The organism is Mucilaginibacter sp. McL0603, from assembly GCF_049992945.1.
GTDB lineage: Bacteria > Bacteroidota > Bacteroidia > Sphingobacteriales > Sphingobacteriaceae > Mucilaginibacter.
Window position 1 is genome coordinate 3,167,741 of record NZ_CP188251.1, and the last position, 57,671, is coordinate 3,225,411.

Consider the following 57,671-nt stretch of genomic DNA (forward strand, 5'->3'; position numbering starts at 1 on the left):
GAAAATATTTCTCATGTGCACTGTAATAGTGCCTTTTGCCGCCTATTGTATTTATTACTATGCACATGTGTTTAAAAATGCCCCTTATCGGTTCAGCGAGTTTGAATATATGGATATTCAATACGGTCCGGGTGATAGCCTGATCAATAAGTACAATTCAAGAACCGGTGAGTATCAATTTGTTGATTCGCGCGACTCGTTAATAAAAATGAATTTACATCTGCCTAAAGAGGAACTCTTATATCTTCATCGCAAAGCTGCTGAGCTGGGATTCTGGGATTTCCCTGCTGTTATAGCAGGGGACACCACCCAAAAAAGGAATGGTATGCGACCGCCGCGTTATATCATCGAGTTTAAGTATAAAAACAAAACCAAAAAGGTGTTGTACGATGCATCTTATAACCGAGACCAGCGGCTAAAAGATGCCAACGAACAATTTATAACTGAAATAAAGAAGGTTTTAGAGGGCGAAGAGGAAAAACAAAAGAAATAATAGGTATTGCTATTTGTATTTTGAATACCTATATTTGCACCTCAAATTTTAAAACAATAATTAATAACAATGTACGCAATAGTAAGTATAGCCGGACAGCAATTTAAAGTTGCTAAAGACCAGCAACTCTTTGTACACCGTTTACAGGGAGATGAAGGCGCTAGTATTGAATTTGACAATGTGTTATTAGCAGAAAACGAAGGTAAATTCAAATTAGGAACTGATTTGAAAGGCGCTAAAGTATCAGCTAAGATCGTGTCTCATTTAAAAGGTGATAAGGTAATTATCTTCAAAAAGAAAAGAAGAAAAGGTTACAAAAAGAAAAATGGCCACCGCCAGCAATTCACCAAGATCGAGATCACTGGGATCACATTATAATTAAGTTTTAAACGAGCCGATTTAAATCGGCTATAAAAAATACAAGAAATGGCACACAAAAAAGGGGCCGGTAGCTCAAGAAACGGCCGCGAGTCACATAGCAAACGTTTAGGTATCAAGATCTTCGGTGGTCAGCCAGCAATCGCAGGTAACATCATCGTACGTCAGCGTGGTACCCCGCACAATCCAGGTCTGAATGTAGGTATCGGTAGAGATCATACCTTATTTGCATTAACTGATGGCACAGTAGTTTTCAAAAAGAAAGCTGATAACCGTTCATACGTTTCAGTATTACCTTTCGAGACTGCACCCGTTGCTGAAGCAGCACCTGCACCAAAACCAGCTGCAAAAGCTGCAAAGAAAGTAGTTGAAGAAAAAGCACCTGTTGCAAAAGAAGAAGCATCACCTATTACTGCTGCGGCAGTAAGGGCACCTGTTTCAGATTTAAAATCACATGTTATTGTAGCTAACGTAGAAACACCAGCTGCTGAAGCTAAAGAAGAAGCACCAAAAGCTAAGAAAGCTGCTGCGCCTAAAGCAAAGAAAGCTGATAAAGAAGAAGGCGCTGAGTAATCAGTAAGCTCTATAAATATTGAAAGCCCTGGTCTGATTAGATCGGGGTTTTTTTGTGAAAATCTTTAGCGCGAACCTTAATGTCGAAGTACTTTTGTTATTTGAGTTGATATTAATCCAAATTTAAAGGAATAGTGTACTTTATTCGTACCGGCTTTCTATTTTGAATTGCCGGTTTCCACACAGGAGACTCATTAAATACAAGCAAAATCTTATTTTTCATACCTTCGGTAACAATTCCTTTAATTATTGTCGGCTCTATTAAATGGCCATCAACTCCTATTGCAAAACGCACCAAAACAACACCTCTAACAAATTCAACAGGAGGGATTTTTAAGTTTTTTATAATATAATTTAGAAACTCTACAGGGCCACCAGGGTATTCGGCCGGGGATTCGATGGCCGTATATACCAGCGTTGAAGAATCAACTATTTGAGTAATATCTATTGTATCAATTTTTTGTCGACTATGATTTTGTGCGTTCACGACAAGGAAAGACAATGAGAGAAATGTGATTAGTAAGGTTTTTTTCATACATCAAATATATTCAAATCATGCCTTGTCTGCACACTACCGGACGGACAAACAATCAGCAAGTTTTTTACAAATAATAAAAGCCCTGGTCTGATTTTTATATTATTCTATAATTACTTTTTTAATATAAAATACTTCGGGATCAATAACCGGCATGGTCTTGCTAACAATCTGTATGCCTTTACTATCAACCATCACCCGTTTGGTACCAGCCTCAGTAGCGATATCCACCGGTAGGGGAATATTAATATTCTGTAATTGTACCAGGTATTTATTATTAGGCATTTGTTTGATGTGTACTTCCAACTTATCTGTGGTACGCAGGTAAAGGTCGAACAACGGTTTCAGGTCGCGACCTGCTTCTTTTGAGAAAAATTGCTCCACGTCATCAGTGCTTACTAAATTATCATAGGTATACTGTGGACTAGTCGCAAACTTTTTTAACGCCGGGAAAAATAGGCTATCGCCCATTACATAACGCAGCGTATGCATAAAGAAAGCCCCTTTTGAATAAATATCATCGATATAAGCAGCATCTTCATCCATATCAGGATGTTGTACAACCGGGATCTTATTTTGTATGCTGAAAATGCTATGCTGGAATATTTTATTGTAAGCGGCTTCACCCTCAAATTCGCGGGTATATAAGGCATCACCAAATGAGCAAATACCTTCATGGATCCAGTAATCGGCCCAATCTTTCGCAGTAACTTTATTACCCCACCATTCGTGACCAAATTCGTGGTGCATCAGCCAGTCGTAATCCTCGCCGCCAATTTTGGTATAACGGAATTTATTGCCATAAGCTACCATTGTCTGATGCTCCATACCTAAATGAGGAGTTTCTACCATGCCTATCTTTTCCTTAGCAAAAGGATATTCTCCAAAATATTTTTCCTGTTCGTGAATGGTCTTTATAAAGACATCCAGAAAATGTTCAGCTTTATCGGCGTGTTCATTCAATACATAGAATTGTACGGTGGTTTTGCGACCATCGACCGTCGTATAACGTCTGCTGAATACTTTGTAATCACCCACATTAAAAAGGATGCTGTAATTATTGATGGTATAATTAGTTTTCCAATGATAGGTAGCAGTACTTCCATTTTTAGTTACCTTTTGCAGCAAACCAGGACCTGCAACTACCAGATCCTTTGGCACCGTGATAATCATATCCACACCTTCATTAGGCTCATCAGATGGATGATCTTTACAAGGAAAATATAATTTTCCACCAGCGCCTTCAGCTGTGATAGCCATCCATTGATGCCCGATTGAATCCTTCGTCCATGTAAAGCCATCATCCCATGGCGGGCGACGTGCAACATGAGGTTTGCCACCATATAAAACCTTTACACTTGCTTTCCCGGCAGATAATTCTTTATCCAAATGAATGGTTATCAGGTTATTTTTGTGATCAAAATTTTGCTTTTTGCCATTAACAAATACGCTGTGCACATCCAATGAATCCAGCAAATCGAAAAGCAATATGTTAGTCGGTTTTGCCATGATGACATAGATAGTAGTATAGCCTTCGATTGATCGTTGATTGAAATCGACATTTAAGGCGATGGTATAATGCCTTATGTCCATTATGGCTTGTTCAGGCTTTAGTTTGCCGCCTGAAGTGAGAGTTTGGGCATGGGCAGCTACTACTAAAGAAAGTAGGATACTTAAAAGTAAAAGTTTTTTCATGTATTAAAATATATTCAATTCTCCCTGACCATCAATCCATCGAGAAAGTCGTGCAGGTATTGTTTACGTAGTTATCTTGAAAATTATATTTGTTCGCTTATTATCGGACGGACAAACAACTAGTACTCCTAATATACTCAATTCTCTCTCACCATTAATCCATCAGCAAAGTCGCGCAGGTATTGTTTATGCTCATCAGGTAAGTTGATGGCATCTAATGCGGTGAATGCTTTATCTGCATAGGTCTGCATAGCTTCTTCAGCATAATGCCTTATTTGTAATTGATTGTACAGTTCAGTTACTGCCGCTACTTTTTCTTTCGGATCAGCATTTGAATTCGTCAACCATTTATTTAATTCTTTTGCCTGGGATTGGTCGGCCAGTTCTAAAGCTTTTAATAGCAGGAAAGTTTTTTTATTGGATATAATATCACCACCAACCAGTTTGCCAAATTTTTCAGGGTTTCCATATATATCCAGTATATCATCCTGTAATTGGAAAGCAATACCCAGCTGTTCACCAAAAGTATGGATCAAGTCAGCATCATTGGAAGTAGCACCGCCAATAATAGCACCAATCTTTAAAGCGCCACCCAATACAACAGCAGTTTTTAGACGGATCATGTTGATATATTCATCAATGCCTACATCATTTCGAGTTTCAAACTCCATATCCAACTGCTGACCTTCACATACACCCACGGCTGTATCGTTAAATATATTCAATATGGGTCTCAGTAAATGTTCATCTACGTGCATCATCAACTTGTAACCTTCAATGAGCATTACATCGCCTGAAAGAATGCCCACATTTTTATTCCAGCGTTCATGTACAGTTACATTCCCGCGGCGAAGTGGGGCATTGTCCATGATATCGTCATGCATTAAAGTAAAATTGTGGAATATTTCAATTGCCAGGGCAGGAGAGATAGCTTTCTGCACATCGCCACCAAACAGATCGCAAGCCATTAACAATAGGGCAGGGCGCATACGCTTACCGCCAAGAGACAGAATATATTTTATAGGTTCGTATAACTCTGCAGGATAAGCGGGAAAAGTGAGCTGGTTAACTTCAGTACTGATTATTGCCTGCAAATCGGATAATTTCCTCATTCGGTTGGGTTATTAGTTGATCGTGTTCATTTAATGAACGATTTTAAAACAGGGTGCAATTTTAACAAACTCAATCAACTTAATCTAACATATTAACAATTCATTCATCATTGCACTAATGAAAAATCGATCTGCTTTTTGGTCAGGTCGACATTTTTAACCTTGATCTGCACTTCGTCACCAAGGCGGTAAACTTTCTTTTTACGCTGACCTATGATGGCATAGTTTTTCTCGTCAAGCGTATAAAAATCATCGGATATATCACGGAGACGTATCATGCCCTCACATTTGTTCTCAATTATTTCTACATACATACCCCATTCGGTAACACCTGATATAATACCGGTATAAACTGAGCCGATCTGATCCTTAAGGAATTCAGCCTGTTTATATTTAACAGATGAACGCTCCGCATCAGCCGCTTTCTTCTCCATTTGAGAACAATGCTGGCAAAGCTTTTCATAAAACTCTGCGTTAGCCGATTGACCGCCATTTAGATAATGAAACAGCAAACGGTGAACCATCACATCGGGGAAGCGACGAATAGGTGAGGTAAAGTGGGTATAATAATCAAACGCCAGCCCGTAATGATCGCTGGTTTTGGTAGTATAAATCGCCTTCGCCATAGAACGGATGGCCAAATGTGTTAAAACATTTTGTTCCTTTTTACCTTCCACATCCTGCATCAGAAAGTTAAGAGATTTTGCTGTTTCCTTATCAGATTTTGTGTTGATACGATAACCAAATCTCGCTGCAAATTGGGCAAAGCTGGCCAGGCTGTCAGGCTTTGGTGAGTCGTGTGTGCGGTAAACAAATGTGTATTTTTGTTTGCCTTTGCCTTTTTTGCTTACGAATTCAGCTACTTTACGATTGGCAAGCAGCATAAAATCTTCAATGAGTTTATGAGCATCCTTGCGTTCTTTTACATAAACACCTGTAGGTTTTCCCTGCTCGTCCAATTTGAATTTTACTTCAGTAGTCTCAAAGCTGATAGCTCCGTTCTTAAACTTGCGGTCACGAAGTATATAAGCCAACTCGTTTAGCTTTGATATTTCCTTTTCGTACTCGTTTGATTTCTGTTCAATCACCTCCTGCACTTCCTCATAGGTAAAGCGCCTGTTGGAGTGAATAACAGTTTTACCAAACCATTCATCAATAATACGGGCGTCACTGTCCAGTTCGAATACTGCAGCAAAGCAAAGCTTATCTTCATTGGGTCTTAACGAGCATAAGCCATTTGACAATCTCTCCGGCAGCATCGGGATTACTCTATCAACCAAATAAACTGAAGTTCCGCGTTCAAGCGCTTCTTTATCCAGTGCTGAATCAGGTTTAATATAGTGCGAAACATCGGCGATGTGAACGCCTACTTCATAATTGCCATTAGGCAGATATTTGAATGATAATGCATCATCAAAGTCCTTTGCGTCAAAAGGGTCGATGGTAAAAGTCAAAACATCCCTGAAGTCGCGCCTTCGTGCAATTTCCTCCATAGTAATGATATCAGAAATTTCTTCAGATTCGTACTCAACTTCTTTGGGGAAAGATAAGGGAAAACCATACTCAGCAAGGATGGCATTCATTTCCGTATCGTTCTCACCCTGAACGCCTAAAATATGTTTAATGCGACCTACCGGGTTTTTTGCATCCGGCGGCCAGTCAGTAATTTCGGCTACCGCTTTTATCCCGTTTTTTGCACCATTAAGTTCGTTGATGGGGATAAAAATATCATGCATCATCTTACGGTCATCGGGTATGAAGAATGCAAAACGATCGGAGAGTTTAACGATACCCGTAAACTCCATTTTGTTGCGGTGCAGGATCTCAATTACCTCACCTTCTTTACGGGTGCCTTTGCTTTTAGCATAGACGTAGACCTTAACACGGTCGCCATTTAAAGCATTGCGGAGCTTACGCGGAGCCACATAGATATCGGTTTCGTCCTCATCGTCGGTAACGATAAATGCTGAACCATCATTGGTGAGATCGACAACGCCCTCAACAAAGGTTTTTAATACTAATAATTGGAATTTTCCGGGAGAAAGTTCTTTTAAAACGCTCTTCTTTGCTTCTTCTTTTAATATTTCAAGTATTGTATCTCTCGACTCCGGATCGTGAATATTTAGTTTTGCTGAAACTTGCTTGTAATTTAATGGCGTATTGCCATTTTGCTCAAATACATCAAGTACCATTTGTGTGAGTACCTGTTTTATCGATGAGCTTTTTTTGTTTTTAGACATAGATGGAATTTATATTGCAAAAATAGGGTATTATGTTTAAAGTCAGACTATTTGACTTCGACTTACAACTTTGAACCGGGTATAGAATTGATCAGCTTTTTGGTATATTCCATTTTAGGGCGATAGTAAATCTCGTCGGGATCACCGGTTTCAATAATCTCTCCCTTATTCATTACCATGATACGGTCTGAGATGTGTTTGATCACTGATAAATCATGGGATATAAAAATATAGGTCAGGTTAAATTCTTGCTGCAATTCGCGTATCAGGTTCAAAACCTGTGCTTGTACTGAGACATCCAATGCGGATACTGATTCGTCACAGATAATAAATTTAGGCTTTAAAGCCAGTGCTCTCGCTATAACGATGCGCTGCCTTTGACCGCCAGAAAACTCATGGGGATAGCGATTGAAATATTCAGGGGGAAGGTTTACCCTTTCTAATAACTCTAATACCCTCTTTTTCCGTTTGGAATTGTTCTCATATAAATGATGAACCTGCAAAGGCTCCATTAGCGAATCTCCAATAGTAAGACGCGGATTGAGGGAGGAATAGGGGTCCTGGAAAATAATCTGTATATCGCGTCGCATATTGCGCATATCGCGTTTTCCTAGTCGTCGCAAGTCTGTATTTTCAAAATTGACATTGCCTGAAGTTGGTTCTATCAATCTTAATATACTTCTGCCTAAAGTAGATTTCCCGCAACCAGATTCACCCACCAACCCTAATGTCTCACCCGGATAAACATCAAAACTGACCTGATTAACTGCTTTAACAACTTCCTTTTTCCTTGAAAATAAACCTGCATTAACCGGGAACCAGGTGCTTAGTTCATCGATCTTCAATATAGGTTGCTGCGCATAGAGTTTTCTTCTTCTTTCTTTTATCTCGTCGGCCTTGTAGATATAGCGTTCTCTTATTTTTTCTATAGATACAGCATTGTTTTCGGCATCCACAAAATCGGCTACTACGGGTAACTTTTTAAGGTGATGATCGGGAGAGGGCCTGCATGCCAGCAAGCCTTTGGTATATGGGTGTTTGGGATCAGAGAATATAGTTTTTGCTGAAGCTTCTTCTACTATTTCTCCTTTATACATCACGATAACTTTATCGGCAATCTCACTTACTACACCCAAATCATGTGAGATGAAGATCAAACTCATATGGCGATCAGCTTTAAGCCTCATCAGCAGTTCTATGATCGTTTTTTGCACAGTAACGTCAAGTGCAGTAGTGGGTTCGTCAGCAATTAATATCTCAGGATCACAGGAAAGCGCCATTGCGATCATTACCCGTTGTTTCTGACCACCGGATAACTGATGCGGATAGCTATCGAAAATGGCTCTCGGGCGCGGCAATTGCACCTCTTTAAAAAGCCCGATCGTTTTTTCTTTGGCTTCTTGCTTGCTCAACCCTAAATGAAGTTGAATAGCCTCAGTAACCTGGAAACCACAAGTCAAAACCGGATTGAGGGAGGTCATAGGCTCCTGGAAGATCATTGCAATGCGGTTTCCTCTTACTTCACGCATTTCATTTTCAGGCAACTTCAAAATATCAGTACTATTCAATAATACTTCTCCATTGATAGAGGTATTATTTGAGTTATGCAGACGCATTATTGCCAAAGAGGTAACAGATTTTCCTGAACCTGATTCGCCGACAATACCAATAGTTTCACCCTTTTTTAACGTGAATGAACTATCTTTCACAGCTTCAATTAAGCCATTCTGAATTTTAAACTGAACATTTAAATGATTTACCTTAAGCATCAGCCTATCAACGTTATATATTCATCAGTTATTAATTCTTCGCCCCGGTAACGTCTGAGCAGTTGAGCAGTTGCAACTACATCTTTCTGGCAATAAGTCACAATGCGTTCAAGATTGTTTTCAGTCCAATAAACATGACCTACCATGCTGCCGTCAATATCATCTTTGGGTGTTGGGATATCAAAAATGGCAGTCAGCAGACTTAAGGAAGTGTAACTTTTATAATCACCAAATTTCCACAATTCCATGGTATCCAGGTGATTTACTTCCCATGGTTTTTTACCGGATATTTCCAACTGGGGAGGCATCTGAACACCGTTGATCAGCATCCTGCGACAGATGTAAGGGAAATCAAACTCTTTACCATTGTGTGCGCACAATATCAGGTTTGAAGGCTGCGAGCGAAGCAGGTCTGCAAATTTAATGAGTAACTCCTTTTCATCATGCGATGCAAATGACTTTACCCTTAAGCCGGTTGCGCCGCTTTTGGTAAATATGCCAACGGATATGCAAATGATCTTTCCAAACTCAGCCCAGATGCCGGCACGTTCGTAAAATTCTTCGGCTGTTTCCTCTTTTCGTTGATACTGTGTTTTATGATCCCACAGTTTCTTCATATGCTCAGGTAATTGATCATGACTGCTGTATTGTGGCACAGTCTCGATATCCAATACCATCAGGTTGTTCAGGTCATATTGTTCGAGCATTCTTATCGTACTTTATATAATTGCAAGATAGTAATTCAGTTGGCAGTTTATAGTTAGCAGTTTGCAATCTTCAGTCAGTTTATTATGCCCACTGCAAACTGCCTACTGTAAACTTTACTTAGCCAGTACCTCAAAACTGATCTGAAGGTTATTACCATTTCCATCAACCAGGGTCAATTTATGCTTACCCGCCGGCGGATTCAATGCAATTTGATGAAAATCAGTGGTTTCACCGATATACTTATCATCCAGGTGCCAGAATATTTTTACACCAACCTGCCGGTGTGCAGCATTACAGATCATTCGTCCGCGACTGCCGTCAGCCTCTAATGGTACATAAATCTTAGCGCCATCTTTAGGGTAGATCAGTTCCATTGGATTGCTTCTCCCGGCTAATGCACAATCTGACCTGAATGGCGGCAGCACATGATACTGGTAGTTTTTGGTTTTGTAATAATATTCCATAGATGGTGGCAGCACAAACCATTTTTTGTTCACCATATTTTCCGGCGATGTGCAATCGCCCGTTACCTGCCATTTACTGCTTGCATCCAGGTGAACTAATTGATGCCAGGGACAAACGGATACTTTTAAGCCGCTTTTAGGTACCCACATCTCGTCGGTATCCTCACAATAATCACCGGCACGGTAACCGCTTTGATGGCACACTTTTATCTTCACCATTTGTCCAATCGGCATATCAAACCAATCGCGGGCAACAGGCAACAACCTGAATATTTCGAAAAGAATAGGGGCAGCTGTGTTGATCCCTGTCAGATTGGGCCGGCCTTCACCATCGGTATTGCCCACCCAGACGCCGACTACGTACTTGGGGGTAATCCCAATAGCCCATCCATCGCGAAAGCCAAAACTTGTGCCAGTTTTCCATGCTACTCGTTGACTCGAACTAAATTGCTGCCAAAGCATTTCTTCACCAGGGCGCATTACTTCCTCCATCGCCTGGAAGGTATAGTAAATAGATCCGGCATCCAATAACCCAGTTTTTTGTAATTGCGGCTTTTTAGCAGGTTGAATGGCATATACCGGACTATGGTAATCCGCAGTATCGTATTTACCATTATATTTATTATAATGATTTAAAACCCTTGCCATATCCGCATAGGCTCCGGCAAGTTCCCATAGTGTGTTCTCGCCGCCGCCTAGTATTAGTGATAAACCATAATGATCCGCTGGTTTCTTCAATGTGGTAATGCCTGCTTTTTGCAGAAAGTCATAAAACCGCTCGTATTTAAATTGCTGCAACATTTTTACTGCAGGCACATTTAATGACCGTGAAAGTGCTCTTGATGCTGGTACCGCGCCATCATAACCTAAATCGAAGTTTTCAGGGTGATAACCCGCAATCTGAGTGGGTATATCAGGAATCAGGCTATTCGGCAATATCAAGCCATCATGCAACATGGATGCATATAATAGCGGCTTCAAAGTACTTCCGGGACTACGGGGCGCATTTACCACATCCACATCGCTTTCCATTTCAGGATCTTCGGGATGTGAGATATTACCCGCATAAGCAACAGCAGAGCCCGTTTCGACATCCAATACCACTGCGGCAATATTATTGATATCGTTTGCTTTTAAAATGGTGTGATGCCTTTCTAATATATCATTTAACTGTTGTTGCAGGGTTGATTTAATGGTGGTCTGGATGCGCGTATTTCCTTTTTTATCATTTTGATGATCGGCTTTAAAACGTTCCAGCAGGTGAGGGGCGGATTGCGGCAGGGGCATTGGTCTGTCGGGGACAGGTTCCAGTTTGGCTAAAGCTGCTGTTGTACTATCAATAACTCCTTGTCTATTCAGTTTATCAAGTAACTGGTTTCTTTTTCTTAACAGGATCTGCCTGTTTTTGCCGGGATGCACTAAAGATGGTGCATTAGGCAATACCGCCATTGCAGCCATTTCTCCCCACGAAAGTTTATCAGGACTACGCCCAAAATAACGCCATGATGCGGCATCTAAACCAATCACATTCGTCCCAAAAGGAGCATTGCTAGTATAGAGAGCAAGTATTTCATTTTTGCTATAAGTGCATTCCAACCGCAGCGCCATAAATATTTCGCCCAGTTTGTTCCAGAAGGTACGTTTATGCTTTGTAGCCAGGCGTATCACCTGCATGGTAAGTGTACTGCCACCGCTCACCACATGCTTCGAACGGATATTTTGTTTGATTGCCCTGCTGAAAGCCAGCATGTCAAAGCCCGGATGATGTTCAAACCGCTTATCTTCAAAAGCGATGATGCACTGCTTAAATTTCTCAGGAACGTTTGGATTATACGGGAAATGCCATTGCCCATCAGGCGCTATTGCTGCACCCAGTAATTGCCCCTGGTCGTCATCAATAACATAGGAAGTAGGGCTGTTAAATAGTTGTCGTGGCAGGCAAAACCAAAACCACAGTGCTAAAGCCAATAAAAAAGTAAGTATTATGATTACTTTTGGTTTTTGAATGTAACTTTTAACACGCTTAAGCACTTATTTAACAATTAGAGTATCTGTTGACAGACAATGAAAATAAACAAATTATCCATCATTATTCCGGCCTACGACGAAGGTAACACCATTCACCTGATACTCAATAAAATTAAATCCGTTCAATTGATCGATGATATCGAAAAAGAGATCATCATCGTTAATGATTATTCAAAAGATCATACCGAAGAGGCTATCCATAACTACAAGGCTGCCAACCCGGATATGAATATTCAATACTTTAAACACGAAGTAAATAAAGGCAAAGGCTCAGCCCTGCACACCGGTATTGCAAAGGCTACAGGCGAATACCTGATCATCCAGGATGCAGACCTGGAATATGATCCCAATGAGTACAACGATCTGCTAAAACCTGTCTGTAATGGTTTTGCAGATGTGGTTTACGGCTCAAGGTTTATGGGCAGTAACCCGCACAGGATATTGTTTTTCTGGCATACTATCGGAAATTATTTCCTGACATTTCTGTCCAACATGTTCTCTAATCTGAATCTTACGGATATGGAAACCTGTTATAAGCTGTTTGATACCAAACTGATCCAATCCATCAAACTAACTGAACAACGTTTTGGATTTGAACCGGAAATTACCCAAAAAATAGCACGCGTACCTAAGATCAGGATATACGAAGTGGGCATATCCTATTACGGCCGCACCTACGAGGACGGCAAGAAAATAGGATGGAAGGACGGTGTGAGGGCGATTTATTGTATATTGAAATACGGTTTGTTTGGAGTGAAATAGTTGAGTGGTAGATTGAAATGGTTAAGTTGGAAAGTTCATACAAAGGATGTTAATTAGACGGATTGTTTTTTTAGTATTAGATTCAGAAATTCTTCTATACTAACAACATTCACTTTGGGAAAGTCAATTGATTTTAGGATTTGAAAGTGTTGATCATTACTAACAATGAAATCAGCAGCTCCGACAATTGCCGCGTCTATATATTTATTATCATCAGGATCCTGGTTAATTAATTTCCATTCAAAATAGACCTCCACCTTATTAAGATTGCCGAGGTTCAATAACATTTCTGCAATATTATTTGCCACAACAGCGTTGGCCTTTCGTTCAATAATTTCAACATATTCTGATAAGATCTCATTACTTAGAATAATATCAAATTCACCATCGATCAGTGCATCCAGAATTGGTCGGTAAATTGATTTTTTGGAAATAGAAACTAAAAGCGCATTGGCATCTAATACAACTATCATGAACTATTTTTTTCTTAAATGCTCATTAGCCCAGACTTTCATAACATCATTGTTCCAGTCATTCTCTTCCCATAATTTATCCATTTCGGCAGTTGCTGTTTTAGCAAAGTATTTTGCCAGCATATTTTTAATTTCAGTCAATTGCTTTTCGGATAAATTGTATTGAAATAGCTTTAACAATTCTATTTGTACATTAGTAAGTTTTCCGGCAGCTTCCATAATTGATCATTTTAATATTTGATCTTTTGTTATTCTAAAATCCTCTATAACAAATATACCATAAATTCTACAATTGTAGACCTCAAGCTAATCAGATAACTCACAACACACGCAGGATACTTGGACAAGAGACCATGTGAAGGAATTGACGTGTACACTATTCGAAGTGGCATATCTTATTACGGACGTACCTACGAGGATGGTAAGAAAATAGGATGGAAGGACGGTGTGAGGGCCATCTACTGCATATTGAAATACGGGCTGTTTGGTCAACAGTGATTAGCAACCCGAGATCAGTGATTAGTTAAAAATTCCTGATAACTAATCACCGATCTCTGATAACTACTTAACCACCTCTACCCATTGCCCTTTCTCTAAAGCACTAATTGATATATCATACATCGCTTCGCAACTGGTTGCAGGCAGATAATACTTACCCGTATAAGCCGCATTCAGCATTACATAATAGGTTACTTCCTTACCTTCAGGTAAACTGAAATAGGTGTTCACCCTGTCATCCCGGATGTCACGGTAATCTGATGGCGAGGATTTAAATGCTTCGTCGCTATTCATCATCCGGGTGTTGAGTATTTCCCAGCCGGAAGGGAATATTTGTGTTAATGCCAGGTTATCATAACGGCCGCGGTGTCCTGGATTTTTAATATTCACCTGGGCTACAAAATCTGTCCCCTGTTTCAGTTTTGAAGGATCAACAGGCTTACCACCTAATGTAAAGTAACCAATACGCATCTGCAATACATCCGGCTTGCTAATAGACTGAACATCCTGTGCAGATGATGGTTGTCCTTTTTGTATTAACCTGATATATAATTTATTAGAGCCATTGTCTTTAATGGTTACTTTACCTCCGTTTGACGCTGTTGCAGCTTGCCACAAGTATGATCCAGAAGTAATACTACCACCATTATAAGTAAACTGCAGCTTACTTCCAGACTTATTTACACCACAATACTCAGCTATCGCAAATAGGGAATAAGCTGTGGTTTGCGTGCTGTACCACTCATCCTGGGATAGTCGTGCAGCAACCGTTCTTAGTAAACCAGCTGCTTTTTGTTGTTGGCCCAGCAAGGTTAATGTTTCTAATATCATGGCCTCATCACGAAGATCAGACCCGTAAGTACCGTATAAGGAGTTATATGGTTTTATAGTTGTTGGCAAACCAGAAATCATTTGCAAACCGATCTCTGGTTGTCCTGCCAATTTATAAGCGGCAGCTAATCTCCATTTGGCTTCGATACTCAGGTACTTAAATTCTCTCAGCCTGTTCATTGCACCCAATTCGGGAGAATTTGCTATGGCTAAAAGATATAAACGATAAGCCTGTGTCAGGTCGGCCCCATAAAAACTGCGCGAATCAGGTGCCCAGCCCAATGCCTTTAGTTTCTGGTATTTCTTCCAGCGTTCAATAAATCCAATTGGCAAGCTATAGCCTTTAGCCTGTGCAGCCAACATAAAGTGACCTGCATAGTTAGTGCCCCATTCGTCAGATTGTCCACCATCTGGCCAATAACTTAAGCCGCCATCCGAAACCTGGAATCCATTCAGCCGATTTATCGTTGCCTTGATATTACGTTCTGTCTCCGCCTTTTGAACCGGGTTAAGATCAAGCAACTGGCTTAAATACAACTGTGGGAAAGCAGAAGATGTAGTTTGCTCCACACATCCATAAGGGTATTCAATCAAATAGTCCAAACGTTTGGTCAGGTTCATCGGTGGGATAGAAGCGACATCAATTGTTGCTTTATTCGTTCCGGCCATACCTATTGCAGAATAGGTGGTTGTCCAGGTTTCACCGGGCTTTAGCTCTTTCTCTGTAATTTTCGTTATCGGTGGATTAGGGTTACGAATATTTAGTTCGACATCATATGATGCTGTCTCACTACCGCTTTTAGCTATGATCTTCACTTTTCCTACGCCAACAAAATCTTTCACATCCAGATCAAAGGTCACCAATTGGTCGCCAGTCTTACTAAAAGTTACAGATTTTTGGTTATTGCCATTTAAATTACTGAACGCATTAGATTGTACGGTTACATTTACAGTTTTAATATTGTTCTCTATTGCAAATACAGTTACTGGAAGTTGAACTTTCTCTGTCGGCCCTAAAACCCGCGGTAACGTAGCTAATATCATTAAAGGCTTTTTAACAGGGACTGCTTTCTCGGCAAATCCATAACTGCCATCATGCCCGGCAATCACCATTGCTTTTACCGATCCAATATATTGAGGCAAAGTAAAGCTGTGCGTTTGGCTTTCGCCTTTGTCCAGGTGGAACGGCCCAAGGAATTTCACCACAGGCTTAAAGCGGTTGACAGATACATTTTTATTCGTACCGGCAGTACCATCACCGCCAATACTTAATATTCGCTCTAAGCCGCCTCCGTATGCACCTAACACGTAATCGAATAAGTCCCATGTCTTTACTCCAAGTGCCTCGCGGGCATAGAATGTTTCGTGCGGATCAGGTGTTTTGTAATTAGTGATATCCAGCAAACCCTCATCCACAATGGCTATGGTATAGGTCATTTCTTTGCCTGATGCTTCTGAAACAGTAATGGATGATGGGGTTTCGGGCCGTAATTTGGCTGGCAAACCGATCACTGGTTTCAATATGGTTTCAGGATTATCAACTGTTAAGGCAATAGCACCGTACATTCGTATTGGCAGGTCATTTACTGTTTGTGCGTGACGCTGCAGCAAAGTAACATTCACAAAAATATTCGGCGCCATGCTCTCATCTATCTTGAAACTATACTGCGTTTGACCTTTTTTGGTATCGATCCAAATCGTTTTTAAAACCTTGCTACCATTTTCAAAACTGATGAGTGCTCGACCGTCAGACATGGTTGGAATAGTCAAAGTAGCCTGTTCACCAACCTTATAACTGGTTTTGTCTGATGTAAAAGATAACATGGACGCTTCTGTGGGATTGGTTTGTTGTAACCTTTCCGACCAGTTTGGCCAATCGACATAAATGATCTTCCCGCTTGAATGCCCGGTTTGCTGATCAGATACTTTGATCAGGTAACGGCCCCAGTCTTCCTGGTCAATGTGCAAATTCCATTTTCCGTGACCATTATTCAGCCTGATCGTTTCGGTTTTTATCAGCTTATTGTATTTATCCTGGGTGAAATTGCTCAGCTCATTACCCGTCTGATCCCACCACCAGCGCCATTGTACCTTGTAAAGCTCCAGTTGTACATTGCGTTCTCCGCTAATTGCCTTGCCTTTTGTGTCCACATCAGCAATTTCTATCTGGTTGTCTTTTCCGGTATATAACATTCCTGAAAGATCGCTGCCCTGTGGCGTTTTAATGCCGACATAACCCGGGTAAACATTGTAAGGCAAGGAGAGTGTCTGCAAACTAAAATTACCACCCGGTTCAAATACTTTAACTACAAAGTTGGCTCGTAACTGTCCGGGAGCTTGCTTTTCGACATTGATATCAGCATTGACAGAAGCTGAACCATTCTCATCCAGTTTGCCATCAAATACAGTTTGTGTTTGGGTATTAAATGCGAGGGTAGGGTCGTCAAAAACATAATCGGGATAGTTTTTGAAGGATGTTTTTTGTGCCGATAGAAAAGCGTCAACTTTAGCTTTAAGGTTCTGTGCTATTCCGCCAAACAGCCAATGAGCTTCAAGCTTACCATCAGTATTGCTTCCTTTTGATAATTCTGTGGCCCCATCAAAGCTCAAATTCAGCTTCAAACGGTTTGGCATAATAGTCTCTATCTTGATGTTTTTTTCAAACGTAGCACCACCTACTTTTACTTTAGCCGACCAGTTGCCCGTACGCGATGAAGTTTCAGTAGCTGTATGGAAACTATAAAGACCATCTACAGATTTGGTTTGGGTGATACGTTTGTATAATTGCCCGTCAGGATTAAACAGTTCAAATTCAACCGGGTGGTCAGCGGGTAAAGTTTTTAACTTATCCTCCAAAATAAACGAAAGGAAGATAGAATCACCCGGCCGCCATACGCCGCGCTCGCCGTAAATAAAGCCTTTTAAGCCACTTTGTATCTCATCGCCACCAACATTAAAGCGGGATAGTGGAAGAGAGCTGCCATCGTCTAATTTAAGGTATCCTTTTTCGGCTCCATGTGTAGCTACTAACAAGTATGGTTTACGCTTCAGGTCGAATTTGGCCATACCATCCCCATCGGATGTGCCTTTATATATAACCTGTTTCTGGTAATCCATTAACTGCAATGATACCCCTGACATTGGTTGTGCAGTTAAAATATTGGTCACTGCCACCGTCATACTGTTATCATTGCCACGTTTGGCAATCAAACCGATGTTGGATGCTATGATATTCCGTTTTGCCCAGCGATCTTTGGTATAGTAAGAATTTTTGCATGGGTCAAACCTCTCGTTCCAGCTATAGTTTTCAGGGTAATAACTGTCATATCGTTGCCAAAAGTCATCATCCTCATCTTTTATATTATTACTGCTTCCCCCGTTATCATAATCGCCACCATATTCCTCATCACCAGAACCATCGTTTTTCTTTAAAGCAGGCGAACCCAAAGCACAGTTGTACAAGGAATATTCTTGCCTGAAACCAATTACAACACGATAAATGGCGCCCGGTTCTGCGCGCAATAGCTGGTCTATATCCAGCATAAAACGGTTCTTTTTATTCAGGTTGATGCTTTTGTCCTGGTCTAGGCGGATTGTTTTCTGTACCACAGGGCGACCTACGGCACGTAATTCCTGTCCACCATCAAAACTATTGTTTTGGAAAAACTGGGGCACATTGTTTTCATATACCTTAATGATGCTTACATCCACAGCGTTCAAATTCACGGCTTCAAAAGGCATGGTTAACTTACCCGAATCAGGTAATATCACCCCTTTACCGGGTATCGACACTGATGGCATCCTGTTTTCAAAAAACACACTTCCAGAATATGCCGCGGTTATTTTTTTATGGGATATATTTTCAACACCTTCATTTACAAAGGCACTGTAATTGCCCTGCAGGCGGTCGGAAGCATATATTTTAACTGTGCTGCCATCAATGGTATAGGCCGGATCTTCTACATTTTTTATACCGATCAATCCCTTCAATTCCTGGCCAACCAAAATAGCGTCTGAAAACTGCACTAAAACATACTGATCCTGGTCTTGTACTGCTGTTATTGCCAAAACTTTAAAGTCACCTATAGCGGGTATTTCAAATTCTTGATCGCCTTTTTTATCTACATTCAAGCTGTTGCCATCCCAGCTGACTGAAAGCTTATTCACCTGGTCAGCGACTCTTGTTAGTTCGTTTATAGTGAATTTGTGTGTATGAGTGGCATTGCTATGCTGCCAACTGATATGAACAGGGGATGGATAATTAGTGTTGATCAGCTTTTCAATAGCAGCATTGTCTTCGTCATCGGCAGTTTGGACAATACCATCCAGCTTCATTTTGTCGATAGACGTATTAGTAGCTGTTTGCAAGCCAACGAACGATACGGTAAAGTCGGGTTTAACAGTCTGAAAAGTAAACTTAAAATCTTTAAACTTATCCGGAACGTCGAGGATCTTGCTCAACTCAAATTCAGCAGTATAGCTTTGATTGGCAACAAGTTTGGCCTCTGGCCTAAACTCGATGGTACGTTCGTCAATCCAGTAGGCTTTCCCCTTAATTGAGGGCGAAAAATCAAATGTATTGTCAGGTAATTTGTCATTTTGCACATGCGTGGTAGGCACATCGCCTGCAAGACGGATACGAATTGTTCCATCCTTAGATATTATTCCTGAAGTATAAGATTCTATATACTTGCTAAAGGCCGGATCAACAGAAGTATTATGCTTCCGGTGGAAAATAAGGTAAAGGCTTAATATTATGAGTAAAAACAGGCCAACCGCGATGGCAATAAAAGGGTATTTACGGTCAGGAGAAAGGCTTGAATCGTCTTCCATGATAAGGTTGATTTATTTCCTGAAATTATAAAATTTCCGTCAATAAAAAATTTATCTGAAATAAGATTTTAAAAATTAACGGATCATTACACCCGGCTTATTAATAATAGGGAGCTTAATAAAATTTGATTCGACAATACTTTCCGGCAGGAAAATAAACTTCTTATCAAATATCTCTTTCCCGATATAATAACTCAACCAGTATTCATTATTAAGCCCGAAAGTGGCCTCATCAATTGGTTCAATAAGAGCAAAGGCGCTGTTTTCAACTACCGGAAACATATGACGCAGGGTTGAGGTCTTGATCTGTTCCCCGTCTTTTTCGCCATAGCCTTTCGAGGTGATCAATACATTCTCGATAGGCTCTTTCTTTAGGTTGATCAAGTACACATACCACGTTTTACTCTCGATATTCTCACCTTCCAGCGCAACTGCAATCGCTATATCCTGCACTATATTTTCGGGGATGTCTTTTATCATGTTAGTTGATTAAGTTAGTCTAAGTTGAATGAGTTGATTAAGTTGGTCTAATTTTAAAAACTTAATTAACCACTTAACTCAATCAACTTATTCAACTTACAAATTACTTTTTCTTAGCAAATCGCTTTGCACCTGGCTTTTTAGGAGCTTTGGCTTCTGCATCGGCCAGTGCCTTGCATTCTTCAAAAGTCAGGTCCAGCGGCTCTTTGCCTTTCGGTATCTTAACGTTTTGTTTGCCAAATTCGATATAAGGCCCCCAGCGTCCGTTTAAAATTTTTACATCCGGGTTTTCATCAAATGTTTTTATCAACCTTTCAGCGTCTTTTTTACGCTTTTCAACAATGATCTCAGCAGCCTGTTCTTCAGTTACATCAAGCGGATCAATATCTTTAGGTAATGAATAGAATGCGCTGTTATGCCGTATATAGGGGCCGAATTTGCCTATAGCCACAGTCATTTCCTTATCTTCAAACACACCGACTTTTTTAGGTAGCTTAAACAGTTCAAGTGCGTCATCAATACTGATGGTTTCAATGCTTTGACCGGCTCTTAAACTGGCGTATAACGGCTTTTCTTCGTTATCGCTATCACCAACCTGTACAAACGGCCCGTAGCGGCCTATTCTAACAGAAACTTTTTTACCACTTACAGGATGTATGCCCAAATCGCGTTCGCCTGTGGCTTTATCAGCTGTTTCTATCGTATTTTGAACTTCTTTATGGAATGGGTTATAAAATTTGCGGATCATATCGGTCCATTCTTCCAATCCCTGCGCTATCTCATCAAACTGTTTTTCAACACCTGCTGTAAAATGATAATCAACAATACCTTTAAAGTATTGCACCAGGAAATCATTCACCACGGCACCAATATCTGTCGGGAATAGTTTTCCACGTTCGGCACCTGTGTTTTCTGTTTTTTCTTCCTTGGTAATACTTTGACCTTTCAGAGTCAATACCCTGAAATTGCGTTGTTTGCCTTCGCGGTCTTCCTTAACTACATAACCCCTGTTCTGGATAGTAGAAATAGTAGGAGCGTAGGTCGATGGTCGTCCTATACCCAACTCCTCCAATTTTTTAACCAAACTGGCTTCTGTATATCTTGCAGGGGGACGTGAATAACGTTCAGTAGCACTCATTTCCTGCAAGTCAAGACGCTGTCCCTTACTTAATGGTGGTAATATAGCATTGTCTTCGGTAGATTGAGGTTCCTCATCTTCATCAACGGATTCCAAGTACACTTTCAGGAAACCGTCAAACTTCATTACTTCACCATTAGCTACTAGTTCTTCTTTCCGTGTTGATATACTGATCTTTGCAGTGGTCTTCTCAAATAAAGCTTCACTCATCTGAGAAGCAATTGCTCTTTTCCAAATCAACTCATACAGCCGTTTTTCAGAAGGGTCACCCTCAATTGTATGCTGATCAAAGTAGGTTGGTCTGATGGCTTCGTGTGCTTCCTGCGCACCGGCACTCTTTGTTTTATATTTTCTGTGCTGATGATATTTATTACCGTAAGCGGAATTAATTTCCTTTGCAGCAGCATCCAAAGCGGTATCAGACAAGTTAACCGAATCGGTACGCATATAGGTGATCTTTCCTGATTCGTATAGCTTTTGGGCTACCGACATGGTACGTGAAACTGAAAAACCAAGTTTCCGGCTCGCTTCCTGTTGTAAGGTAGATGTGGTAAATGGAGCTGCCGGGCCTCGTTTGGTCGGTTTTGTTTCGAGTGAGCTGATGTTAAAATCAGCACCGATACAATCCCTTAAAAACTTTTCAGCATCCTCTTGTTTAGCATAACGTTCGGGCAGTTCAGCTTTAAATGCTTCTTTCCCCTTACCGAATATAGCCACAATCTTAAAAGCCGCTTCGGCTGTAAACTTATTGATCTCGCGTTCACGATCAACAATTAGCCTTACTGCAACTGATTGTACCCGTCCGGCAGAAAGCGAGGGTTTAACTTTCTTCCATAATACAGGCGAAAGTTCAAAACCAACTAATCTGTCCAAAACACGGCGTGCCTGCTGGGCATTAACCAGGTTATAATCTATTTTTCTCGGATTTTCAATAGCCTTTAAAATAGCTGGTTTAGTTATTTCGTGGAAAACGATACGTTTTGTACTAGCATCCTTCAAGCCTAAGGTTTCAAATAAGTGCCAGGAAATGGCCTCACCCTCACGGTCCTCGTCCGATGCCAGCCAAACCATCTCGGCTTCCTTTGCAAGTTTCTTTAACTCGCTTACTACCTGTTTCTTATCAGCAGGAACCTCGTATTTCTGTGCAAAGTTATTATTGATATCGATTGCATCTTCCGACTTCACCAAATCGCGGATATGTCCGTAACTGGACTTCACAGTAAAGTCCTTGCCAAGGTATCCCTCGATGGTTTTGGCTTTCGCCGGAGATTCGACAATTAGTAAATTTTTAGCCATTAAAGCAGTTATTTTTTTGCAAATAAAACATAAAGAAAGGTAAACGCAAATTTGTTTTTCGTTTGAGCGTTGTAAAGTTGTAAAGTTGGAAGGTTGAAATATTGTAGTTTATTAAGACAAATTATCTGTTTGTTTTATTGCAGGGTTCAAGTTGGTAAGATTCAAATTAACTTTAAAACCTTCCAACTTTACAACATTTCAACAAAGCATCACATCAGGAAACCACCACCCAAAAGGTCGTTGCCTTCGTAAAATACAGCCGACTGGCCGGGTGCTATGCCGCTAACGTTGTGATGAAAGTCGACCTTCATGTGTTCGCCCATTTGTACAATGGTGCTTTGTGTGCCGGCATCTTTATAGCGTATTTTGGTAACTGCTTCCAGTGGCTCGGTTATACTTTCATATTTAACCAGATTCAAATTTTTAACCCAGGCAGATTTGCGTTCCAATTCATCCTGTGTACCTAAAACAACGGTGTTGGTTTGCGGATCGATACGGGTTACAAACATAGGATGGCCCAATGCAATGCCCAAACCTTTACGTTGACCAATAGTATAGAATGGATATCCCTGATGCTGGCCCACTACAGTGCCATCAGTCAACACAAAATTACCTCCGGCCACACGTTCATCCAGATTTTCTACTTTGTGCCTTAGAAATGATCTATAGTCGTTATCAGGAACAAAGCATATCTCATAGCTTTCGCTCTTGCCTGCGAGTTCTACCTGGCCCATTTCAAGTGCCATTTGTCTGATCTCTGCTTTGGTAAAACTTCCTAAAGGGAATTTAGTACGGGCAAGGTTCTTCTGGGATACTCCCCACAATACGTAAGACTGATCCTTATTTTCATCAAGGCCCTTTGATACTACGTAACGGCCATTATCGTGCATCCTGATATTGGCATAATGCCCGGTAGCAATAAATTCGCAGTCCAGTTTATCGGCACGCTTTAATAAAGCTTCCCATTTGATATGCGTATTACACAAAACACAGGGATTAGGTGTACGACCGGCTAAATATTCGTCAACAAAGTTATCGATCACAAAGCCACCGAATTCACTCCTGATATCTAATATATAATGAGGGAATCCGTATCCTACGGCTAAAGCACGTGCATCATTAATGCTATCCAGGCTGCAGCAGCCGGTTTCTTTTGAACTTCCGCCAGATGAAGCGTAGTCCCAGGTTTTCATGGTCAGGCCGATAACTTCATAGCCCTGCTCGTGCAGCATAATTGCTGCAACAGAACTATCAACCCCGCCACTCATTGCCACTAATATCCTGCCATGCTTACTCATAATTGGGTGCAAAGATACGTTATTGTGATTTATGATGGTAGGGGGTTGGGTCAGAGGAGGGTAATTTGTTGGCGATAAGTCCAGGATTCGAAATACCAACAGCTGAAATAGATTAACTAAACTTATACGGATTTAACTGTGTGTTTTGAAGATTCGTACTGATATCTATTTGTGATTTATAAGATTTATAGGTCCGAGCTCCTTTAATGCCATCAAAAATTGGGTATTATCACCGATCTTAATAAGTCGTATTTTGTTAAGGAATTTCTTATTTTTAAAATCAAAATCTTTGCAAATTAACCTATCTGAATATGCTCTTATTATTACCGTTGATGTATTATTAAGTATTAAAAACTCGTGCTTAGCCGACGCATCCTTTTTACCCCTTATTTCGCTTAAATTAAGATTTAAAACAACGAACAGAATTACAACTCCAAAAACAACAAGTCGTACAGTACTATAAAACCTTTGTACATCCGATTCTGATGTATTTGCTGCTTTTTCATAGTCATTGTGCTGTTTTCTCTTATTATATATTTTATGTGTAATACTAATTATCAATAACGTAATGTTTGTAGCAACAATAATCACAGTATAAAAAAAGTTTTGTCCTTCAAAAGCCTTTGTAGTTAAATATGTTATGTAACAAGCAGATAGTATCAAAAAATTCCAACTTATAAATCTAGCTATCGAAGGTGTTCCTTTTAACCAACCATTTAATTTATAATAGCTTACAGCAGAAAAAAAACATATCAAAATAATGTTAATTGTTTGAGTCCAGTAGGGTACAACACTGTTTAAATCAACTGTTATGAAATCACTTGGAATAGAAAAATAATCACAATAGCTTTTTTCGTACAAAAATGTGCACTCGTATCCCAATGCTGTTATTATCCCAAGCAATATGGCTGAATCAATCGTTATTGGCAACAGCCTTATGTTTTCGTTAAATTTCATTTTTTTATCTGTCGACAGTTTTAATTGTTTTTTTGATCAATCTGTATAAGTAGAACAATCTATTTGCCCTTGCCGCAAAACATAACCTTTTTATCGTGTTTACGTCAATGAAAATAAAACTCACAGTAAATAACTATAGGTTAATTAGTTTTAATTTTCAGCTATTTATGAAACTTATATAATGTGGTTATTTAAGTACCTGATTGTTTATTTGCGGGCAATAAGTCATTATTTACTATTGTGGGATGCGCTATTTGTTATCGGATTACTCAATTTTCAGCAACAAAAACCGTCTTAATATTCACAAATTCATGAATACCAAAAAGCCCCAATTCACGACCATATCCCGATTGTTTGATGCCACCGAAGGGTAATCGCGGATCAGATTTTACAATGGAATTAACAAAACAGGAACCGGCCTGTAATTGGGTCGCTGCTATTTTTTCACCCTTCTCTCTGTCCGCGGTAAATATTGCAGAGCCTAAACCAAAGGCACTATCATTGGCAATACGTATAGCATCAGCCTCATCTTTGGCTATGATAATAGCCGCCACCGGTCCGAACAATTCTTCATCATAAGCAGGCATACCTGGTTTTACTTTGGTGAGAATAGTAGGTGGGTAGAAGGCATTTCTACCTTTGGGCAAGTTTCCACCTAAAATACATTTAGCACCAGCTTTTACAGAGCGTTTTACCTGCTCATGTAATTCATTTCGCAACTCAACACGAGCCTGTGGGCCAATATCGGTTGCAGTATCAAGTGGATTGCCTACCTTTTTTGATTCCATTTTATTCAAAAAGAGCTTTGTAAACTCCTTCTGGACAGCTTTAACTATTATAAATCTTTTAGCAGCGATGCAACTTTGCCCGCTGTTAATGATACGGCTGTTAACACATGCCTCGGCAGCTTTTTCCAAATCGGCATCTTCCAGTACTATATAAGCATCACTGCCTCCTAATTCTAATACAGCTTTTTTAATAAGTGATCCTGCCTTTTGTGCTACCTGTTTACCTGCGTTTGTGCTTCCAGTAATGGTTACAGCCTGTATCAGCGGGTTTTCTATAATCTTCTCGACCATTGTGCTGGCAACCAATAATGTTTGAAAAACGTTATCCGGAAAACCAGCCTGGTGTACCACGTCTTCAATTGCCAGCGCACAACCGGGAACATTGGAGGCATGTTTAAGTACACCACAATTACCCGCAGCCAATGCAGGTGCCAGAAAGCGGAATACCTGCCAGAAAGGAAAATTCCACGGCATAATAGCCAATACCACACCTATAGGCTGAAAGCTTACAAAACTTTTAGAGGCATCAGTTTCAATTAATTGATCTTTTAGAAACGATGCAGCATTGGCAGCATAATATTCACAAACCGAAGCACATTTTTCAATTTCAGCAACTCCCTGATTAATTGGTTTGCCCATTTCCTGGGCCATTAATACGGCAAATTCAGATTTGCGTGTTTGCAGTACGCTAGCCATATTGGTCAAAAGCTTTCTTCTTTCCTCGTGGCTGGTATTTTTCCAATTAAGCCATGCTTTATGGGTTTGTGCTATCTTTTGCCCAACTTGTTTAGGACTATGACCCCGGTAGGTTTTAAGTGGTTTGCCATTGGCGGGATTTCTTGAAACGATGTTCATAAGAACCGGGTTTACTATGAACAAATAAACAGAACTTATTTTAAATAGTTGATTGTCACGCTAAATTAATTACTTCCCGGCTCGAATGTTCCGGCTGGTACGTAGTTCCATTTTTCTAACTCGTATAAATTAGTAATGGGTCTGGATATGCCATCAGTAATCAGGATTATTCTATCGCTTGCCGCAATTATATTAACATAATCATGATCTGTTATAATAAATCCTTTTGTCGACTTATATTGCTTAATCAAGTCAGAGATCACTTCTTTATATAAGGGTTCTACTTTAGAAAAAGGTTCATCCAGTAAAATAAATTTAGTATCCATACTTACTAATAACATAATCTCGAGGTATCTTAATTCACCACCAGATAATTCTGAGACACATTTTTTGAGATGATTTTTTAATCTTGGGTCATTAATTATTTTTTCTCTGGCGGTTTTATTAGGAAGATATATATCGATAATTTTTCCTATCGATATATTTTTCGGTAAAAACTCATGCTGAGGTAAATAGGCTATAAGGTTGCCGTATTTGTAAGGTTGATCGTATACTTTTTGATTTATCCTGATGAATTTGTTGTAAGTAGAAACGGTTCCGAAGATGATTTTTAATAAGGTTGACTTTCCGCAACCATTTCTGCCCAAAATGCCAATGATATCGCCTGTTTCACATCTTAGATAACACCCACCGAGTATTTGCCTGTCATCGAATGAGATCATCACACTATCTACCTCCAGTAGGTTTTTCATAAATGGATTATTTTTAAAATAATGATTATTAAAAATACTACCAGGATATTACCCACGAAGGAGAAACCTATCAGTTTAAATTTGGTGAAGCCGTAATTATAATAAAAGTAATACTGCTGTTTATAAAATAACTCGAAATAGAATGCAGAAAGTATCAACCCAAATACGCAAAATGATATCACAAAAGCAGGGATACCGAATAAAAAACCTAAAAGAAATGAAAGCGGAATATTTACACTTGACAGTGTTTTATAGTAATTGAAAACTATCCGCATTTTCAAGCTATTGGTTTGATTTAGGTAAGATTAAGATACTATGTCGGTATTGCTGTAACAACAATATGACATATAACGGAAATATTAATTGTATGTTATCGGGAAGAAGTGATGAGATCAGAATTTATTTCCTCGTTGATCTTTGAGTTGATCTTGTGTACAATTTTGTCCAGTTCTTTAGCAGACAGATTGATACTTTCCATTATCTCTACTTTTTCATCCATATTAGAAGCAACTCTCATCACATTGGCTAAACCCATGATATTAGCTAACGGACGGCGGATCTCATGCGAACTAAGCCAGGCCACTTCTTTCAGCTTATCATTCTGGCGCGTTATTTCATCTTCTTTTTGCTTGCGCCAGGAAATGTCATTGTATACTGCTATATAGCCGGTATGCTCATAATCATCATCAAACAAGGGGGTAAATTCTCCATGAACCCAAAACCGGTCGCCACTTTTTGTATAACAACCAATATCCATTGAAAAGATTTCCAATGCTTTTTTTCTTTGTATAATTTGCCCAAGCACGTCCATACCTGTTTCAGGCCCAATAAAGAATTCTGATGGCGATTTGCCTGCAATTTCGTGAAGATGAAAGCCCGTCCTATCTTCGACTGCCTTATTTATCCAGGTAATATGGTTATTCTCATCGGTAATGATGATCATATTATTTACCCTGGTGACAATATTAGCCAACCTTTTTAATTCATCATCAGAACGACGCTGCTGATCATCGATTTCTATCAGTCTTCGTTCATCTATTATTATTAGTTTGTATAATAGAAACCCGGTTATTATGACAAAAAAGAAGCCCTTTCCGCTGTTTATCCATGAATAAATTTCGGGGTCAAAGATATCTTGAAATAAAAAAAGTATTCTGTCGCTTAATGTTATCCAAATTAAAGCAATAGCAACGTACAATATAGCAATACGTAAAGGCCCGGCGATAGTCATCGATCAGTATAAGGGGATCACATTATCCGGATTTCTATACGCTATCTGTTGTTGAATTGTTAGCTTTTTCCTGAGATTTTTTAATTTTTTATGGATTGCGCACCTGTCCGTCGCCTTTTACTAACCATTTGTAGCTGGTCAACTCTTGTAAACCCATCGGGCCACGGGCATGTAGTTTTTGTGTGCTGATACCAATTTCGGCGCCTAAACCGAACTGAGCTCCATCTGTAAAGGCCGTGGAGGCATTTACGTAAACTGCTGCTGCATCTACCTTATTTAAAAAAGCGGCTGCATTTACGGCATCTTCAGTTAATATGGCCTCGCTATGCTTAGAACTGTGGCTGGCAATATGATTGAGTGCTGCTGAAAAGCTATCAACTGTTTTAATTGCCATTTTTAAAGACAAAAACTCTGTACCGAAATGTTCTGGTTTAGCTTTAAAAAGAAGATTTGACGGATAATCGCCTCGCAATACAGCGTATGAGTCTTCATCAGCATAAATTTCCACTTCTTTTTCAGCAAGCAATTTTCCTATTTGGGGTAAGTCTTGTAGCCTTGAATCATGAATAATTAAGCAATCTAATGCATTACATACACTTACCCGTCTTGTTTTAGCATTGCAAATGATCTCGCTTCCTTTTTGCAAATCGGCTGTTTCATCAAAATAGGTATGAACTATGCCAGCGCCAGTCTCTATTACGGGTACCTTGCTTTGTTGTCTTACACGATCTATTAATTGTTGACTACCACGCGGGATCAATACATCGATATAACCTATCGCATTTAACAGAGCTTCTGTGGCCTCGCGCTCAGGCGGTAGCAGGATCGCCACATTAGGATTAATATCATATTTAGCTAATACATTATGAATAAGGGCTATAATGGCTTTGTTGGAATATTCAGCATCACTGCCACCTTTCAACACACACACATTGCCCGTTTTAAAACAAAGCGCAAATACATCAAAGGTAACATTGGGGCGGGCTTCATATATCACGCCTACAATACCCAAAGGCACACTTATTTTTCTGATATTAAGTCCGTTGGGCATAGTTTGTTCCGAGAGAACATGGCCGAGAGGGTGAGGTAATCCCGCAACGTTAACCATATCTTTTGCAATATCCTGTATGCGTGCTGCGGTAAGTTTTAAGCGGTCATATTTTGGATCAGAGGTATTCATCCGGTCCAGGTCCTTTTGGTTTTCTTTTAATAAATGTTCGGTTTGCTCTACAGCGGCTTTTGCAAGATCATTCAACACAGCAACAATTGTATCCGCTGAGACATCCACTATATCCCTGCCGGCAATCAAAGCATCTTCAAAGTATTTTTGGAAGCTCATGGGTAATCCTAACTCTGTAAATAAAGATAATCATAATGCACCAGTGGTTTCTGGTTTTTTTGGCCAATTTTCTCCCTGGCCTTTTCAGCGCTGTATTCTGCTATTCCTAAACCGATTAGTTTATCCTGTTCATCTATCAATTTAATGATTTCGCCCTTGTTAAAATCAGCTATGATATTAACGACGCCTACCAATAGAAGACTAGTCGCTTTATCGGATACAAGCGCCGTTTTAGCGCCCTCGTTCACTTTTACAACACCGGTGGCATTGTGTGCAGAATGTGCTATCCATTTCTTTTTACCCGATTTGGATTTATCTGCAGCAAACCGGGTATGAATTACATCATTTTCCAGTACGTCAATCAGTATATTATCTTTTGTTCCATTAGCAATATGCACTGCAATACCTAATTGAGCAGTTTTTTGTGCCATGGTTGATTTGGTGATCATACCACCCCGCCCGAACTGTGAACGACCGGAAGTTACAAAAGAGGAAAAATCAGGAGTTGAATTGTCCACTTCCTCTATCACCTTTGAACCAGGAAGTTTTGGATCGCCATCATAAATGCCGTCTACATTCGTCAATACGATCAATGCCTGCGCGTTCAACATCGAGGCTATCAGTCCTGCCAGCTCATCGTTATCCGTAAACATTAATTCTGTCACCGATACCACGTCATTCTCATTAACAACTGGTATTACCTGATGTTGTAAAAGTACTTCCAGGCAATTACGCATATTGAGATAATGTAATCTGTCTCTGAAATCTTCCTTTGTCACCAGGATTTGCGAGCACAGCATATCGAAATGCCCGAAGAGATTTGAATAGGTATTAATTAGCTTTACCTGTCCAATAGAAGCAAGTAATTGCCTTGCTGCCACAGCATCCGATTTTTCGGATACAGTGATCATACTTCGGCCAGATGCTACTGCACCTGATGACACCAGGATCACTTCCTTTCCCTGTTTTTTTATTTCAGCGACCTGCTCAACAAGGTGGCCGATACGTTTCAGGTCGGGTAGTCCATCTTGCCGGGTAAAAACATTTGAACCGATCTTGATAACGATACGGTGGTAATTAAAGGCCATCAGAAGTTTAGTAATATTGAACTTCAATATTACTAAATTATACTTAAAAGGTAGGAATATTAGACAATATATTGTCTGAATCAGAATCTAAAGAATTACCAGAATTGAAATCAAGTAAATCCTTTAATCTATGTAATCATGGTTCAGGTAATTAACTAATAAACCCTTTTACATATTCTTTAGTCAATTCTTGCTGAGGATTTAATAAAAGCTCTTCAGTAGGGCCAAATTCAATGATCTTACCCATATAAACGAATATGATATAATCAGAAACACGGCGGGCTTGTCTTAAAATATGTGTTACCAGCACAATGGTGTATTTTTCTTTTAGGGTGATAAAAAGATCTTCAATAATGTGGGTAGAAACAGGATCGAGCGCTGAAGTGGATTCATCACCAAGTATAATCTCAGGTTCAACAGCCAGTCCGCGTGCCAGGCATAAACGCTGCTGCTGGCCGATGGATAATCTTGTGGCAGGAGCATGTAAACGGTCTTTAACCTCGTTCCAAAGCCCTGTAGCTTTTAATTGGATCTCCACAAGTTCATCCAATTCGCTTTTCTTAAGCCTGCTGTGTAAACGCGGCCCGTAAGCTACATTATCATAAATGGACATGGGCAAAGGATAAGGTCGCTGCGATAGCAACCCCATTTTTTTGCGGATATGTGTTACCTCAGCATTGGGATCATAAATATTTTCACCATCAACCAATACTTTTCCGGTTATTTTCACATCGGCTGTATCATCCAGCAAACGGTTAAATGATTTTAATAAAGTGGTTTTTCCGCAGCCTGAAGGCCCGATTATCGAGATCACCTTTTTATTCGGAATATTGATCGAGATATCTTTTAATATCTCGTGATTGCCGATCTGTACATTTAAATGCTGTACGCTGATATGTGGATTATTTGTCATTGTATTTTATTTTTTGAAAACCTTTTAGCCAGCAAAGAGGATAAAATGGTAATGATAAGGACTACAATAGTTAATATTAATGCCGAAGCATATGCACGACCCTGAACTTCTTCAACCGGACTGCCCAATTGAAAGAAAATAGCCAGCGGTAGTGTTGCGGCAGGTTGATGTAATGAGGTAGGTATATTATCGCTAAAGCCTGCAGTAAATAATACTGATGCCACGTCGCCAATAGCGCGGCCGAAGGAGAGTAATATAGCCGTAAATATTCCCGGCCTGATCTGTCTTAGAACCACTTTTGACATTTCCCAGCGGGTAGCACCGAGCGCCAGTGAAGCATCACGTAATTCTTTGGGTACAGTGATAATTACTTCATCAAGTGTTCGTACCAGTATCGGGATCACTAATAAAGTAACAGCTACAATACCGCCTAACAAAGATGCCTTGATACCGAAATATACCATGATCAAAAAGCCGAAAGCACCATAAACGATAGATGGTATGCCAAACAACACATCAAAGGCAATGCGTAAAGAATTAGCTATAAAATTCCTTCCGCCTAAATACATGTTAATATATATAGCTACAGGGATGCTGATTAATAGTCCCAATATAGTAGCTCCACCGGCTACATACATCGATCCGACAATGGCGTTTAAAACACCGCCTTCTTTACCAATATAGAAACCACCACCGGGTATTTTGGTGACCATATCGAGGTTCATGAACGGAATACCTTTATAAAATATCGTTCCTACGATCAGGAAAAAGCTGCCCGCTACTATAATGATGGATAATAGCATTAATACCCTGAAGAAGTTTTCTTCTAATTTACGCCTGATCATGCTGCAAGTTTCCTTTCCAAACGGGCCAATATTACCCTTGAAATAATGTTAAATAGTAAAATGATGATGAACAGTAGCAATGCTGCGAACATCAAAGCCGAATCATACATGGGGATAGATAGCATTTCGCCATAATTATTAGCGATCAGTGCAGGCAGGGGATACCCTGGATCAAAAACCGAATGAGGTACGACCGCATTATTACCGCAAACCATTAGTACTGCAATGGTTTCTCCAAATGCACGTGATATAGCTAATACTGTAGCAGCTATGATGCCTGCTTTTGCTTTACGCAGTGAAACCTTTTTAATGGTTTCCCATTTAGTAGCTCCTAATGAGAGCGACGCTTCTTTTAATTCTCTGGGGATCGTATTCAAAACCTCACAAACAATACTTACGATCAGCGGGAATATCATCACTGCCAATACGATACCGCCAGCTAACACGCTATACCCGGTTGAAAATTCAACAAAATGAGGTGCGATATGATTTTGTATCAGTGGAATAATAAAAAGCACGCCCCAAACACCAAATATTACCGGGGGTATACCCGATAAGAGGTTGACAAATGGAACTAATATCTTCCTGACACGGGCCGGAGCATACTCTGTAATATAAAAGGAGCTGAGCAAGCACAGGGGAAGTGCAATAATAATGGCTATAGCTGTTACCCATAGTGTTCCCATTATAAACGGAAAGAAACCAAACAATCCTTTAAGTGGTTTCCAGTCGCTTGATGTTAGTAGAGTGCCCCACGACGAATTATTCAATACCGGGACAGATTTATAATATAGACCAATGCCTATAACCACTACTAACGATACCGTTAGTATGGTAAGTATCAGCATCAGTTTTGAAAGAATTTTATCTTTTATTAAGCGAAATCGCTGCATTTTTGGTTTAGTTTAAGTTGACCGGGTTAGAATAAACTAAGTGGTTGATGGGATTTGAACTTAATCAACCCAATCAACCACTTTTACTCAATCAACTAAATATCAATTTACTTTCTTTAATTCTTCTGCAATCTTTTGTTTGGAAAGAACGATATAACCATTCTCATCTACATATTTCTGGCCTTCAGTAAGTACGAATTTCACAAACTCAACCAATTCTGGTTTCTGAGGTTTGCCTTTAAATAAAAAGCCCAGGTTACGTGCCGGAGGTGAAGGATATTTACCTGAAGCGATGGCATCCGTTAAATGATCTATCGTATCATAAAAATTTTCGTCGGCGTCAATTTTACCATTGCCATTCACATCGATTGGCAAGGCATGCACACCGGCAACCTGTTTGCGAGTTTTAAGATCATAAAGATAAGCCAGGTTATTATAACCAATACCGGTAACATCTTTTTTGACGGCCTGCGCAAGTCCCGGATCACCATAAACACCTACACCTAACAGGTCTTCCTGTTTTTTATTGAAATATTTGGCCCAGGTTTCGGCAGCACCTGCTGCGTCTGAACGAGTGTAAATATGAATCGGCACAGATACTTTTCCGCCTAATTGGTTCCAGTTCTTAATGGTTCCGGTAACAAATACATTTAAAAACTGGTCGCGTTTTACGCCTTTTGATTCTAATGCGGCTGCATTGGGATTTCCGGTGTTGAAGGTCGGCACAACAGCATCTTTAGTAACGTAGATGGTATAAGCACCTTTCTTTACTTCAGCAGGATTAATATCACGTGAAGCCAAACCAATATCAACCAGCCCTGATAAAGCATCGGTAACGCCTTTGCCTGCACCACCCGCTGAGATATTGAATACCACGTTAGGGTGTATTTTTTTAAACTCCTGTGCCCATTTTACAGTAATAGGATAGAGGGCGAACGCACCCGAAATATTGATGGTGCCCTTAAGATCATCTGCTACAGGCTTATTTTCATCTTTTTTAAATGAAGATAGTATAGTAATAGTACCTGCAATTGCTAAAGCAGACAGGATGATTTGTTGACGAAAGAATTTTCTTTTCATGATTTATAGTTTTAGAATGCGATCTGCAATTGTGCTTCCAATATATTATTTTTAACCTGTGTAGCAGTTTCTTCGTGTTTATACAAGTAATCAACAGCCAGTCTTGTCCACTTGTTGAACACGAAGTTTACGCCGCCATAATAAATGTTTGAACGGTCTGTTGTGATCACTTTATTTGGATCGTAAGTGTCATATTTAGCTACAAGTTGTATTTGTGGTATCACAAAATACCCTGCCTGCGCGTACCAGCCATCTTTGTGCACTGAAGCATCTGTACCATGAAGATATTCAGCTGTAACTGAGAATGGGCCTGTAGCATAACGGGCATCAAAGCCATAACGATTACGTGCCTGTGTTACAGGATTGGGAACTTTTGTTGTGGCAAGTGGGATATCTTCGCCTTCATACAAGCTACCGCCAAAGTCAAGTCCTTTTATTGGATGAACGGCCAGTCTTGCTGCTAAATCTTTATGATTATTATTATCTGTAGTTACATCATATCCGGCACCATTAAATACACCGAAGGTATAGTCAAACAGGTAGTGGTCGTTTAATTTGGCAAAACTGCCGCTTACCTGGATACCTATATCACGGCCATTTTGATTACCGATTACATCTTTTGATCTTCCGGCCAAAGCTTCAACTACCTGTGAACGATCAATGAAATCCAATTGAGAGTCAGAAACCAAACTTTCATAAGTAAGAGGTACTTTAAACTGGCCCACCTGAACTTTAAGGAAATCTGCAAATTTGTAGGCAGTATACGCATCAAGCAGTTTGGTTGTAGCAGCAAACTCGGTGTACACTTCGTATGACCATTGATCGGTGATATTACCTTTTGCATCCAAACGGGCGCGGTGAAGGTCGAATGCATTATTCACACCTGTCTGTTGAAATCCCTGGTAACGGGCCTGCACTAAACCACTTATTTGCAAAGCCTTGCTACCTATAGAAATATTATGTTGATTTTCTTTTTCTTTGTCGCGTTTTTGCTGCTCTTTTAAAGCCAGGTCCGAGCGTAGCGAATCAGCTTCTTGTTGGGTTAATAAATTTTTCTTAATAAGCAGGTTCAACAGTTCATCATTGGATTGCGCTTTGGAAGCAATAGCTGAGAACAGGATGATTGCTATAAGCAGTACTCTTTTTACGTAAAGTAACTTCATTTCTTTGGGTTTAATTTTTTAGGGTTAAATTGAAATAGTAGGGTTAATTTTTAAAGACAAAGGGCCTGTTTGGATATTCAACAGCCTTGTTGTTTTGCGATTGTGAACGGATATTTTATAAATTGTGAAAACATTATATTCTATTAAATCTATATTGTCTACTGATTTAGTAGTGTAAATATATGAGATATTTCAATGTACTCGCAAGAATTATTTAATAAAATTTTAATATCTAATTATATATAGTTGATTAACAGATAGATAATTTATTATATAAATTTAGATAAAGGCACAAAAAAAGCCGGTGACTTCATAATCACCGGCTCAAAGATTATTTACGAAGATCTATTTTATATCATCGCCTTGCTTGATTTCATCAGAAGCATGCAATAGAATTTTGTCGTTTGATTTCAGATCTCCGAAGACCTCTGTTGAATCGTTGCTTGTTAAACCTTCTTTAATATTAACCAGGTTTGCTTTACCATTTCTTACGGCGATTACATATTCCTTTTCAGTAGAGCGAACAATAGCTGAATTTGGAACGAGCAATGATTTTGCTCCTGATACCATTGGTATTTTCACTTCGGCGTACATACCCGGTTTTAGCCGTCCGTTTTCATTAGCCACATCAATCTCAATTGCTTCCTGCCTCATGCTACCCAAAGCATTGGCTGACCGACTTATCTTTGCAGTATGTTCCTGACCGGGCATGGCATTAAAAGTGAACGTTACGGGTTGACTCAGATCGACTTTATCCACGTAATCTTCCGGTATATAAACCGTAAGCCGCATTTTGTTTATATCCTGAATGATTAGCATAGGTTGATCAGTCTCTTTACCGGGCGCAACCAACGCTCCCGGCGAAACATTCCTTTGGATGATCATGCCGTCAAAGGGGGCGTAAATCCGCAGATATCCCTGCACTGTTCTTACTGCATCAACATTGGAATACTCCGATTGTGCCATTGCCTGATCTGCTTTCATTTTAGCGCTTGCATTGTCCAAATCCAAAGGAGAAACTGAACCAGGCTCTTTGGCTGCTTCTTTAAGGCGCTCATATTTTTCTTTGCTGGCTTGTGCATTTTCCTGCGATTGTATATAGCGTGAATTTGCCGCCTGCAATTGAGACTCCATTTCAGGTGCCTCCAATATCATTAATAGTTGACCCTTTTTAACGACAGAGCCGCGGTCGACAAATAATTGTTTTACAAAGCCGTTTACTTTAGGGAAAAGGTTAACCTCATTGAATGGGACTAACTGCCCGGGTAAACTTGCAGAACTTGATAATGCCTTTTCAGAAACAGAACCAAATTCATATTTACTGGTGTTTTTAGTGGTTTCTCCAGTTAGATCAACCGGCTTTTGATTCCCGGAGCATGCTGCAAACAAACTGGTTACAGCTATTAACAAATAATATCTATATTTCATGATGTTGAATATTAAAATTGGTGGTTTCGGTTGATTTTTCAGGCATTAATGATGGTTCGTCATAGGTGGTTTTATTTTGTACCCAGGCAAAAACCATTGGTAAAATAAATAGCGCTGCAAGAGTAGAAGCAAATAATCCACCGATTACAGCACGGCCAAGCGGCGCTGATTGTTCACCCGCCTCACCCATACCTGAAGCCATAGGGATCATACCGGCGATCATGGCCAAACTGGTCATCAGGATAGGGCGCAACCGGATGGAGGCACTGGTAATGGCTGCTTTTGTTGAATCTTTATATTCCAGCCTTAGTTTTTCGGCATTGGTAACGATCAGGATAGCATTTGCAACAGACACACCTGTGGACATGATCATCCCCATATATGATTGCAGATTAAGTGTTGAACCCGTAATCAACAGCGCTGTTATGGAACCTAATATTACCGCCGGGATAGTTACCAAAACCGTCAGCGATACTTTAAACGACTGATAATTAGCTGCCAGCAATAAAAAGATCACCAGGATGGCAAATCCTAATCCATTTTGCAGGCTATTTAAAGTCTCTGTCAAAAGTCCCGACATACCGCCGATCTCAGCAATTAATCCTTTTGGAGGTGTGCCTATTGATTTTACAGCTTTCTGAACAGCGGTTGTCGCCGAACCAAGGTCTTTTTTATAAATATTTGCGCTTACAGTGATAAAACGCCGTGGGCCGGTACGGTCGTATTCACCCGGGACAGTTGTTATTTTAAAGGAGGCTACATCTGCCAAAGTAGGACTGCTTTTACCTTTTACCAGTGGTATTTCCTTCAGCTCATCCATATTGTTCATCACATATTCGGGTATCTGAGCCTGTACCTGGTAGGTATAAGCGTTCTTTTCATCAAGCCATAAATTCTTCAATGTATAGCGGCTCGAAGAAGTACTGGCAGTTACCGACCGTGCAATATCACTCACATTTAATCCTAATTGTGATACTTTCAACCGATCAAGCGTTATCGCGATTACCGGATAGTCTAAGGGTTGATTTATTTGAACGTCCCTTAAATATGGAATTTGCTTCAGCTTTGCTAAAACCTTACCGGCATATCCTTTTATCTGATCCAGATCTTTACCTGCAACCTGAACTTCTATGGGGGTATTAGCACCCTGGCTCATGATCTTTTCCGTCATATCAATAGGTTCAAAAGTGATGGTCATTTCAGGTACGGCATGGGCTATGTTTTTGCGTAGCGCATCTTTTAGTTCATCCATGTTCACCTTATAATCTTCATCAAGGTTTACCTGTAAAACAGCTTCGTGTGTACCCGTATTAAAAACGTATAAGTTACTGCTGCCAAAACTACTGGGCACTAAACCAATATAACCCGATGTTATTTTTACATGATTATTAACCGTTTGGTCAATGATATGCAGTACCTGCTTAAATTTATCTTCGGTACGTTCCAAACGTGTGCCTTGGGGTTCTTTCAAACGGACCTGGAATTGCCCGTTATTTAGTTTAGGCATCATATCTTTACCGATAATAACAAATCCGATCCCTGCAAGTACAATTACCACAACTAAATAGGTAAGCACATAAAGTTTCCTTCGTGGCATTAAGCGGGTAATGATCCCAACAAAACGCATTTTTACTTTTTCAAAAAGATCATTTTCTTTAGGATGTTCTTCTTCTTGCTGCGTGTGCATCTCAATTTGCATTTCTTCATTCCTGTCTAATGACTCACCTGCATGTGCATGTTTTTTGTCATGATGATACGTTTGATAATGTTCTGCCTTTATCAACCAATTACTCATAATTGGCACAAGTGTTTGCGCCAATACATAGGACACAATCATCGTTAAACCGATAGACATTGATAGCGGTAAAAACATGGCCTTAGGCACACCATTCATCATAAATGAGGGAGCGAACACGGCCAGTATACATAACAATATGAGTAATAGAGGGAAAGCTATTTCTTCGCAAGCGTCATAAATAGCCAATCGTTTGGGTTTACCCATTTCCAGGTGCTGGTGTATGTTTTCAATAGTTACCGTGGCCTGATCGACGAGAATACCTATTGCCAATGCCAGCCCGCTTAGTGTCATGATATTAATAGTTTGCCCAAACAGACTAAGTAGTAGCACACCTATTAAAATGGATACCGGTATTGTGATCACCACAATTAGGCTGCTTCGCCAGTCGCCCAGAAATAATAAAACCATTAAACCTGTTAATATTGCTCCGAGGCCACCTTCAGTCATCAGACTTTTTACAGCGTTCACTACAAACACCGACTGGTCAAACTCATAAGAAATCTTTACATCATTAGGTAGCAGACTTTGCATTTCGGGCAGCTTGCTTTTTAAACTTTGTACAACAGACCAGGTTGATGCTGAGGCGGTCTTTACTACGGGAATATAAACTGAACGTTTGCCATTAATTAGCGCATAATCTACTGTAATATCTGCAGCATCTGTAACCCTGGCTATATCCTTTACATAAATGGGTACACCATTTTTTGTGAGTACAGGGATATTTCCAAAGTTTTCAGAATTTTTAACCAATGTGTTCATTGTAGTTAAATACATAGTATTACCTACCCTGAGGTTACCTGACGGAGACATTACATTAAATTTTGCCAGAGCCTCAACAACTTCGTCAGGGGTAAGGTTAAAACTCCGCAGCTTGTTAGGATCAATACTAAAAACAATTGTTCTTGCATTTGAACCAAAAGGAGGCGGGGCTGATAAGCCGGGTATAGTAGAAAACATCGGGCGAATGCGTGTAGCGGCTAAATCATAAATATCTTTCAGGCTTTCATTTTTACTATCCAACACCAGTTCACCTACAGGTAATGAAGATGCATCATACCTGATCACTTGCGGTGGCAACGCTCCCGGAGGAAAGAAACTCTGCGCACGGTTTACCTGTAAGGCAACTTGTGCCGAAGCTTCAGCCATATTGGTAGTTTCGTAAAAAGATATCTTGATAATTGTTAAACCCTGGATGCTTTTACTGCTGATATTTTTTACGCCATCAACATATAAAAATTGATTTTGCAATCCGGTGGCAAAAAAACCTTCCATTTGTTGCGGAGACATACCACCATAAGATTCGATAACATAAATTGTAGGAAGGTTCAGCTTCGGGAAAATATCTATCGGTATATTTATTGCACTAAGCACTGCAAATATCAAAAGGCTCATGGTGATCACCAGAACGGTGATTGGCCTTTTCAGTGCGGATGTGACCATTGACATATTTTTTATTTTAAAAGATTTAAAACTGTATTTACCTGGTTTTGAGTTACTGCCTGGCCAAACAAGGCATTGTTGTAGTCATATTTGGCCTGCGCATAATCGGTTTCGGCCCGGTATAAAATATTGAGCGCGGCATCAAGGTCAATAATATTTGATAACCCGTTTTTATACAAAGACAATTGTTGCCGGTAACTGTCATTGGCCGCTTTTAACTGATGGGGTATTTCAATAAGCCGCTGCTTTGCAGTCTCCATTTCGGCATTTGCCTGGTTTGCACTGGCTGCGAGGAGTGCTTTCTGTTCCTCCAATTTATTGCGGGCATAATCGGTCTCGGTTTTTTGTGTTCGTAGTTTTAGTTGCTTCCGGCGCAAGTCAAAAAGATTATAAGAGACATCTATACCCACTAAATAATTATCCCTGTCAAATCCAAAACCGCTTGATAGACTATTGAAATTATCATTGGCGTCTACGCTTGAGCCACGCGACCATGCTGCCGCTTTTAATGATATTTTGGGATTATATTGCTTTTTTACCAGATCCTCACGCTGCTTACTGTCTTGATAAATGGATTGATAGTAATTGATCAATGGGTGTTTTGCAGTATCGATCACAAACGGCTGTATTGGCAAACTGATCAACTGGCTTTCTATCGTAGTGTCAGCCAAAATATTTTGATAGGGCAGCCCGCTGATTGCTGAAAGCTGTAGTTGCACCTGTTTTAACTGGTTGTTTAGCTCAATGTAGTTTAACCTTGCTTTTGATAATTCAGCATTAGCTACACTGGTATCGACACCTGGCCTTACCCCACTTTTAGTCAATGAACTAATCGACCTTAGAATTTCCTGATTGCGCTGGATATTCCTGTACTGTATAGCCAGATAGTCCTGCAGACTAAGCAAGCGCAGGTAATTAGTAATAGTGTATGCTTCTAATTGATATTTTGACTGTGAAAAATTGCTTTGCTCTACATTGATCTCAGAACGCGCCACTTTGTTTTGGGCTCCATAATAACCAAAGTTGTAAATTTCCCAATCAAAAGCGGCAATTCCCAGGTTGGTTGACAGGGCAGTGGTAACATTAGTAGGATGGACACCTCCGGAACTTGAAGGAACAATACCAAAACCAAAATATGGCGCGATCACATTATTACTGGTACCGATATCGGCCTGGTAATTCAATTTTAAATTTGGCAGCCAGTTATTTCTTGTTTCAGCTGCTTGAGCCTGCTTTACCTGGATGGCGGATGAATCGGTTATTAGAGTAGGCGCATTCATATCTACCTGATTTAATAACCGTTTTAAACTGACAGATTGCTGTGCATTTACTGCCGCTGAAATCAACAGCAACATAATAATGCACAAGCATTTACTAAGATTTAACATTTTTGTAAATAATTAATTTGATATAAGAAAACATAGAGAATACTTACAGCAAAAGCTGAAGCATCAATTGATTACCGCAGGACGCGGTTGCCGGGAAAATATCAAATAATTAATTGGCCTGACAGAAGATAGGCAGGCTCTGGTGGCAGAAGTAAGAGGCGAATATCAGATAATATCCTATCGGTTATTTTTCTTAAAGATTTAAAAAGTGTTGGTAAAAAGCTAAGCAATAAAAGCGATATAGACGACAGTAATACCATCAGAGGATTTGAAAGTTGCTGATGTATCTGTGCAGCGCTTTTATCAGCATCTTCAAGATTTTCGGGTTTGCGTTTGGAAAAACTCTTAACCAGTATATTATGCGAAATGTGAATTTTGAAATGATGGTTAGCGACCTCAAAACCAAAGAAGGGTTTTGCAATAAACAGCAGCGCTGCAAATGCAAAGAATATTTTAAAAGCCAGGGCTCCTTTCATTTTGATTTCAAATGACACTTTTTCAATTACAAAGGTGGTATTAAATTGTTTTATAAGAATCAATGTAACGTTAATGTTGCATAGGCTTACGTTACTGACAGTATTTTGTCAGTACTCATTAAATCTCAATAAATTGATTTTCAGATTCTTACAAGTGTTCACATAGCGTTCATGTGTGAACGTGAACACTTTAAACAAAAAAGGCCCCAATAAGGAGCCAGTTTAGTTGATTGATTTATAGAGATTCAGGGTGATAATTGGCAATTATTCAGCGTTTGCCCTAAACATTAGGGCTCCTACAGTTACGTTAGTACGGCTATCTATCAATATAGCTCCACCATTAGCCTTGTTGTTTTGATAAAGATCAAAAGCCAGTGGATCAGCTGTTTTAATGACAATGCGTCCAATATCATTTAACCTGAAATCCTCGTCAAAATCTTTTTCAAGCGTGTTGATATTCACTTTATATAATATTTCCTGTACACGGCAGCGGGTAACTTTGCTGTTATGCTGCAACAGGTAGGTGTGGGTGGTATCTAAAGCCTTGGTATCCATCCAGCACAGGTCAGCTTCTATTTGTTTTGATATTTCTGGCTGATTATGGGCATTCACCAGTATATCACCACGACTAATATCAATATCGTCTTTAAGATGTAATGTTACTGACATGCCGGACAAAGCAACTTCTGGTTCTTCATCCAATAATTCTATTTTATCTATAGTTGAGCTGAAACCAGATGGCAATACAGTTATTTTATCATTTACACGGAATGATCCGCTTGAAACACGACCGGCATAGCCACGGTAATCATGCAGATCATCGGTTTGTGGACGAATGATCCATTGTACAGGGAAACGTGCATGATCACTGCGGTTATCAGCAGGGATCTCTACAGTTTCCAGGTAGGGCAGTAAACTGCTGCCATGATACCATGACATATTAGCTGATGCATGAACAATATTATCGCCTTTTAGTGCACTAACCGGGATATAGGTCACATTATTCAAACCAACTTTGGATGCCAGTTCTTTATAATCCTTTACGATCTTATCGAATACATCTTGTTTGAAATCAACCATATCCATTTTGTTGACACATACTACCACCTGGGGAAGCCCTAATAAAGATACCAGAAATGAATGGCGTATAGTTTGCTCGATAACACCTTTACGTGCATCGATAAGGATAATAGCTAAACCTGCATTTGAAGCGCCGGTCACCATGTTACGGGTATATTGGATATGACCCGGCGTATCGGCTATAATGAATTTACGTTTCTCAGTTTGAAAGTATTTGTAAGCTACGTCGATTGTAATACCTTGTTCGCGTTCGGCTTTCAAACCGTCGGTTAAAATAGCCAGGTCAATGCTACCGTCATCATTTTTTCGGTTTGAAGCATGCAATGCCTCCAACTGATCGACTAAAATAGATTCGCTATCATAAAGCAGGCGTCCTATAAGGGTACTTTTACCGTCGTCAACACTACCTGCTGTTAAAAATTTTAAAATATTCATAATTAAAAGTATCCCCCTTTTTTACGATCCTCCATTGCAGCTTCGGATACTTTATCATCCATACGTGCACCACGCTCGCTTATTTTTGAGGCGCTTATTTCGTCTATTATATCATCTATTTCAAAAGCATATGACTCTACTGCAGCAGTACAGGTCATATCACCCACTGTACGGAAACGCACGTTACGGCGTTCAACGACATCCTCACTATCCATATTCAGGAATGGGGAAGCAGACATTAGCTGACCATTGCGTGTGATCACATCGCGTTCGTGTGCGAAATAGATAGAGGGCAGTTCGATCTTTTCCCTGCGGATATAGTTCCAAACGTCCAGTTCAGTCCAGTTGCTGATAGGGAATACCCTCACGTTTTCGCCTTTATGTATTTTGCCATTGTAAAGGTTCCATAATTCGGGGCGCTGGCGTTTTGGGTCCCATTGTCCAAATTCATCGCGAACAGAAAATATACGTTCTTTAGCACGCGCCTTTTCCTCATCACGACGGGCACCACCTATGCAGGCATCAAATTGATGCTTGGCGATAGTATTTAACAAGGTAACTGTTTGTAACTGGTTACGACTGGCATTTTTGCCTTTTTGTTCAACCACTTTTCCGCTATCAATATCATCCTGTACATAACCAACGATCAGCTTTTCGCCGATACGTTCGATCATTCTGTCACGATAATCAATAGTTTCCTGGAAATTATGGCCGGTATCAATATGTACCAAAGGAAACGGGAATTTTCCGGGCCGAAAAGCTTTTTCGGCCAATCGTACAAGAGTTATAGAATCTTTACCTCCAGAAAAAAGCAAGGCGGGTTTTTCAAATTGCCCGGCTACTTCCCGCAGAATATAAATGGCTTCCGCCTCTAACTCATCTAAATAATCCAACTGCTGTTTATTCATTAATAATTACTGATTTATTGAATTAGTGAATTAGTGATTGTTAACAAATTTCCCTAACTCAGTAATTCAAAACTTATTTACTTACTATTAGTGCTTATCTGATTTACCTACTATATGAACTCCCTAATTCAATAAATCGCTAATTCACTAATTCATTTATGTGCCTCATGCAACCCACATTCCTTTTTCGACTGGTCTTCCCACCACCAACGGCCTGCCCTGAAATCCTCACCGGGCTGAACAGCCCTTGTGCAAGGTGAGCAGCCAATGCTTGGGAAACCCTTGTCGTGCAATGTATTATAAGGTATATTATTCTCTCTGATGTATGCTTTTACCTGGTCAAGTGTCCAGCTAAAAATCGGGTGAAATTTAATCAAATTATTTTGTTCGTCCCATTCAATATTGTGCATATCATGGCGACCAACCGACTGTTCGGCACGTATACCGGTCACCCAGCATTTATTACCTGCAAGCGCCCTCTTTAATGGCTCCACCTTACGGATGCCGCAGCATTCTTTCCTGTTCTCTACCGATTCATAAAAACTGCTCGGGCCTTTGGCATTTACCATTTTCTCCAACAGTTCGTTATTCGGGTAGTATGCGTGTATTGGCTTACCATACATTTCCATGGTACGGTTCCATACATAGTAGGTTTCGGGGAAAAGACGACCTGTTTCGAGCGTAAATATTTTGATGGGCAAATCATTAGCAAATATCATGTGTGTGATCACCTGATCTTCCCATCCAAAACTTGTCGAAAACACGATCTCACCTGGAAATTTATTAGCCAATTCAGCCAATGCTTTTATCGGTTCAAGCTCGCCAACCTCTTGTCTTATATCTTCTAACTCTGTCATTATATTACATGTACGTGTAGAAATTTTAAAATAGCTCTTACACTTATCAGAATTACTATTATTGCAACGGCCATCATAATAGCCTTAGCAGATATTTTATTAGATATCCTGGCTGCGATAGGTGAAGCCAATGCACTGCCTATAACCAAACCGGAAACAGCTTCCCAACGTGCACCGCTTAGCATAGTGATGAAAGTGATGGAGCTCATTAAGGCAATAAAAAATCGCGATAATTTTACGGTTCCTAATGAAAAGCGTGGATGACGACCACCTGCGATCAATGTAGATAATACGATAGACCCCCATCCACCGCCACCTACGGCGTCAATAAAACCACCACCAAAACCAAGCAACGGTATCCTTTTTATTTTTGCCGATGTTCTTTTTTGCCCTGTTTTAAGGGCTTTTTTAAATATAACTATACCTAATATCAGTGTGTACAATGATACAAGAGGTTTGGTATAAGTACTGTAATGCTCTAATGAGGATAGGATGTAAGCACCTAGTACCGCACCTATAATGCCCGGAATGAGCAGCATTTTAAATAATTTCCAGTTGATATTACCCATGCGGTAATGCATCCATCCGGCTATGCCATTGCTTAATATCTCTGAAAGGTGCACGCCCATACTTGCCGAAGCAGGAGGGATGCCCATTGAAAGCGAAAAAGTAGTTGATGTTACCCCATATGACATTCCAATTGCTCCATCAATCATGGCAAAGACAAAACCCGCACCCAGGAAATAATAAAATAATGGATTAATACCTTCAACGTAAGTCCTGAAATCAGGCTCTTTATTCCATAGCGCATATACTGTAATAGCAATAGCTAAAACGATAGCACCCCATATCAGCCAAATTAAGTTTTTATTGGTTTGCGGTTTCTTGTCTACAAGTACTGAGGTGACCTTGTTTAACTTTCTGACTTTATAAGCGAAGTCGCCCGAGAGGGAATTTCTTAACTCACTCATTTGTTGTAAAGTTGTATCCAATTCCTCAGGCAGGCTTTCGTTTAAAACCTCTTTAATCCTTTTTGCGACTGTCGGCGATTTTCCATTTGTTGATATTGCCACCTTCAAGTCGCCTTTTTGGACAATAGAACCCAGGTAAAAATCACACAGATCAGGTTTATCAGCTATATTAACCAAAAGCTTACGGTCATGTGCTGATTCCCTGATATAGACATTTAATGTATTATCATTTGTAGCGGCTACTACGATATCCGCATTATCCAGATCGGTATCCACAAATGCTTTTTTTATAACATTTACTCCTTCATATTCTGCAGCCAAAGCATGTACTTCAGGAGAAAATGTTTTAGCAATAACAGTTACTCTTGACAAGGGGCTGTTGTTGAGGATAGCCGTCAGCTTTTCCAAGCCAACATTACCCGCACCGATCAGCACCGTGTGCAAGTCGTTCATTTTCAAAAAAATCGGGAAAAGCTGATTGCCTTCCGTTTTTTCGTACTGAACTGTACTTAAACCGTTATTCCTGGGCAACAATGTCATAAAATTCCCTTATAGGCTGGAACATGGGATGTAAAGAAACAACCTCGCCAATCACGATCAGCGCAGGCGATGTTATCTTTTTCTCTTCAACAATCTTAACAATTGTATCTATAATACCTATAGCTACTTTTTCATTCTCGGTTGAGCCACTTTGGATAACTGCAACCGGTAACCTGTTTCTGCCTTCTTTTTTAAATATCTCTGTAATTTCAGCTAGTTTATGCAAACCCATCAGTACTACTATTGTAGCCCTGGTGCGTGCGGCTTCATAAAGATCATTGGAAATCTTTCCATCGGTTTTGGTACCGGTTATCACCCAAAAGCTTTCACTTAATCCGCGGTGGGTTACAGGTATATTCTGTAATCCGGGTACACCGATAGAGCTTGAAATTCCAGGGATTACTTCAGTTGGAATACTGTATGAAGCAGCATGATCCAATTCTTCATAGCCACGGCCAAAAACAAATGGGTCGCCGCCTTTCAAGCGTACTACGTGACCATAGTTTAGTGCATAGTCAACCATTAATTTATTGATCGCATCCTGCGAAAAGGAATGATCGCCTGAACGTTTGCCAACATATACTTTGGTAGCATGTTCTGGTGCAAATTCTAATAATTCTTCGTTTACAAGCGCATCATAAAGTACCACGTCTGCGATTTTAAGTGCTTTAATGCCTTTTATGGTGATCAGGTCAGCGTCACCGGGACCTGCACCAACAAGGGTAATACGCGGTTCTTTAACTGTTTTTTTAGTATCTATCATGATTGAACTAATGCCTCTCTTTTTACTTTAACACTATTTAAGAAGCTGCTCGCGGCAGCCAGGTAAACTGTTGCAAACTCTTCAGAAGGTTCGTTTTTATTTATCTGTAAAACCAGGTCGTTGAAAGTACCATTAAGAGCAAATTCGCCTTTTTCTACATATTGTGCATCAAACTCGCGGATAATTCCGACCTGTGTGCTGCTGTTAATATTCTTGTCTAACAATAATGCTTTTGCCGAGCTGATAAATACATTATAAGAATGATATATCGCATCAGACCAAAAGCCATTACCAAATGCCTCGTTGGCCCAGCTCAGTTTTTCATCAGACTCATAAAGCAGAGTGGCTACAAGGTCAATCACTACACCGGCACATTCACCTACACCAATTGCAGTGACAAAAGTTTCTTCGTGCCCCCAGTCTACAAATTCATCTTCTTTAAGCGTAGTCAGATCAGCCAGTGGTTTTAGTAACTGGTAGAAATAATCCTTGCCTAATCTGTCGTAATAATTATGGAAGACCTCATTCTCTATTGAGTTTGCTTTATAATCATCCAATACAGCGCGTAAAACTGATGTTGCCCTTTTAGCAGGAACTTTAATTATTTTCTCAGCTGCACGACCTATACCATCGCCAACAGTTCCGCCACCCAATAAAACCTGCATGGATGGCAGTACTTTTAAACCGGCTTTTAATGAACTGCCATGAAAACCAATATGAGCCAAACCATGCTGACCGCAAGAGTTCATACAACCGCTTATTTTAATCTTAATATCGCGGTTATAAACAAATTCTTCATATTCATTATAGATCAGATCTTCCAATACTTTGGCAAAGGTCATGCTATTGGATATACCCAAATTACAGGTATCAGTACCAGGGCAGGTGGTAACATCGGCCACACTGTCAAAGCCAGGAGCTGACATGTCTAATTCGGTTAAACCGTTATATAAAGCAGGAAGTGCTTCTTTTCTAACATATTTTAATAATAGCCCCTGGTTTTGAGTTATACGGATCTCATCGGCAACATAAGGCCTGATGGCTTCCACAAACTTGCGTGCAACATCTGTATGGATATCACCAACAGGAACTTTAACATAAACGCCATAAAAACCTTTCTGCTTTTGTTCAAACACATTGGTAACCAACCATTGCTCATAACGCAGTGGATTATCTATAACAACCTCGGGCAATGTTACAGGCTGGGGGATAACAGGCTCATCAACACCATTACGGTTAATGGGGTAGGTCTTTACTTTATTAGCAATCCTTTCCTCTTTGGTAAGGCGTAATACTTCATCCAGGCCTAATTTTTGTATCACATATTTTAAACGTGCCTTATTACGGTTATTTCTTTCGCCATAACGGTCAAAAACACGGATTACAGATTCTATGTACGGGATTAATTGATCTTCGGGTAAAAATTCTTCTACAATACTGGCTAGTAAAGGTTGTGCGCCTAAACCACCACCTAATAAAATTTTAAACCCGCGTTCACCTTTATCGTTTATTTTGGGGATAGCACCAATATCATGGATATAAGAGTAAGCCGTATCGTCATCACTCGAAGAAAAAGATATCTTGAATTTACGACCCATTTCCTGGCAAATAGGATTACGCAGGAAAAACTCAAAAGTAGCATGAGCATACGGTGATACATCAAATGGCTCTTTTGGGTCGATACCAGCAGTAGGAGAGGCGGTTACGTTTCTAACTGTATTTCCACATGCTTCGCGCAGGGTGATGTCATCACGTTCCAGTTCGGCCCATAATTGCGGTGTACGATCAAGACTTACATAATGTATCTGAATATCCTGGCGGGTAGTTAAGTGCAAATTGTGGCTTGCATATTCGTCTGATACATCAGCAATACGCAGCAATTGTTTGAAAGTAACTTTTCCAAATGGCAGTTTAATGCGTACCATTTGCACACCCGGCTGGCGCTGCCCGTAAACACCACGAGCCAGGCGCAGGCTCCTGAATTTTTCATCATGTATTTTGCCTTCGCGGAAAGCTTTGATCTTCTTTTCAAGATCAATTATATCTCTTTCAACTATAGGGTTCTCCAATTCGGTACGGAAACTTTGCATATCTTCCTTTTATTTTATTCGCGACTCAATCAATTTCCAAATATATATATAGTATAGGGAAATAGTAGAATTTGTTGGTAAAAATGTTTCTTTTACAGTAAAATTACATACAATAATCCTGTTTAAATAATGCCAATTACGCGCCAAAATTTATTGTGAAGTTGTTATACGCAACTCAAAGAAGATTAGATACTACGTTAAAAGAATAAAATCCAAGATATATTGTTTATTTATAAATAATCAATATATTGACTATCAATGAATTAAGTCGAAATAAAAGAATGTAGCACTTGCAGAGAATTTTTGAGGATGGTGTGAAATTTCGACTTGCATTGGCTCACCTATCTCTTTATCAATAGCCAGATGGGGAAGCACAGTTTTAACCAATACGATTATTCCCCATACCACAAATTTAGTCAGAAAGGACAATCTTAAATTTTGATGAGCGTGTTTTCCCGGGCAATTACGTCTGCTATACTGGTTTCGGATAATATTTTAAGTGTAGCGTCTCTTACCTCAACAAAAACATCACGAATGCCGCAGGTGGTTTCCTGCTTACATTCATCACACTTATGATAAAAATTCAAGCTGGCACAGGGTACCATGGCAATGGGGCCATCAGTGATCCGCATGATGCTTACAAGATAAATATCCTTAGGATCTTTGTTTAAACTGTAACCGCCTCCTGCACCTTTTTTACTATAAAGGAAACCCGCATTCCTTAAATCAAGTAGTATTTGTTCAAGAAACTTTTTAGGGATACGTTCTTCTTCAGCGATCTTTGAGATCTGCATTGGTGGTTTATCGGCATTTTTCCCTAGGACAACCAGGGCTTTAATTGCGTATTTTGTCTTTTTGGATAGCATTTATTAAAAATAAAAACTCACAAAGATAAGTAAATATATTATGTCTATATAATTGGTCGACGCTTGAGACTAACTTATGTAAATATAGTATTTATTTTTTATCGGAATGTCCCAGGCTTTTTTCAGGATTTACTTTGTCGCGCACCAATTGTTTTATCTCTTTTATTTCAGGAAAACGGCTCCATTCCTTGCGGTCAAAAACTGTTTCTTCATTAATCCGGATACTATAATGCCCGCCAGTTTCGCTTGGCTGTAAAGTTACACCATACAAATCATCCGCAAAGGTAGTTAGCAGTTCCTGGGCCATGTATGCTGCCCGAAGCAGCCAATTGCATTTGGGGCAATATTCAATGGTTATCGTAGGTTTCATCAGGCTAATTTACAAAATCAACCTGCTAATAAATAAAAATATCATCACTGTACGCTAATTAGGGAATCGTACAAGTGATGATAAATAAAGGGAATCGTGATATAGTGTGGGTTTACCTGCTCTGGATAAAATTAAATCCTAAAGTCAGCTTTGGATTAAAGGGGCCAGCTTTCTTTCTTTTTTTGAAAATACTATCATTGTTGGCTAAGGCGCCCACTGCGTTTAATACAGCGTTAAATAAATTTTCTATAGATTTCATACAAACAATTTGATTTAGGGTTTTTAACGAAAAACGGTCCTAAAGAGTTTCGAAAAGCGTACTTGTAATTAGATATAAATGTGCGTTTTTACTATCAGGAAGGCCTTTTTTGAGAAAAAAAGCAGGTGTATTCTTGTTTAGGTAAGAGTCACAAACCAACTGATTTACAGTGTTTTAAAAAATGGAAAAAATATCTTTTTGCTTAATTATTTTTCTTTTAAATTAAGTAAAATAATTATTATAAATATTAAAAATGGACGCAAATAACGGTCACTTTGGTGATGAGATTATAGTTTAGTAAGAATATCTGACAAGGCAGTATTAAATTCTTTAGGTTTTTCAACCATCGGAAAATGCCCGGTAGCATGAATGTAAAATACCTTGTATGGAATATGATTGGCTTTAAAACCAGTAGTATCTGTAGGTGTATAATCGCTATTAATAAGGTATAACTTCTTTTTTGAGGCGATTAATTTCTTTGCTTCATCAAAATTATCATCTTCTATACAAGCTGTCGCTATTATCGAATCGGCTTTAGCTATATCATTCAGTATTCTTGTTTTGATAGAATCGGCTGTGGTTTTATAAAACAAATTTTGATTAAACCATTGTGTTGCGAATGATTTAAAATGATGCTTCATTTCATTTATGGCAACTGTGTATTCCTTCTTTTCTTGTTGCGTTTCAACGTGTCCTACATTCTTAAAATTATCTACTCCCACCAATCCGATAACATCATTTGGAGCATTAATAGCCGCCTGCAAAACAATATCACCTGCCATAGAGTGACCGACAAGGATGACATTTTTAAATGCAATTGTGATATTACCGTATCCAGGTCCAGGCCATATGCCTCGGTATTCCAGATATTTCTGTTTTTACCTGATTGACCAAAACCAGGAAGATCTATCGTAACTACCCGATATTTCTTACTAAAATAATTCACCTGATTTGACCAATACGACCTATTAATGCCCCAACCATGAACAAACAATAAGGTGGTGTCGCCGTTACCGCTATCACTGTAGACAATATTTACTCCTTCATTAGAGATTTTGATCGGCTTATCAGCTGTTGTAGATTTATTAGATTTACTGTTACAAGAAAACTGCAGAACCGATAAAATGCAAATTGCTGATAAGATAGATGCTTTCATAAAGTTAACATGTGGTATAATGATCTAAATTACTTGTTTAAAGCTAATTAAGGACGAAATTAACATACTTTAACACCTGCCAATCTCACTAAACAATTTGATCCGCATTTACGATAAACCGTTCTTCATAATTGAGTTTTAATACTTCCAGTTGATTGCCTATGGTAATTTCTCCCACACCTGTATGTATCAGGTTTTGTCCGAAAAGTATCTTATTGTTCTTAAAACGATAAAGTGCCAGCGTTTTTAGTGGTTCCTTGCCTTTAGCAATAGTGTCCTGATCAATGGTGGTCATAATACAACGAGCACATAGTTTTACCCCATGAAAGGTAATATTGCCGATTGTAAAAGTGTGCATTGCGTCTTCCTCAAATGACCCACCGCCTGTAAATACAATATTTGGCCTGAAGCGGTTCATCGGTAATGGCTCATTCAGACGACTGTTCAGGTCATCGAGTGAAGATTGGCCGATCAACAAGAATGGATATCCATCTGCAAACGAAACAATACTACCATCAAATGCATAGTTCTGATCTGCAATGCGTTCACTTTCGTCCGGCATATACACCAGCCTGCAAGGTAATTCAAGCATGTTGCTAAACCAATCGTCTGCTTCTTTACTTACAAATTGTCCCGTGCAGGTGTCATCCCAAACTGTAACATCAGCAAACTGATTGATAAGCGGTTGAAAAGGTATAGTGAAAGATGAGTTCTTTGGCGAATAATTCACTTTTATTCCATCATCAGTTACTTCTAATTTCATTAGAGCCATTTGATTTATTTCCCTTTGGGAGATAAAGAGGTTATTATGATCAACCAGCATCCAGCGGCGGTCATATTGAAAACCACGGTCAGTCACAATTGCTTTATCCAATGCAATACCACCTAATGATTTAACAGGGTATATATATAACTGACTGACTTTGAGCATAAATATGGATTTCTATAGTGATGGTAAAGATACCCTGTTGCCTTGTCGATTGCAAATTATTGGTCTGCGTGTTTAAAAAAACAATAACAACTTCGTTACATTTAGCAAAGATTACTGTCAGTTTAACGCATTTATCCCTACATTTAAAAACCAATAAAACCAACAAATATGCATCGCAGAAAATTCATCAGGGACGCCTCATTGGCTACCGCGGGCCTAACTATTCTTAATTTCCCGGTATTTGGCAAAAATGCACCAAGTAATAAAGTGGTACTTGCGGTTATGGGACTTAACAGTCGCGGAAGTTATTTAGCCAATTCTTATTCACAATTGCCAAATGTTGAAATAGCTTATATATGTGATGTGGAAGATGGTGCCATTAAAAAAGGATATGATGCGCTGAAGAATGCACCCCGGAAACCTGAACTGGTGCGCGACATCAGGAAGCTGGTTGAGAAAAAAGATTTTGACGCATTGGTGGTAGCTGCACCTGACCATTGGCATACACCTGCGGCGATATTAGGGTCATCACATGGCAAACATGTTTATGTAGAAAAACCGTGCGGGCAAAACCCACATGAAGGTGAACTGGTTTCACAAGCATTGCATAAATATGGTAAACATATACAAATGGGTAATCAGCGCAGATCCATGCCATCATTAATCGATGCAGTAAAACAAGTTAGGGAAGGTGCCATAGGTGATGCTTATTTTGCCAAGGCATGGTATACTAATAATAGACAATCGATAGGCATTGGCAAGCAAATACCTGTGCCCTCTACACTGGATTTTGACCTTTGGCAGGGCCCGGCACCACGGAAACCTTACCAGGATAATTTGGTGCATTATAACTGGCACTGGTTCTGGCATTGGGGAACAGGCGAAGCCTGTAATAACGGTACGCACGAAATAGACTGTTGCCGTTGGTTTTTAGGGGTTGATTACCCTACAAAGGTTAATTCATCAGGCGGAAGATATGCTTTTAAAGATGACTGGCAAACACCAGATACACAAGTAGCCAATTTTGAATTTGGCAATAAAGGTACAATAACGTGGGAAAGTCGTAGCTGCAATAACTTCCCTGTTGAAGGAAGTAGCCGTGGTTTTATTATTTATGGCACAAAAGGCAGCCTGGTAAATTTGGGTGGTGGTGATTATAAGATCTTAGATATCAAGAATAAGGTATTAAAAGAAGTAAAATCAGAAGTAGCACCCGATCCAAACAATACCACCAGCGCTAATGGGAATTTGGATTTTTATCATTTCAAGAATTTTGTTGGTGCAGTGAGGGGTGAAAATGAACTTACCTCTCCGGTTGATGAAGCATCAAAGAGTGTACTACTCTGTCACCTGGCAAATATTTCTCAGCGTACAGGTATTACTCTAAATTGTGATCCTAAGAATGGATATATCACCAATAGTCCCGAAGCGATGAAATTATGGGGCCGTACTTACGAATCCGGATGGGAACCAACATTAGTGTAAGCTTAACGATAGACCTATGAGATACAAAATTTTCATTCTATTGATGTTCAGTTACATCACTGGCTTTACACAAAACGGTAAGCAGCTTTTCCTACAGCAACCCGGTGTGGTTTCCTACACTTACCGCAACTTTTTCGAAAAGGATGTGCCGATCACTTTGGATATGATCAAAACTGCGGGGTTTACGGATATTGAATTCTCCAGTTTATTCGGTAAGACCGCTGCCGAATTAAGAGTGCTGATTGATGCCAGGGGGATCAAATGTTCATCTTATGGTGTCAGTTATGATGATCTGATAAATAAAACAGATGAAGTAGCCCAAAATGCAAAAACTTTAGGTGCACATTATGTAAGGGTTGCGGGAATTCCTCATAAAGGCAATTTTACTTTGGCCGATGCACAAAAAGCGATTGATGATTTTAATCGTGTTGGTAAAGTACTCAAAGATCAATATGGTCTTGAGTTCATCTATCACAATCATGGGTTTGAATTCCAGCCCTACCAGGATGGTACGCTGTATGACTATCTAGTGAAACAAACTGATCCGCATTATGTAAGCTTTGAGTTGGATATATTATGGGCCTTTTTCCCGGAACAAGACCCTGCTGCGCTACTTAATAAATATGGGAGCCGCTATAAGGCCTTACACCTGAAAGATCTGAAAAATGATGTGCAGGGTAATTTATCGGGTAGCACTGAACAGAATAATGATGTAGCCTTAGGAACGGGACAGATAAATATTCGTGCTGTATTAATAGCCGCCCAAAAAGCCGGGGTAAAACATTATTATCTTGAGGATGAGAGCAAGAATGTGCTTGTGCAGGTTCCCCAAAGCCTGGCTTACCTTAAAAGTTTAAAAAGATAACCCATACCTAAATAAAAACTATGAAACGATACCAATATCTTATTTTAACTGCTTTACTAACAGGAAGTCTATTGCCGTCCAATGCGCAAACGTGGACAAATCTTTTTGATGGCAAAACACTTACCGGCTGGAAACAAGCTACCGGCAAAGCAACTTATACAGTTGCAAACGGAGAAATTATAGGTACTACAGTTGCTAATTCGCCTAACTCATTCCTTGTAACAGAAAAGGAATATGGAGATTTTATACTGGAACTGGATATCAAGGTTAACAGCACAGAAACCAATTCGGGTGTGCAAACACGCAGTCATTATGATCCGAGTGGAAATAATGGCGCAGGTAAAGTTTATGGGCGACAGGTAGAAGTAGACCCATCAGACCGCAAGTGGAGCGGAGGTATTTATGATGAAGGTCGCCGTGACTGGCTTTATCCACTAGAATTGAATGCCAAAGCAAAACCTGCTTTCAAAGTTGGTGAATGGAATCATTACCGGATTGAATGCTTTGGAAACTCGATCAAAACATGGGTAAATGGCATCGCAGCAGCCTACATGGCGGATACGATTGACAGTAAAGGCTTTATTGGTTTGCAGGTACATGGTATAAGTAATGAGGGACAAGCCGGTAAAAAAATCTATTTCAAGAACATAAAAATCCAAACCGCTAATTTGAAACCCGCACCATTCCCGCAGGGCATTTATGTAGTAAATTATGTATCCAATCAGCTTACCGATTATGAAAAGAAAGATGGTTGGCGACTGCTTTTTGATGGAAAAACCAATGCGGGTTGGATAGGGGCTAACATGGCCACTTTCCCTACCAAACCAAATGGTTGGGTAATTAGGGATGGTACAATGACTATTTTAGGCTCAGCGGGTGGCGAAGCAGCTAATGTTGGGGATATTATTACCCGGGAAGAGTTCAGTGCTTTTGATCTTTCCTTTGAATTTAAAATGAGCACTGGTGCTAATAGTGGTGTTAAATACTTTGTGACCCTGAATGAAGATACCAAGGGCTCGGCGATAGGGCTGGAATATCAGGTATTGGACGATAAAGTGCATCCTGATGCCAAATTAGGTAGAAATGGCGATCGTACTTTAGCTTCGTTATACGATCTGATACCATCCAATAAACCCGAACGTTTTATCCGCCCAATAGGTGCCTGGAACACAGGGAGGATAATTGTATATCCTAATAACCATGTGGAACACTATTTGAATGGTGTTAAAGTATTAGAGTATGAACGTGGTTCAAAAGAATTTAAGGACCTGGTAGCTATCAGCAAATTTGTGGTCTGGAAAAACTTTGGGGAGGCCAAACAGGGGCATCTTTTATTGCAGGACCATGGGTTTGAGGTGAATTACAGGAGTATAAAGTTAAAGCCATTACACGATTAAAGGATTTAACAGATCATTATGATTTTTAATCATCAACAACCCTGAGAATCAATAAATCGTGTTTATATTGTGTCATCTTAACACTTAATCAATTATAACCAAATCTTACCGATCATGCCGATAGATACTGTTAACGTAAATAATAAGGCGCAAGCGAAAAACACTTATGATGCCATTGTAATAGGGTCGGGTATAAGTGGTGGATGGGCCGCTAAAGAACTCACCGAACGTGGCCTTAAAACCATTATGCTGGAGCGCGGCCGCAACTTCGAGCACATTAAGGATTATAAAACAGCTACAAATAATCCCTGGGATTTTGAACACAGAGGTGCTGTACCCCTGGAAAAGAAAAAACGCCATCCGATCCTTGCGAGGGCATGGGGGCTTAATGAAGGTAACATGAATTACTGGGCCGATGATGTTGACGCACCATATACAGAAATAAAACCTTTCAATTGGTGGCGTTCATATCAATTAGGCGGGAGGTCAATCTTGTGGGGAAGGCAGAGCTATCGCTGGAGCGATCATGATTTTGAAGCCAACCTGAAAGATGGCTGGGCAATTGACTGGCCTATCCGTTATAAAGATATTGCACCATGGTATGATCATGTTGAGAAATTTATAGGTGTAAATGGTTCACTAGAGGGCTTGGAACAATTA

The 57,671-nt window shown here is 39.8% G+C and carries 49 protein-coding genes (2 of these 49 running past the window's edge); 8 read left to right on the top strand and 41 right to left on the bottom strand.

The genetic code is table 11. From position 1 onward, the window contains the following. From ACPPVU_RS14570 to rpmA, 3 genes are all read left to right on the top strand, one after another. Nucleotides 1-493 carry the 3' portion of a hypothetical protein gene (locus ACPPVU_RS14570; protein ID WP_426667245.1) on the top strand. It extends 17 nt beyond the left edge of the window, so only the last 493 of its 510 coding nucleotides appear in the window; the start codon falls outside the window, past its left edge; it ends in the stop codon at nucleotides 491-493. 69 nt (nucleotides 494-562) lie between these two features. Further along, nucleotides 563-871: a 50S ribosomal protein L21 gene (gene rplU / locus ACPPVU_RS14575; protein ID WP_426667246.1), complete on the top strand. Its 309-nt coding sequence runs from the start codon at nucleotides 563-565 to the stop codon at nucleotides 869-871. A gap of 48 nt (nucleotides 872-919) precedes the next feature. Next, the gene (gene rpmA, locus ACPPVU_RS14580) at nucleotides 920-1,444 is read left to right on the top strand and encodes a 50S ribosomal protein L27 (protein ID WP_426667247.1); all 525 of its coding nucleotides are present in this window, start codon (nucleotides 920-922) and stop codon (nucleotides 1,442-1,444) included. Between the two features lie 112 nt (nucleotides 1,445-1,556). Here rpmA and ACPPVU_RS14585 read toward each other — a convergent pair whose 3' ends face one another. The 7 genes from ACPPVU_RS14585 to pbpC all read right to left on the bottom strand — a co-directional run bounded on the left by ACPPVU_RS14585 (nucleotide 1,557) and on the right by pbpC (nucleotide 11,998). Further along, a complete protein-coding gene (locus ACPPVU_RS14585; RefSeq protein ID WP_426667248.1) occupies nucleotides 1,557-1,979 on the bottom strand; it encodes an energy transducer TonB in 423 nt (140 codons plus the stop codon). 102 nt (nucleotides 1,980-2,081) lie between these two features. Continuing rightward, a complete protein-coding gene (locus ACPPVU_RS14590; RefSeq protein WP_426667249.1) occupies nucleotides 2,082-3,674 on the bottom strand; it encodes a M1 family metallopeptidase in 1,593 nt (530 codons plus the stop codon). Between the two features lie 137 nt (nucleotides 3,675-3,811). After that, a complete protein-coding gene (locus ACPPVU_RS14595) occupies nucleotides 3,812-4,786 on the bottom strand; it encodes a polyprenyl synthetase family protein (protein WP_426667250.1) in 975 nt (324 codons plus the stop codon). A 107-nt stretch (nucleotides 4,787-4,893) separates the two neighbouring features. Next, on the bottom strand, nucleotides 4,894-7,026 hold the full coding sequence (gene rnr, locus ACPPVU_RS14600) for a ribonuclease R (protein WP_426667251.1): 2,133 nt from the start codon (nucleotides 7,024-7,026) through the stop codon (nucleotides 4,894-4,896). Nucleotides 7,027-7,088: 62 nt separating this feature from the next. Further along, a complete protein-coding gene (locus ACPPVU_RS14605; protein WP_426667252.1) occupies nucleotides 7,089-8,795 on the bottom strand; it encodes an ABC transporter ATP-binding protein in 1,707 nt (568 codons plus the stop codon). After that, complete coding sequence (locus ACPPVU_RS14610) at nucleotides 8,795-9,502, bottom strand: 3'-5' exonuclease (protein ID WP_426667253.1); 708 nt, start codon at nucleotides 9,500-9,502, stop codon at nucleotides 8,795-8,797. The genes ACPPVU_RS14605 and ACPPVU_RS14610 overlap by 1 nt, the downstream gene beginning before the upstream one ends. A gap of 114 nt (nucleotides 9,503-9,616) precedes the next feature. After that, nucleotides 9,617-11,998: a penicillin-binding protein 1C gene (pbpC, locus tag ACPPVU_RS14615; RefSeq protein WP_426667254.1), complete on the bottom strand. Its 2,382-nt coding sequence runs from the start codon at nucleotides 11,996-11,998 to the stop codon at nucleotides 9,617-9,619. 33 nt (nucleotides 11,999-12,031) lie between these two features. On the opposite strand from pbpC, the gene ACPPVU_RS14620 reads away from it, so the two are divergent. Next, entirely contained in the window at nucleotides 12,032-12,757 is a 726-nt protein-coding gene (locus tag ACPPVU_RS14620) for a glycosyltransferase family 2 protein (RefSeq protein ID WP_426667255.1), read from the top strand. A 53-nt stretch (nucleotides 12,758-12,810) separates the two neighbouring features. On the opposite strand, the gene ACPPVU_RS14625 is transcribed toward ACPPVU_RS14620, so the two are convergent. From ACPPVU_RS14625 to ACPPVU_RS14790, 34 genes are all read right to left on the bottom strand, one after another. Then, nucleotides 12,811-13,230, bottom strand: coding sequence for a putative toxin-antitoxin system toxin component, PIN family (locus tag ACPPVU_RS14625; RefSeq protein ID WP_426667256.1), 420 nt, complete (start codon nucleotides 13,228-13,230; stop codon nucleotides 12,811-12,813). Nucleotides 13,231-13,233: 3 nt separating this feature from the next. Then, the gene (locus ACPPVU_RS14630; RefSeq protein WP_426667257.1) at nucleotides 13,234-13,449 is read right to left on the bottom strand and encodes a hypothetical protein; all 216 of its coding nucleotides are present in this window, start codon (nucleotides 13,447-13,449) and stop codon (nucleotides 13,234-13,236) included. A 342-nt stretch (nucleotides 13,450-13,791) separates the two neighbouring features. Beyond that, nucleotides 13,792-19,392 (bottom strand): alpha-2-macroglobulin family protein, encoded by a 5,601-nt coding sequence (locus tag ACPPVU_RS14635; RefSeq protein ID WP_426667258.1) that lies wholly within the window; start codon nucleotides 19,390-19,392, stop codon nucleotides 13,792-13,794. A 75-nt stretch (nucleotides 19,393-19,467) separates the two neighbouring features. Further along, on the bottom strand, nucleotides 19,468-19,872 hold the full coding sequence (locus ACPPVU_RS14640) for a hypothetical protein (RefSeq protein ID WP_426667259.1): 405 nt from the start codon (nucleotides 19,870-19,872) through the stop codon (nucleotides 19,468-19,470). A 103-nt stretch (nucleotides 19,873-19,975) separates the two neighbouring features. Beyond that, entirely contained in the window at nucleotides 19,976-22,306 is a 2,331-nt protein-coding gene (topA, locus tag ACPPVU_RS14645; RefSeq protein WP_426667260.1) for a type I DNA topoisomerase, read from the bottom strand. Nucleotides 22,307-22,515: 209 nt separating this feature from the next. Beyond that, on the bottom strand, nucleotides 22,516-23,604 hold the full coding sequence (mnmA, locus tag ACPPVU_RS14650) for a tRNA 2-thiouridine(34) synthase MnmA (RefSeq protein ID WP_426667261.1): 1,089 nt from the start codon (nucleotides 23,602-23,604) through the stop codon (nucleotides 22,516-22,518). A gap of 165 nt (nucleotides 23,605-23,769) precedes the next feature. Then, a complete protein-coding gene (locus ACPPVU_RS14655) occupies nucleotides 23,770-24,561 on the bottom strand; it encodes a hypothetical protein (RefSeq protein WP_426667262.1) in 792 nt (263 codons plus the stop codon). Nucleotides 24,562-24,830: 269 nt separating this feature from the next. Continuing rightward, complete coding sequence (locus ACPPVU_RS14660; RefSeq protein ID WP_426667263.1) at nucleotides 24,831-26,204, bottom strand: NAD-dependent succinate-semialdehyde dehydrogenase; 1,374 nt, start codon at nucleotides 26,202-26,204, stop codon at nucleotides 24,831-24,833. Nucleotides 26,205-26,269: 65 nt separating this feature from the next. Then, nucleotides 26,270-26,956: an ATP-binding cassette domain-containing protein gene (locus ACPPVU_RS14665; protein ID WP_426667264.1), complete on the bottom strand. Its 687-nt coding sequence runs from the start codon at nucleotides 26,954-26,956 to the stop codon at nucleotides 26,270-26,272. After that, nucleotides 26,953-27,231, bottom strand: a complete 279-nt coding sequence (locus ACPPVU_RS14670; RefSeq protein ID WP_426667265.1) for a hypothetical protein — start codon at nucleotides 27,229-27,231, stop codon at nucleotides 26,953-26,955. Before ACPPVU_RS14670 ends, ACPPVU_RS14665 begins: the two co-directional genes overlap by 4 nt. 95 nt (nucleotides 27,232-27,326) lie before the next feature. After that, nucleotides 27,327-28,187 carry a PAS domain S-box protein gene (locus ACPPVU_RS14675; RefSeq protein ID WP_426667266.1) on the bottom strand — a complete coding sequence of 287 codons (861 nt, stop codon included), beginning with the start codon at nucleotides 28,185-28,187 and terminating at the stop codon, nucleotides 27,327-27,329. 88 nt (nucleotides 28,188-28,275) lie between these two features. Further along, nucleotides 28,276-29,526, bottom strand: a complete 1,251-nt coding sequence (locus ACPPVU_RS14680; protein ID WP_426667267.1) for a glutamate-5-semialdehyde dehydrogenase — start codon at nucleotides 29,524-29,526, stop codon at nucleotides 28,276-28,278. Nucleotides 29,527-29,534: 8 nt separating this feature from the next. Then, nucleotides 29,535-30,614, bottom strand: a complete 1,080-nt coding sequence (gene proB, locus ACPPVU_RS14685) for a glutamate 5-kinase (protein WP_426667268.1) — start codon at nucleotides 30,612-30,614, stop codon at nucleotides 29,535-29,537. A 151-nt stretch (nucleotides 30,615-30,765) separates the two neighbouring features. Beyond that, nucleotides 30,766-31,527 (bottom strand): phosphate ABC transporter ATP-binding protein, encoded by a 762-nt coding sequence (locus ACPPVU_RS14690; RefSeq protein WP_426667269.1) that lies wholly within the window; start codon nucleotides 31,525-31,527, stop codon nucleotides 30,766-30,768. Further along, a complete protein-coding gene (pstA, locus tag ACPPVU_RS14695; protein ID WP_426667270.1) occupies nucleotides 31,524-32,372 on the bottom strand; it encodes a phosphate ABC transporter permease PstA in 849 nt (282 codons plus the stop codon). Before pstA ends, ACPPVU_RS14690 begins: the two co-directional genes overlap by 4 nt. Next, entirely contained in the window at nucleotides 32,369-33,265 is an 897-nt protein-coding gene (gene pstC, locus ACPPVU_RS14700; RefSeq protein WP_426667271.1) for a phosphate ABC transporter permease subunit PstC, read from the bottom strand. Before pstC ends, pstA begins: the two co-directional genes overlap by 4 nt. 102 nt (nucleotides 33,266-33,367) lie before the next feature. Continuing rightward, a complete protein-coding gene (locus tag ACPPVU_RS14705) occupies nucleotides 33,368-34,345 on the bottom strand; it encodes a PstS family phosphate ABC transporter substrate-binding protein (protein ID WP_426667272.1) in 978 nt (325 codons plus the stop codon). Nucleotides 34,346-34,356: 11 nt separating this feature from the next. Further along, on the bottom strand, nucleotides 34,357-35,508 hold the full coding sequence (locus ACPPVU_RS14710) for a porin (RefSeq protein WP_426667273.1): 1,152 nt from the start codon (nucleotides 35,506-35,508) through the stop codon (nucleotides 34,357-34,359). Between the two features lie 345 nt (nucleotides 35,509-35,853). Continuing rightward, on the bottom strand, nucleotides 35,854-36,936 hold the full coding sequence (locus tag ACPPVU_RS14715) for an efflux RND transporter periplasmic adaptor subunit (protein WP_426667274.1): 1,083 nt from the start codon (nucleotides 36,934-36,936) through the stop codon (nucleotides 35,854-35,856). Then, on the bottom strand, nucleotides 36,926-40,174 hold the full coding sequence (locus ACPPVU_RS14720) for an efflux RND transporter permease subunit (protein ID WP_426667275.1): 3,249 nt from the start codon (nucleotides 40,172-40,174) through the stop codon (nucleotides 36,926-36,928). Before ACPPVU_RS14720 ends, ACPPVU_RS14715 begins: the two co-directional genes overlap by 11 nt. Before the next feature lie 11 nt (nucleotides 40,175-40,185). After that, entirely contained in the window at nucleotides 40,186-41,562 is a 1,377-nt protein-coding gene (locus ACPPVU_RS14725) for a TolC family protein (RefSeq protein WP_426667276.1), read from the bottom strand. A gap of 101 nt (nucleotides 41,563-41,663) precedes the next feature. Continuing rightward, nucleotides 41,664-42,038 carry a hypothetical protein gene (locus ACPPVU_RS14730; protein WP_426667277.1) on the bottom strand — a complete coding sequence of 125 codons (375 nt, stop codon included), beginning with the start codon at nucleotides 42,036-42,038 and terminating at the stop codon, nucleotides 41,664-41,666. A 264-nt stretch (nucleotides 42,039-42,302) separates the two neighbouring features. Further along, a complete protein-coding gene (locus ACPPVU_RS14735) occupies nucleotides 42,303-43,553 on the bottom strand; it encodes a sulfate adenylyltransferase subunit 1 (RefSeq protein WP_426667278.1) in 1,251 nt (416 codons plus the stop codon). A 2-nt stretch (nucleotides 43,554-43,555) separates the two neighbouring features. Then, nucleotides 43,556-44,461: a sulfate adenylyltransferase subunit CysD gene (cysD, locus tag ACPPVU_RS14740; protein WP_426667279.1), complete on the bottom strand. Its 906-nt coding sequence runs from the start codon at nucleotides 44,459-44,461 to the stop codon at nucleotides 43,556-43,558. A gap of 152 nt (nucleotides 44,462-44,613) precedes the next feature. Then, nucleotides 44,614-45,318 (bottom strand): phosphoadenylyl-sulfate reductase, encoded by a 705-nt coding sequence (locus tag ACPPVU_RS14745; protein ID WP_426667280.1) that lies wholly within the window; start codon nucleotides 45,316-45,318, stop codon nucleotides 44,614-44,616. Then, nucleotides 45,318-46,829 carry a TSUP family transporter gene (locus ACPPVU_RS14750; protein WP_426667281.1) on the bottom strand — a complete coding sequence of 504 codons (1,512 nt, stop codon included), beginning with the start codon at nucleotides 46,827-46,829 and terminating at the stop codon, nucleotides 45,318-45,320. The genes ACPPVU_RS14745 and ACPPVU_RS14750 overlap by 1 nt, the downstream gene beginning before the upstream one ends. Beyond that, nucleotides 46,807-47,592: a uroporphyrinogen-III C-methyltransferase gene (cobA, locus tag ACPPVU_RS14755; protein ID WP_426667282.1), complete on the bottom strand. Its 786-nt coding sequence runs from the start codon at nucleotides 47,590-47,592 to the stop codon at nucleotides 46,807-46,809. The genes ACPPVU_RS14750 and cobA overlap by 23 nt, the downstream gene beginning before the upstream one ends. Further along, nucleotides 47,589-49,682, bottom strand: coding sequence for a nitrite reductase (locus ACPPVU_RS14760; RefSeq protein ID WP_426667283.1), 2,094 nt, complete (start codon nucleotides 49,680-49,682; stop codon nucleotides 47,589-47,591). Before ACPPVU_RS14760 ends, cobA begins: the two co-directional genes overlap by 4 nt. A gap of 431 nt (nucleotides 49,683-50,113) precedes the next feature. Next, nucleotides 50,114-50,548, bottom strand: a complete 435-nt coding sequence (locus tag ACPPVU_RS14765) for an RrF2 family transcriptional regulator (RefSeq protein WP_426667284.1) — start codon at nucleotides 50,546-50,548, stop codon at nucleotides 50,114-50,116. A 91-nt stretch (nucleotides 50,549-50,639) separates the two neighbouring features. After that, a complete protein-coding gene (locus tag ACPPVU_RS14770) occupies nucleotides 50,640-50,918 on the bottom strand; it encodes a SelT/SelW/SelH family protein (RefSeq protein WP_426667285.1) in 279 nt (92 codons plus the stop codon). 112 nt (nucleotides 50,919-51,030) lie between these two features. Next, nucleotides 51,031-51,177, bottom strand: a complete 147-nt coding sequence (locus ACPPVU_RS14775; RefSeq protein WP_426667286.1) for a hypothetical protein — start codon at nucleotides 51,175-51,177, stop codon at nucleotides 51,031-51,033. A 287-nt stretch (nucleotides 51,178-51,464) separates the two neighbouring features. Continuing rightward, the gene (locus ACPPVU_RS14780; RefSeq protein WP_426667287.1) at nucleotides 51,465-51,959 is read right to left on the bottom strand and encodes an alpha/beta fold hydrolase; all 495 of its coding nucleotides are present in this window, start codon (nucleotides 51,957-51,959) and stop codon (nucleotides 51,465-51,467) included. After that, the gene (locus ACPPVU_RS14785) at nucleotides 51,890-52,333 is read right to left on the bottom strand and encodes an alpha/beta fold hydrolase (protein ID WP_426667288.1); all 444 of its coding nucleotides are present in this window, start codon (nucleotides 52,331-52,333) and stop codon (nucleotides 51,890-51,892) included. Before ACPPVU_RS14785 ends, ACPPVU_RS14780 begins: the two co-directional genes overlap by 70 nt. Nucleotides 52,334-52,421: 88 nt before the next feature. Continuing rightward, nucleotides 52,422-53,264: an MOSC domain-containing protein gene (locus ACPPVU_RS14790; RefSeq protein WP_426667289.1), complete on the bottom strand. Its 843-nt coding sequence runs from the start codon at nucleotides 53,262-53,264 to the stop codon at nucleotides 52,422-52,424. Between the two features lie 168 nt (nucleotides 53,265-53,432). Between ACPPVU_RS14790 and ACPPVU_RS14795 the strand changes: the two genes are divergently transcribed. The 4 genes from ACPPVU_RS14795 to ACPPVU_RS14810 form a co-directional block, all read left to right on the top strand. Beyond that, nucleotides 53,433-54,749: a Gfo/Idh/MocA family protein gene (locus ACPPVU_RS14795; RefSeq protein WP_426667290.1), complete on the top strand. Its 1,317-nt coding sequence runs from the start codon at nucleotides 53,433-53,435 to the stop codon at nucleotides 54,747-54,749. Nucleotides 54,750-54,765: 16 nt separating this feature from the next. Next, nucleotides 54,766-55,614, top strand: a complete 849-nt coding sequence (locus tag ACPPVU_RS14800) for a sugar phosphate isomerase/epimerase family protein (protein ID WP_426667291.1) — start codon at nucleotides 54,766-54,768, stop codon at nucleotides 55,612-55,614. A 20-nt stretch (nucleotides 55,615-55,634) separates the two neighbouring features. Beyond that, complete coding sequence (locus ACPPVU_RS14805) at nucleotides 55,635-57,011, top strand: 3-keto-disaccharide hydrolase (RefSeq protein WP_426667292.1); 1,377 nt, start codon at nucleotides 55,635-55,637, stop codon at nucleotides 57,009-57,011. Between the two features lie 114 nt (nucleotides 57,012-57,125). Continuing rightward, on the top strand, nucleotides 57,126-57,671 hold the 5' portion of the coding sequence (locus ACPPVU_RS14810) for a GMC oxidoreductase (RefSeq protein ID WP_426667293.1). The gene runs 1,170 nt beyond the window's last position; 546 of the gene's 1,716 nt are visible here — the first part of the coding sequence; it begins with the start codon at nucleotides 57,126-57,128; its stop codon lies beyond the right edge, outside the window.

Bases quoted from the DNA above. Each gene is read 5' to 3' on its own strand.
- rplU (WP_426667246.1), top strand. From the start codon at position 563: ATGTACGCAATAGTAAGTATAGCCGGACAGCAATTTAAAGTTGCTAAA.
- rpmA (WP_426667247.1), top strand. From the start codon at position 920: ATGGCACACAAAAAAGGGGCCGGTAGCTCAAGAAACGGCCGCGAGTCA.
- ACPPVU_RS14585 (WP_426667248.1), bottom strand. From the start codon at position 1,979: ATGAAAAAAACCTTACTAATCACATTTCTCTCATTGTCTTTCCTTGTC.
- ACPPVU_RS14590 (WP_426667249.1), bottom strand. From the start codon at position 3,674: ATGAAAAAACTTTTACTTTTAAGTATCCTACTTTCTTTAGTAGTAGCT.
- ACPPVU_RS14595 (WP_426667250.1), bottom strand. From the start codon at position 4,786: ATGAGGAAATTATCCGATTTGCAGGCAATAATCAGTACTGAAGTTAAC.
- rnr (WP_426667251.1), bottom strand. From the start codon at position 7,026: ATGTCTAAAAACAAAAAAAGCTCATCGATAAAACAGGTACTCACACAA.
- ACPPVU_RS14605 (WP_426667252.1), bottom strand. From the start codon at position 8,795: ATGCTTAAGGTAAATCATTTAAATGTTCAGTTTAAAATTCAGAATGGC.
- ACPPVU_RS14610 (WP_426667253.1), bottom strand. From the start codon at position 9,502: ATGCTCGAACAATATGACCTGAACAACCTGATGGTATTGGATATCGAG.
- ACPPVU_RS14620 (WP_426667255.1), top strand. From the start codon at position 12,032: ATGAAAATAAACAAATTATCCATCATTATTCCGGCCTACGACGAAGGT.
- ACPPVU_RS14625 (WP_426667256.1), bottom strand. From the start codon at position 13,230: ATGATAGTTGTATTAGATGCCAATGCGCTTTTAGTTTCTATTTCCAAA.
- ACPPVU_RS14630 (WP_426667257.1), bottom strand. From the start codon at position 13,449: ATGGAAGCTGCCGGAAAACTTACTAATGTACAAATAGAATTGTTAAAG.
- ACPPVU_RS14635 (WP_426667258.1), bottom strand. From the start codon at position 19,392: ATGGAAGACGATTCAAGCCTTTCTCCTGACCGTAAATACCCTTTTATT.
- ACPPVU_RS14640 (WP_426667259.1), bottom strand. From the start codon at position 19,872: ATGATAAAAGACATCCCCGAAAATATAGTGCAGGATATAGCGATTGCA.
- topA (WP_426667260.1), bottom strand. From the start codon at position 22,306: ATGGCTAAAAATTTACTAATTGTCGAATCTCCGGCGAAAGCCAAAACC.
- mnmA (WP_426667261.1), bottom strand. From the start codon at position 23,604: ATGAGTAAGCATGGCAGGATATTAGTGGCAATGAGTGGCGGGGTTGAT.
- ACPPVU_RS14655 (WP_426667262.1), bottom strand. From the start codon at position 24,561: ATGAAATTTAACGAAAACATAAGGCTGTTGCCAATAACGATTGATTCA.
- ACPPVU_RS14660 (WP_426667263.1), bottom strand. From the start codon at position 26,204: ATGAACATCGTTTCAAGAAATCCCGCCAATGGCAAACCACTTAAAACC.
- ACPPVU_RS14665 (WP_426667264.1), bottom strand. From the start codon at position 26,956: ATGAAAAACCTACTGGAGGTAGATAGTGTGATGATCTCATTCGATGAC.
- ACPPVU_RS14670 (WP_426667265.1), bottom strand. From the start codon at position 27,231: ATGCGGATAGTTTTCAATTACTATAAAACACTGTCAAGTGTAAATATT.
- ACPPVU_RS14675 (WP_426667266.1), bottom strand. From the start codon at position 28,187: ATGACTATCGCCGGGCCTTTACGTATTGCTATATTGTACGTTGCTATT.
- ACPPVU_RS14680 (WP_426667267.1), bottom strand. From the start codon at position 29,526: ATGAGCTTCCAAAAATACTTTGAAGATGCTTTGATTGCCGGCAGGGAT.
- proB (WP_426667268.1), bottom strand. From the start codon at position 30,614: ATGGCCTTTAATTACCACCGTATCGTTATCAAGATCGGTTCAAATGTT.
- ACPPVU_RS14690 (WP_426667269.1), bottom strand. From the start codon at position 31,527: ATGACAAATAATCCACATATCAGCGTACAGCATTTAAATGTACAGATC.
- pstA (WP_426667270.1), bottom strand. From the start codon at position 32,372: ATGATCAGGCGTAAATTAGAAGAAAACTTCTTCAGGGTATTAATGCTA.
- pstC (WP_426667271.1), bottom strand. From the start codon at position 33,265: ATGCAGCGATTTCGCTTAATAAAAGATAAAATTCTTTCAAAACTGATG.
- ACPPVU_RS14705 (WP_426667272.1), bottom strand. From the start codon at position 34,345: ATGAAAAGAAAATTCTTTCGTCAACAAATCATCCTGTCTGCTTTAGCA.
- ACPPVU_RS14710 (WP_426667273.1), bottom strand. From the start codon at position 35,508: ATGAAGTTACTTTACGTAAAAAGAGTACTGCTTATAGCAATCATCCTG.
- ACPPVU_RS14715 (WP_426667274.1), bottom strand. From the start codon at position 36,936: ATGAAATATAGATATTATTTGTTAATAGCTGTAACCAGTTTGTTTGCA.
- ACPPVU_RS14720 (WP_426667275.1), bottom strand. From the start codon at position 40,174: ATGGTCACATCCGCACTGAAAAGGCCAATCACCGTTCTGGTGATCACC.
- ACPPVU_RS14725 (WP_426667276.1), bottom strand. From the start codon at position 41,562: ATGTTAAATCTTAGTAAATGCTTGTGCATTATTATGTTGCTGTTGATT.
- ACPPVU_RS14730 (WP_426667277.1), bottom strand. From the start codon at position 42,038: ATGAAAGGAGCCCTGGCTTTTAAAATATTCTTTGCATTTGCAGCGCTG.
- ACPPVU_RS14735 (WP_426667278.1), bottom strand. From the start codon at position 43,553: ATGAATATTTTAAAATTTTTAACAGCAGGTAGTGTTGACGACGGTAAA.
- cysD (WP_426667279.1), bottom strand. From the start codon at position 44,461: ATGAATAAACAGCAGTTGGATTATTTAGATGAGTTAGAGGCGGAAGCC.
- ACPPVU_RS14745 (WP_426667280.1), bottom strand. From the start codon at position 45,318: ATGACAGAGTTAGAAGATATAAGACAAGAGGTTGGCGAGCTTGAACCG.
- ACPPVU_RS14750 (WP_426667281.1), bottom strand. From the start codon at position 46,829: ATGACATTGTTGCCCAGGAATAACGGTTTAAGTACAGTTCAGTACGAA.
- cobA (WP_426667282.1), bottom strand. From the start codon at position 47,592: ATGATAGATACTAAAAAAACAGTTAAAGAACCGCGTATTACCCTTGTT.
- ACPPVU_RS14760 (WP_426667283.1), bottom strand. From the start codon at position 49,682: ATGCAAAGTTTCCGTACCGAATTGGAGAACCCTATAGTTGAAAGAGAT.
- ACPPVU_RS14765 (WP_426667284.1), bottom strand. From the start codon at position 50,548: ATGCTATCCAAAAAGACAAAATACGCAATTAAAGCCCTGGTTGTCCTA.
- ACPPVU_RS14770 (WP_426667285.1), bottom strand. From the start codon at position 50,918: ATGAAACCTACGATAACCATTGAATATTGCCCCAAATGCAATTGGCTG.
- ACPPVU_RS14775 (WP_426667286.1), bottom strand. From the start codon at position 51,177: ATGAAATCTATAGAAAATTTATTTAACGCTGTATTAAACGCAGTGGGC.
- ACPPVU_RS14780 (WP_426667287.1), bottom strand. From the start codon at position 51,959: ATGGCAGGTGATATTGTTTTGCAGGCGGCTATTAATGCTCCAAATGAT.
- ACPPVU_RS14785 (WP_426667288.1), bottom strand. From the start codon at position 52,333: ATGAAAGCATCTATCTTATCAGCAATTTGCATTTTATCGGTTCTGCAG.
- ACPPVU_RS14790 (WP_426667289.1), bottom strand. From the start codon at position 53,264: ATGCTCAAAGTCAGTCAGTTATATATATACCCTGTTAAATCATTAGGT.
- ACPPVU_RS14795 (WP_426667290.1), top strand. From the start codon at position 53,433: ATGCATCGCAGAAAATTCATCAGGGACGCCTCATTGGCTACCGCGGGC.
- ACPPVU_RS14800 (WP_426667291.1), top strand. From the start codon at position 54,766: ATGAGATACAAAATTTTCATTCTATTGATGTTCAGTTACATCACTGGC.
- ACPPVU_RS14805 (WP_426667292.1), top strand. From the start codon at position 55,635: ATGAAACGATACCAATATCTTATTTTAACTGCTTTACTAACAGGAAGT.